Here is a 57,671-nt window from a genome sequence, read left to right on the forward strand (position 1 = left end):
GTTTTAGGTATTTGGTAGCCCGAAAATTCAAACTCAGAATGGGAGTTGACGTTGCCAAAGGAAATGAAGACTGGGCGTACTATATCGTTTTTGGAAGCAACTGGATGCGATAAAATAAAAGCAAATTATCTTGTAAGAAGTTGATTTATAAAAAAATAAATTTAAAAGCCTCAATAGTACGATATTGAGGCTTTTTGTCGTAAATAACTTAATAATTCAACTCATTAAGAAAATATTAACAATTAAATCTGACACAAATTCTATAATATTTAATTGTTTTGTAACAAATTAGAAACATTGGAGACTAATTTTGTTAAACCTTAAACATAAATTATGAATACATTTTCATTCAAATCAGTGTTTGCAGCTTCAGTATTTTTAGCTGGAACAGCAGGCTGTTTTGCGCAGGACGTCTTAGTAAATTCACTTAAACTAAACGCTAGCGACAAAAGTAAAGAGAACTTCAAATTTACAGAAGTAATTAACTTAGGAACAACATCAGTAAAATCTCAAGGATCGTCCGGAACTTGCTGGAGTTACTCAACAAACTCATTTTTAGAGTCAGAAATGATTCGTTTAGGAAAACAGCCTGTTGAGTTATCTCAAATTTACTCTGCAAGAAATGTGTATGTTGAAAAAGGAATTAACTATGTTCGTATGCACGGTGCAATTACACTTGGAGACGGAGGTGCTTTACACGATGTAATTAATATGTATAAAAAATACGGAACTGTTCCTAGAGAAGTGTACACTGGATTGAACTACGGAACAGATAAAAATAAATTTGCCGAAATGGCTGCGCTTATCGAAGGCGTTTTGACAGCAGTTGTTAAAAACCCTAACGGAGAGCTAACACCAAACTGGCAAAAAGCTTACGCAGCGGTTATTGATTCTTATTTAGGAAAAGTGCCTGAAAACTTCAATTACAAAGGAAAAAACTACACACCACAATCTTTTGCTAAAGAAGTAGTAGGAATTAACCCGGATGAGTATGTAGAATTATCATCTTTCACTAACACACCATACTACCAAAAAACAACGATGATGGTACCGGACAACTGGTCATTGGATCAGGTTTACAACGTAAAACTGAACGATATGACAGATGTTATCGACAATGCACTTAAAAAAGGATACACTGTAGCTTGGGCAACAGATGTGAGTGAGAAAACGTTCAGCTGGAAAAATGGTGTGGCTTATGTAGCAACGAAAAAATTCGACGATATGACTGCTGAAGAAAAAGCAGACTTATTTAACGGACCAAAAGCAGAACCGGAAATTACTCCGGAAATGCGTCAGGCAGCGTTTGATAACTACACTACAACAGACGACCACGGAATGCACATTATTGGTTTAGCAAAAGACCAAACCGGAAAAGAATACTATATCGTAAAAAATTCCTGGGGAGAAACAAACGACTACAAAGGTTTCTTGTTTGTAACTAAGAACTTCGTAAAGTATAAAACTACTGCTTTAATGGTAAACAAAGGAGGAATTCCTGGTGAACTTGCTAAGAAATTAGGGGTTTAATTAAGGCTTAGAGTTTTAAGAAAATAGGGAAGCGTCGTAATGAAAATTTACGGCGCTTTTTTATTTTTGTAATCTTTAAACGATTGTAATAATTTCAGAAAAACACAAATTAAGGAAGCTTTTTCCCTAATCAGGAAGCCAAAATGGGAAAGTAGCATTTAAACGGTTTTTCTAGTTTTTTACAGAGATTGTAAAGGTATAACTTGCTGAATTGGATATATTTAATAAAATTTTAAGACAAAACGTTAATTTTATTGAATTATCTATGAAAAAGCTCGCAGCGTTTTTAAGCGCATTCCTAATACTTATTTCCCTTAACTGTTTTGGTCAGCTTAAAGACAACATTACTGCTTCTTCGGTTAAAGGAAAAACAGTAATACTAACAGACAATCTTGCTTCTAACAGCGATTATGTCATCAAATCGTATTATGTAGAAGAAAAGATTAATAAACTTTTTGGCGGTAGAATTACAACTTATGAAGTGACCAAATTGGATATGGTTTATACCAACGATTTGGGGCCAAATAATACAAGAACTGTGATTCCGAGATATGTGAAGAAAAAACAGAAAGCAACGGCAAGTTTAACCCATCCTGAAACTTCTGTTGAGACTCCAATAATTTCTGCAGAACCAGTTAAAGATGTTGTTACAGCTCCGGAGAATGCCGCAAATTACGTAAACGTAGATGTAACGAGTACGTATCAAAAAGTTTTAGATAAAGGCTATAAAACGCCAGAAATGCTTCAAAAAGTGGCAGACCGACTTTACTTTGAAGGAAACCTTAATACTGCAGCTGGATATTACGAACAGTTGTTTATTCTGGTCAAAGACCCGGATGTTATTTATTACTATAGATATGCACAGTCTTTAAAAGCAATTAACCAATTTGAAAAAGCAGATCTTTTGATGAAAAGATTTAAGAGTGAGACTTTGGTGGCGAAGTAATTTCTGGTTCAAAATTTCCTAAATTATTTTTGGAATCAAAACATTTAAATAATCAGGAATATTACTGATATGTAAAACTTTTCCAGATTCAATAGATAAAATATGCGATGGCTTTTCTAGATATTTAGAAGAATCGTATAGATCGACATAATCAAAGAAATTAAAAAAAGAGTTTAAATTATTGAATCCCTCATAATAACGTTTTTGTATTTCACTATCAGGAACAAAATGACCTCCATTTTCTACACGAATGGCAACCCTTTTTTTAGCCTCTTGAATTGAGTCAAGACAAAGAAAAATTAAATGTAAATCATATCCATTGTTTTTAAACAATTCTGGCCAATGAAGAGGGGTTGAGTTAAAATTTGTTTCATAGCAAAAACTAGATTTGTTTTCAATAGCATCTTTAATTTGACTTTTAAGTTCTTTAAAAGCCATTCGATGCGCCATTAAGTCTCTTATATCTGAATCCATCAAGGAATTGTAAAACCTTAAAAATTCAAGATCATAATCAAAAGGAGTAAAATTGTCGGGAGAAAGAGGTTTGGAAAAAGTTGACTTTCCAGATCCATTACATCCTGCTATAACAAGTAAAAGAGGTTTAGACATTCTTGAACTGCGGAGCTATTGGTGGTTTCTTTTGATCTTTACCTAAAGCAACATTTTTTTCATATACAGCAACTTGTTTTTTAACAATAGGCATTGCTTTTTCCATTTGTTTTAAAGCAAACTGAATTCTTTCGGTAGTATTTGAAATGTCTATCATAATGTTGCAAATTTACAAAAAATATAAATTGAAAGTAAAAAAAGACTCTTTAAAACAAAGAAACAGAGTGCATTAATTGTGTTTGAATAGGTATAAAAAAATACCACTTACAATTTGTAAGTGGTATTTATTAAGCTCCCCCTCTTGGGCTCGAACCAAGGACCCTCTGATTAACAGTCAGATGCTCTAACCAACTGAGCTAAGGAGGAATCACCTTAAAAGGTTTGTATGTTTGCTAAAAAAAGTTGCTCCCCCTCTTGGGCTCGAACCAAGGACCCTCTGATTAACAGTCAGATGCTCTAACCAACTGAGCTAAGGAGGAAAGTATTGCTCTTTTTAGCGAGTGCAAATATAAAACTATTTTTAGTTTCTCAAAAACATTTTCACTCTTTTTTTGACTTTTTTTTACTTGCCTACAATGGCTTTGTAGATGTCGTTTCCGTTAGCAAATAGTAACAGTGAAATAAGTAAAACAAAACCAACCATTTGCGCATTCTCTAGGAATTTATCGCTTGGTTTTTTACCGCTCACGATTTCATACAATAAAAACATCACATGTCCACCATCAAGAGCCGGAATTGGCAATAAATTCATTACTCCAAGCATAATTGACAATAAAGCAGTGATGGACCAGAAAACTTCCCAACTCCATGAAGTAGGAAAAATATTAAAAATAGCAGCAAAACCACCTACTTGTTTGTACGCTTTAGTTTCCGGATTAAAAATCATTTTCAATTGTTTTCCGTAACCTACTAACTGATCTTTACCTTTTTCAAGACCAACCGGAATAGATTCGAAGAAACCGTATTCTTTAGTACTGATTTTATAGTAACCTAATTTCTCTAATGATTTTAAATCTAAACCACCGACAACTACACCAAGTTTTCCTTCTTTAGTTACTTTTAAATTGATTGGAGTTTCTTTTAAATCACGTAAAACAACAGCAGAAATTGCTTTTCCTTTATTAGAATCTAAAATTGCTTTCGCTTCATCAAAATATTTAATCTTTTGTCCGTTAAGAGAAAGAATTAAATCTTTTGGTTTTAAATTTTGATTTGGAGAATCCTCAGCCACTTTTCCAATTGCATAAGGTTTGCGTATTCCGATAAGTAATCCTTTTTCGGTTTTAGAAAGCTGATCTACAAAATCAGTTGGCATTGTGATAGTTTGTTGTTTTCCGTCTCTTTCGATTAAAACATGTTTTGCCATGATGACATTCATGTTCATATCACTGTCAAAATTCTCAACAGTTTTTCCGTCAATAGAAATAATTTTATCACCAGTTCTAAAACCGGCTTTAATCATAGCAGGATTGTCAATTGCTACACCATCTTTTAAATCAGCATTTGCAATATAAGTGTCGCCATAAGCGAAAGCCATTCCGATATAAATAATAAATGCCAGAATAAAGTTCACTGTAACACCACCAAGCATAATAATTAAACGTTGCCATGCCGGTTTAGTACGAAATTCCCAAGGCTGTGGTTCCTGAGCCATCTGCTCTTTGTCCATACTTTCGTCAATCATTCCGGAAATTTTCACATAACCTCCCAACGGAAGCCATCCGATACCGTATTCTGTTTCTCCGATTTTCTTTTTGAAAAGTGAATATTTAACATCAAAAAACAAATAAAATTTTTCGACTCTTGTTTTAAACAATTTTGCAGGGATAAAATGCCCTAATTCATGAAGAATAATAAGTAAAGATAAACTCAATAGAAATTGAGAGAGTTTGATAACTATATCCATTTTTTATTTTTAGTTCGTATTTAACGCACAAAAGTAGCGTTTTCTATTTTAATTTAAGACCGCAAGATAATGTTTAAGATTTTAAATGTTTGTTAATAATTGCCTTAGTTTTTATTAAACAAAAAAACAAACAAGATCTTGCTTTTTGTATTAGTATTTCATTATTCCACAATGTTACAAATGTCCTATTCTGATATTTTAAAAACTTTTCATGGTACCTATTTCTAAACTTCCATTCTAACTTTCATAATTCCATAAAAACATGACAATTATTAACTATTAAAAAATGAAAAAATCATCAAATTATTTATTAATGTTTAAACTTCATGTCATGAATTTTATTAAACAAATTGAAAGAATCAAAAAGATCCATAAGCTAATTTGTGGAGAAAAAACGGGTGCACCAATTGCTTTTGCACAAAAACTTCATTTAAGCAGAAGCCAGCTTTATAATGAATTGGAGACTATTAAAGAATTTGACGCTCCTATTAAATACTGTAAAAAAAGGGAAACCTTTTATTACGAAACGCCATTTGAACTAGTATTCAATTATTCATTCAAAATCATTAAAGATGATGAATCCCGAGAAATTTTTGGAGGCTTGAACTTCCGTCCAATTTTATTAGACGGAACTCTGATAAGTTTGCTCTAACAAAATAGTTCTCGAGAAAATAATTTTGTTGAAATTATTAATTAACCATTTAAATTTTAAGATTATGAATTTAGAAGAATTGAATTTAGTTGAGCTTAGTACTTATGAAGTGCAGGAAGTTGATGGAGGATGCCCAGTTTGTATGTGGTTACAATATGGGCCTCATATTACTTCTTTTCTTCAAGGATTAACAGGAATATATTAATTTAAAACTTAAAAATTATGTTAGTAGAATTAAATGATACAGAATTAAATGAAATTGAAGGAGGATGCCAAGATTGTTTTGAAGCAGGACAAAGATGGAGAAGGGCTATTGAGCTAGGTTGTTTAATTTTATTGTTTCTTTAAAAAAAATCAGTTGAAACTTCCTGAAAAGGAAGTTTCTCCTTTTCATAACCAATGTTAATCAAAAAGATGAAACTCTTTTAAATTGTATTGTTTAATTTAAGGTGAGATAATCGAGAGGTTAATAATCAATCAAATTATTAAATTCCTTTTTAGGATAAATAAACTTTAATATATGAAATTTTTAAAATATGTTTTTTTAGTGCTAGGAGTATTATCTGCGATTGGATTTATTAATTCATTTTTTAAAACGGAGTTGACTCACGAATTATTTTTCTTTAAGGCTAATATCTGGATTTACAGAATTTACCAATTAACACTAGCAGCTGTTTTTATTGTAGCCTATTTTAATAAAAAGGATAAAGAAATATAATTTATTGAATTCTATAGTAGTTTAGACTATTACGGTTTTTTTATCAAAACATTAAAGTCAGATTGTCGATGAATTTCAGCTCAGACCCAATAAATACTCTCGAAAATCTTATCTCAAAAAACAAAACAAAAAGTTTTTCAATCTACTTTATTATTCTCTTAGCAATTCTATTTTTTTTAGGATTACTGCCTGTAATTAAAATTGACATCAGCAGTCAGAGTCGTGGAATAATTCGCAGCAAAACAGATAATGTTCCTGTCTTTACAGTAATAAGTGGCAGAGTGAATGAGATAAATTTAAAAAACAATGTCTTTGTGAAAAAAGGAGACACACTTTTAAAAATTTCTAAAGAAAATTTGGAAAGCGATAAAAGAACTCAAGATGTATTATCGAATTCTGTTTCTTTATTACTAAGCGATATTAATAATTTACTGAAGAATCAAACAAAAAATTTGCTTACTTCTACAGCACGAGAAGATTTATTAAAATTTCAATCAGGAAAGAACGAACTGCAAAGCAAAATTTCGCAAGCGCAAATCAATTATGATCGTAATAAAATTCTTTATGATAAGGATATTATTGCAAAAGCAGATTTTGAAAAACTGGAGTATGAATTGCGTTTAGCAAAACAAGCCTTGCAAAGTTTTACAAGCCAGCAAAAAGCAACTTGGGAAAACCAAAAAAGAGATTTAGAAGAGCGTTTAAAAAACCATAATGGGACCATTGCTAAAATAAATGCTGAATCAAACAATTATGTCGTTTTAGCACCCATTTCTGGCACAATCGAAAGTTATTCAGGCATTCAAAAAGGCTCTTATGTAAATGCTTCACAAGCTATCGCAACAATTTCTTCGGCTGATCATCTAATTGTGGAAAGTAATGTTTTTCCGAATGATATTGGTTTGATAAAGAAAAACCAAAAGGTAAAATTTCAATTAGACGCATTCAATTATAATCAGTGGGGATTACTGGAGGGAAAAGTAATCGATATTGACCATAATATTACTATGCAAGGAGATCAGGCTTTTTTTAAAGTTCGTTGTGCTTTAGATTCTAAAACTTTAGAATTGAAATCAGGTTACAAAGCCAATGTCTCTAAAGGAATGACTTTGACCACAAGATATATTATAACTCGCAGAAGCCTATTCGATTTGTTATTTGACAAGATTGATGATTGGTTAAACCCAAAACAACTAAAATAATGGCTTCCATAAAAATAAAACAACATGATATTCAAGATTGTGGAGCTGCCTGTTTGGCCTCTATCGGAAATCATTTTAAAGTCAATCTACCTATAGCCAAAATACGTCAATATGCCAGTACAGATAAACGCGGTACGAATGTAAAGGGAATAATCGAAGCCGCTGAAAAAATGGGGTTTACTGCAAAAGGAGTAAAAGGCGGTTTTGATGCTCTAGATAAAATTCCGCTTCCCGCTATCGCTCATATTATTACAAAAGAACAACTGCATCATTATGTTGTCATTTATAAAGTTGCAAAATCTACCATTACAGTTATGGATCCAGGTTTTGGTAAAATGGAGACTTATACTTTCGAAGAATTTCAAAAGGTTTGGTCAAGTGTTCTGATACTTTTTGCACCAAATGATGATTTTAAAACATTAGACGAAAAAACTTCTCCAATAAAAAGGTTTTGGAGTTTAATTCAGCCGCATAAAACTATTTTAATTCAGGCTTTAGTTGGAGCAATAGTGTTTACCGTTTTAGGATTGGCAATGTCAATTTATATTCAAAAAATCACCGATTATGTTTTGGTTGATGGAAACAAAAATCTGCTGAATTTACTGAGTGTATCAATGATTGCAATTATTTTGCTTCAGGCTTATATTGGTTCAAAGAAAAGTGTATTTGTTATGAAAACGGGGCAATTAATAGATGCAAAATTAATTCTGGGTTATTACAAACATCTCCTCCATCTTCCGCAACGTTTTTTTGACACCATGCAGATAGGAGAAATTACTTCAAGAATAAATGATGCTGTAAAAATTCGCTCTTTTATAAATGAGACTGCGATAGAAATGATTGTAAATGTTTTTATTGTTGTTTTTTCATTTGCTTTAATGTTTACCTATTATTGGAAGTTGGCTTTGGTAATTGTTTTGGTTATTCCTTTCTATGTTTTAATTTACTTTCTGCTCAATAAATTCAATAAGAAAGTTGAAAGAAACATCATGGAAAATGCGGCAGAATTGCAAACTCAATTAGTCGAAAGCATTACACATGTTCGAACGGTAAAAGAATTTGGGATTGAAGAATTTTCAAATTTAAAGACAGAGAATAAATTTGTAAAATTGTTGTTTACTACTTATAAATCAGGATTAAATGTAGTTTTTGCAAATACTTCAACACAGTTTTTGGCTTCTGCTTTTACTGTGATTCTAATGTGGATTGGTTCTGGCTATGTAATTGACAGAGCGATTACTCCTGGAGAATTATTCTCCTTTTATGCTTTAATAGGATATTTTACTTCGCCGGTTGCTTCTCTTATTAATATGAATAAAACAGCCCAAAATGCTTTGATTGCTGCAGACAGGCTTTTTGAAATTATGGATTTAGAAAGAGAGGAAACTGAAAATAAAATCGAATTACAAAAAGAAAACTTAGGAGATATAAAATTCGAGAATGTTTTTTTTCGTTACGGATCTCGTACCGAAGTTTTCAAAAACTTTAGTGCAGTATTTAAGAAAAACCAAACAACAGCTATAGTTGGAGAAAGTGGCAGTGGAAAAACAACTCTGATTTCTCTGCTTCAAAATTTATATCCAATAAAGGAAGGTAAAATTTTTATTGGAGATTATGATACGCAATTTATCCATTATCAAAGTTTAAGAAAAATAGTGGGTGTTATTCCGCAGCAGCTTAACCTCTTTTCTGGAAATATCATTGAAAATATTGCTTTAGGAGATTCGTTTCCTAATGTTCAAAGAATATTAGATTTATCAAAACAATTAGGCATAACGGATTTTGTGGAAAAACTGCCAAATGGTTTTGAAACTCAAATTGGAGAAAATGGAGCAATGCTTTCTGGAGGTCAAAAACAAAGAATAGCAATTGCAAGAGCCTTATATAAAAATCCAGAGATTTTATTAATGGATGAAGCAACAGCCTCTTTAGATACAAATTCAGAACAAATTGTAAAAGATGCGATCGAAGATTTTAAATCACAAGGAAAAACGATAATTGTTATCGCACATCGTTTAAGTACAATTGCAAATGCTGATACTATTCTGGTAATGAAAGACGGAACTATTGTAGAATCTGGAAATCATTCAGATTTGTTGGAACAAAAATCTGAGTATTATAATCTTTGGAATAAACAGCATGTGATTTAAATGTTTGTTAATTAATAAACATTTAAATATCTCGTTTTAACAAGATGCCGTAACTTTACTTTTTAAACATTACCTTATAATAATAGGTAGTATAAAACCATTAAAAGTTACAAGTATGGCTTCACAATTATTTTCTCCTTTAACTATAAAAAATATTACTTTAAAGAATAGAATTGCGATCTCTCCAATGTGTCAATATTCTGCCGAAGACGGTTTTGCAAATAACTGGCATTTGGTTCATTTAGGAAGTCGTGCCAGCGGAGGCGCAGGTTTAATTATTCAGGAAGCAACTGCGGTTTCTCCGGAAGCCAGAATTTCTCCTTCAGATCTTGGGATCTGGAAAGACGAACATATTGAAAAACTAAAAGAAATCAACCAATTTATTGTTTCGCAAAATTCGATTCCGGGAATTCAATTGGCACATGCCGGACGAAAAGCCAGTGTTTCGGCTCCCTGGCTGGGTAATAAGAAACTGGATTTCGCTCAGGGCGGATGGCAAACTGTTGCGCCGAGTGCGATTCCATATCACGATAACGAACCTTTTCTTCCAGAAGCTTTAGACAAAAACGGAATCCAAAAAGTGATTTCAGATTTTAAAACGGCAACCAAAAGAGTAGTCGAAGCAGGCTATCAGGTTTTGGAAATCCACGCAGCGCACGGTTATTTATTACACCAATTTTTATCGCCTTTAACGAATGTAAGAACAGATGAATACGGTGGAAGTTTTGAAAACCGAATCCGTTTTACGCTAGAAATTGTAGAAGCAGTTCAAACCGAATGGCCTTCAAACTTACCTTTGTTGGTTAGAATTTCAGCAACCGACTGGGCAGAAGGCGGATGGAATCCAGAAGAATCTGTGAAGCTTTCTAAAATATTAAAAGAAAAAGAAGTAGATTTAATTGATGTTTCGTCAGGCGGATTGGTTTCGCATCAAAAAATTACGCTTGGCCCAGGTTATCAGGTTCCTTTTGCAGAAAAAGTAAAGAAAGAAGCGAATATCACAACAGGAGCAGTTGGTTTAATTACAGAAGCGAAACAAGCTGAAGAAATCTTAAATAACGGTCAAGCCGATTTGATTTTATTTGCCAGAGAATCATTGAGAAATCCTAACTTGCCTTTGGATTTTGCCAAAGAACTAAACGCCGATATTCAATGGCCAAAACAATACGAAAGAGCTAAAATTTAAATTTTATAAGTCACGGATTCACAGATTAAAATGATTTTTTAAAATATTTTTTCGCCACGAATTTCACTAATTAGCACAAATCGTTATGTTCAAAAACTTAAAATAATTCGTGTAAATTCGTGCAATTCGTGGCAAAAAGAAATCCTTTTTAATCACATTAATCTGTGGCCGAAAAAAAAACATAACAACATGCAGAAAATAAAAACAGCATTATTATCGTACGGAATGTCGGGGAAAGTTTTTCACGCTCCGTTTTTAGATATTCATCAGGGATTTGAATTATTAGGTTCTTGGGAAAGAAGTAAAAAACTAATTCAGGAAGATTATCCATACGTAAAAAGTTATGCCACTCTGGACGAACTTTTGGCAGACGATGTAGATCTGGTAATCGTAAATACACCAGTCGGAACACATTATGAATATGCGAAGAAAGTACTTCTGGCAGGAAAACATGCTGTGGTCGAAAAAGCTTTCACCACAACAGTTGCAGAAGCAAAAGAACTGGCAAAGATTGCAAAAGATAAAGGACTGAAATTGGCCGTTTTTCAAAACAGAAGATGGGACAGTGATTTCAAAACCGTTAAGAAAATTATAGATGACGGCGTTTTGGGAGATTTAGTAGAAGCCGAATTTCATTTTGACCGATATAATCCCTTGTTGAGCCCGAAAGCGCATAAAGAAACGGCTAATGATGGCGCGGGAGTTTTGAAAGATTTAGGGCCACATATTATCGATCAGGCCGTGAGTTTGTTTGGTTGTCCGAAATCAGTATTTGGAGACATTCGCGTAACAAGGGAAAACTCTGTAGTTGATGATTGGATCGATTTGACTTTGTTTTATGCCAATTTCAGAGTGAGAATAAAAGCAGGTTTTTTTGTGAGAGAAGCCAATCCGGCGTATACGCTTCATGGAAAAAAAGGTTCGTTTTTAAAACCTCGCGGAGACGTTCAGGAAGACGATTTAAAAGTAGGTAAGAAACCAAATTTGGATTCCTGGGGAACAGAAGATGAAAGTCTACAGGGACTTTTACATACTGAAATAGATGGTAAAATTTTGAGAGAAAAAGTACCAACACTTCAGGGGAATTATTTCAGTTTCTTTGATGGTGTTTACGATTCTATTGCAAATCATAAACCAGAACCCGTTACTGCAGATGAAGGCGTAAAAGTAATGCAGATTATAGAAGCTGCCATTGCAAGTAACGCGCAGCAAAAAGTAATTAGCATATTGTAAGGATTCCAATTATTTATAGATAGTAATATCATTCCGTAGGAATGTTTCATTGGTAGAAAAAAATAATATCGAGTAGATTTCGTGCCGTAGGAACGTTTGATATGTTGGAATGTAGAAAATGATGTCAAAATCAAATGTTTCTGCAGCACAATCAAAACATAAAAAAGAAGCTATATCAATTTTGATACAGCTTCTTTTTTGGTTTCAAATTAAAAAATGAAACAAATTATAATTCTACTAAACCCGAAAAATTGTAATTTTAATAAGAAGATTTCAATTAATAACCTTCGAATTTATAAACAATAACGTTGTAAATTGTGGATAACCCCAGGGGCTATGCACTTTCACAACCGTTTTTAGTATTTTTGAAAATATCCAAACAAAATTCAATATGCTGATAAACTTTAATCCATTAGCGCTTTTTCAAACCAAAGGAAAAATCAAGAAAGTATTTAGAGAAGCAAAAGCTTCTTATTTAAACCGAATTCGATTGGCCGTTGGAATGTTTTATTTTGGAATGGGTTTAAGTTTTGCAACCTGGGCGAGTCGAATTCCGGATATTAAAACAGCCTTGCATTTAACCGAAGGTGATTTGGGTTCTATACTTTTTGCGCTTCCGGTTGGACAATTGACTATAATGCCGTTTTCAGGAAAAATGGTAACTAAATTTGGGAGTCATCGTATTTTGATTTTCTCTCTTATAATGTATGTTTTCTGTCTTATTAATTTAGGATTAGCAACAACAGCATTACAATTATCTCTTGGATTATTTTTGTTTGGTTTGTTTGGAAATCTTGCCAATATTGCTGTAAACACACAAGGCGTTTATACCGAAGTTTTATTCAAAAAAACAATTATGTCATCGTTTCATGGGATGTGGAGTTTTGCAGGATTCACAGGCGCATTGGTTGGATTGGGGATGTTGACTTTAAAATTAAATCCGTTGCATCATTTTATAATTGTTGGAATCATTGTTTTATTGATGGTGGCATTTAATTTCAAATTTTTGGTCAGAGCCAAAGAAAAATCAAAAGCCAAAGACGAGAAAAAGAAGTTATTTGTAAAACCCGATTCTGCGTTGCTGTGGTTGGGTGTTATCGGATTCTGTAGTATGGCGAGCGAAGGCGTTATGTTCGATTGGAGTGGTGTTTACTTTAAAGATATTGTAAAAGCACCGGGACCTTTGGTTGTTTTAGGTTATACTTCTTTTATGATTATGATGGCAAGTGGTAGATTCCTTGGCGACGGCTTAATTAATAAGTTTGGTCGCGAACGTGTGATGCAGATTAGCGGCGTTATGATTTCGGCGGGACTTTTTACAGCTGTTTTTCTTCCTTATATTATTCCATGTACCATTGCTTTTATGTTTGTTGGTTTGGGAGTTGCTACTATTGTTCCTACCGTTTATAGTATTGCAGGCAAAAACCCCACGGTTCCTGCTGGCGAGGCTTTAACAATTGTTTCGAGTGTAAGTTTCCTTGGGTTTTTAATGGGCCCACCAGTAATTGGACATATCGCTCAAAGTTTTGGATTGCAGTTCTCTTTTGCCTTTATCGGAATTTTTGGAGTGCTGATCGCTTTTATGGTTTCTAAAATTAGAACGACAGCTTAATTTCAATATAAAGCTTTTATTAAAATTATAAAATCCTAAATAAATTTGTAAGAATTTATTTAGGATTAAATATTTTGTTTATATTTGAATGGTAAGCATCTTGTTTAACATTGAAATTTTTCCAAAAACCAATTTTATCTTTTGAATACAGGATTAGAATCCTAAAGTAATTTTCAAAGTAAATTGGATTTTTAATGGAAAAAAAATACGCAGCCTTCCTCATTTTATTGGTTTTTAATCTTGTTGATGCTCAGCAGGAAATAACAGTTACAGGAATTGTAATCGATGTCCGAACACAAAATCCGTTGGAAAATGTAGTGGTGACGATACAGAATACAGCTGTAATGCAGCTTACTTCAAAAACAGGGAAATTTGAACTTCATATATTTCCAACCAAAGAACAATTGCTTTTGTTGAGAAGCCAAGGCTACAAAGATCTCCTTTTAAAACTCCAGTTTACTTCAGGGCAAAATATAAATCTTGGTATTTTACAATTAGAAGATACTTATTCAGATGAAGTTCCTGCGGCCTTAATCACATTGTCTGACAATGATTTGTCTGAAGATAATGGTTCTTCTGAAATGACATCAGGTCTTTTGCAGTCTTCGAGAGATGCTTTCATGCAGGCATCGGCTTTTAATTGGGGACAAGCCAGATTTAGAGTTCGTGGTTTAGACAGCGAAAATGCCACAACAATGCTCAATGGCATGACCATGAATAAAATCTACGATGGCAGACCGCAATGGAGCAATTGGGGAGGATTGAATAATGTACTTCGAAATCAGGAATTTTCAGTTGGAACTAGTGCGTCCAGTTATGCTTTTGGCGGAATTTTAGGTACACAGCAAATTGCAACAAGAGCTTCATTATACCGAAAAGGAAGTTCACTTACCTTTTCTGGAAGCAATGGAGCTTATACTTGGCGTGGAATTGCAACAGAAGCTTCAGGAATGAATTCTTCGGGCTGGGCGTATGTAATTTCGGCTGGAAAACGATGGGCCGATGAAGGTTATTTTGAAGGAACCAATTTTGATGCAGATTCCTTTTTTCTTAGTGTTGAAAAGAAATTGAATACTAAACACGCTCTAAATTTTACAGGGTTTTATACGCCAAATTCACGAGGAAAAAATTCTCCGAATACCGCTGAGGTTAGCGATTTAATGGGAGAAAAATACAATTCATACTGGGGATTTCAGAGTGGAGAAAAACGTAATGCAAGAGTGAAAAATGTAGAAGAACCAGTTTTGATGCTGAATCATTATTTTAAAATTAATGAGAAAACAAATCTGAATTCAGCGGTTATGTATCAATTTGGAAAAGTTGGAAACAGCAATATTGATTATCAAAATGCCGATAGTCCTGATCCTGTTTATTACAGAAAAATGCCGAGTTTTTTTAGTTCGTTATATGCGAAAGATCATGGCGAGTTTTCAGGAGAATTTACGCCAGATTATGAAAATGCAGGAAAAAGTAAAATCACTTTTTTAGAAAATTCCCAGATAGATTGGAATGCAATGTATCTCGCCAATCAAAAGCCAGCAGCTAATGGTTATGAACCCTCAAAAAGTCATTATGTTTTGTACGAAGACAGAACCGACGACAAGACTTTTGCAATCAATTCAAATCTAAATTCTCAGTTAGCGCCCAATATTTCTTTTGATGGAGGATTTGCTTTTCGAAAACTAAAATCCCATAATTATCAGTATTTATTGGATCTTTTAGGCGGAGAATATTTTGATGATATTGATCCGTTTTACAAAGGAAACCTTTCGCAATCTGATTTACTTCATCCAGATAGAAAGGTAAAACAGGGAGATATTTACGGCTATAATTATAATTTTTTAGCCAATACTTTGGACATCTTTACACAATTTAAATTTACATATAACAAGACTGAATTTTATTTGGCACAATCGTATTCGATGTCCAATTATCAAAGAGAAGGATTGTATCAAAACGGACTTTATCCAACGAATTCTCTAGGAAAAAGTGAGAGCATAAATTTTGAAAATTTTGGTTTTAAAGGAGGATTCACTTATAAAATTTCAGGGAAGCAGTCGTTGTTTTTTAATGCGGCTCATTTGACAAGAGCGCCTTCGCTTCGAAATACTTTTTCGAATTCAAGATTAAACAATTCGATAGTGGACGGAATCGAAAGCGAAACGATTTCCAGTGCTGATGCCAATTATGTGTATCGATCACCAAAACTAAAACTACGTTTAACAGCTTATTATACTTTAATTAAAAACAGCCCCAAAACCTCTTTCTTTTATGCCGAAGGAATTTTTGATGATGGAGCAGGTTATGATGCGACAGATGCTTTCGTAAACCAGACTTTGACACATTTGGATAAGAAAAATATAGGAACAGAATTGAGTTTCGAATATCAGCTTTCTTCAACAATAAAAACCACTTTAGCTGTAGCTTTTGGAAATTATGTTTACAGCAGTAATCCAAATGTAACGATCACTAATGATGCTAATGCTGCAATAGAAGGGAAACAGAAGATTTTTGATTTTGGAGAAGCTTACCTTAAAAATTATAGACAGCCAGGAACTCCTCAGCAGGCTTATTCGTTTGGATTAGAATATCGAGATCCAAAGTTTTGGTGGATTGGTGCAAATGTTAATTATTTGGCTGAAAATTATATTGATGTTTCACCTATTTCGAGGACATCACAATTCTATATTAATCCTGCAAACGGTTTTCCTTTTCCCGAAGCAACTTTTGAAAGAGGGAATGAACTCCTAAAGCAAGAACGATTTGATCCTGTAATAGTATTGAATGTCAGTGGCGGTAAGTCATGGCGCATTCATAAAAAATTTATTGGACTTTTTGCAAGTGTCAATAACGCGCTAAATACAATTTATAAAACAGGCGGTTTTGAACAGGCTAGAAATGCCAATTTCAGAGCCTTGAATCAGGATGTCTCCAGCGGAACCCCTTCTTTTGGTCCAAGATATTATTACGGTTATGGACGAACTTATTTTTTAAACCTCACGATAGGTTTGTAAATCAAAATTTAATGGTCATGAAAAACACATTTTTAAAAGTATTTTTTGGAATTGTATTAATAGTAACAATCAGTTGTAGTAATGAAACAGAAACACCAAAATTGGTGTGCACACAGCCAGATTTAACAGTAAATAAGACCGTAGAAAAAGTATATGAACTCTCCAGTAATACAGCAAAACAATATTTGTATGATGATATAATGGAAGCTTATGTAATTTCAAGTGATGAAGAAGGGAATTTTTTCAAAACAATTTATCTGCAGACAAAAGCAACAGATAAACTTCTGGCAATAGGTTTTAGTGTTCCGGTTGATGCATCCAATACTTACATTGATTACAGGCTTGGCAATAAAGTGTATGTAAAGCTTAAAAGTCAGTTTACAGATTTGTATTATGGCGGATTAAGAATTGGAAGTTTATATGTAAGCAATGCAGGCGATCCGACAATTGGAAGAATTTCTCAGAATGAATATAAAAATGTACTAAACGCCTCGTGTACTATAATTGATGAGAATCAATTAGTTGAATCGCTTTCTATTGAAGAAGCACTTAATGACAGCAAATTGAATACTTTAATAGAACTGAATGATGTTGAGTTTACTGAAGCTGCATTGGGACGTCATTACTTTGAAGAATCAAATAATGTTGGCGGATCTACCAATTGGAATTTGAGAGATAAAACCGGTAATCAGATTATTTTAAGAACCAGCAGTTATGCAAAATTTGCAGATCATTTTGTTCCTGAAGGAAGCGGAAAAGTGAGAGGTATTATAACAAAATTTGGATCGGATTATCAATTGATGATTCGTTCGGAAAATGATGTCGAGATGAATGGAAAACGCAACACACCCTTTTTTGCAGAAGATTTTCAGTCGGTTAAAAACAATGTCAATTTTGCATTGCCGGGCTGGAGCAATATTGTAGAAAAAGCCACTAAATTATGGAAAAGCATGTTGTATTCCGGAAACGGTTATGCCGAATTTAATACCACAAGTACAACGGCCGCCGAAAATGTTGCCTGGCTAATTACTCCGAAAATAAATTTAACAGGTTATAAAAATGCTGTTTTATCTTTTAGAAGCGCGCAACACGATTTAAAAGTAGATTCGTCTTTAAATACATTGGAAATTTATGTTTCGACCAATTTTGATGGTTCAAATGTGACTAAAGCCAAATGGACAAAGCTTGAAGCAAAAGTTCCTTCACTTTCAAATCCTTCCCGTGAATTTATGAGTTCAGGTGGAATTGATCTTTCAGCTTATACTGGAAATATTTACATCGGATTTAAGTATATCGGCTCAGGAAAAGATAAAACGTTAAACGGAGCTTTTATGGTGGATGATATTAAGATATTTGGAGAAAAATAAGATGCAGTTTTTATTTTAATAAATAATGAGTTGGTTTTTAGAGTTTTATTGAAAAGTTTGTAGTTTTTGGATTTCAAATCCCTGAAATCTAATTGAATTTTGTATTTTGGTCATCCCAAATCAATACAAAAACAAATATGAAAACCTACTTTATTGCCATCTTAATGATGGTGTTTCCATTCTTGATGCATAGTCAGGATGATGTTAAATTAAAGCAGATTAACATTGTAAAAACAAATTACCAAAACTCTAAAGACGGTGAAATTGTTAACAAAACAATGGTCTTTAAAGAGGGCAAACTTCAGACAATCACAACTTCAGATGTCGTACAGCATTTCTATTACAATAAAAACGGATTATTAGATATGACCGTTAAAGATAAAATAGGAAGTGACTGGAAAGAAGTAATTAATTACACTTATAACACTGATAATAATATTACCAAATTTGTCAAAAAATATCAGGAAGGGCCAAATTACATTACCAAAACCGTTTCGTTTGTTTATGAAGGAGCAAGGGTAAAAGTAACCACTAAAAAAAGCACTAATCATCAGAATTTAGTAGATGATATCGAATATTTGGTTGAAAACGGTATCATTGTAAGACGTACTTCTCGTGATAGAAATAAAGCTATCATTGGAAAATTAGAATACGTTTATGTAAACGATAACGTATCTAAACACAAAGGTTTAGTTGGAGATAAAATCTCTAAATCGTATACTTATGACGATAAAAAATCGGTAGATCAGTTAATTGTTCAGGGGCTTTTTGGTGATAATTACAGAGTAATTGTGCCTATGATTTCTTACCACGAAGACGAGTTTGAATTTGAATCTATTTCATACAATAATGAAATGAACTTTAGTCCATCATCAACAGCATTAGTTGCGGTAAGCAGAAAATACAAATACAACAAATTAAACTTTCCAATTTCCTGTTCCCAAATTGAAGAGAACGGAATTGTAAAAACGGAAAAAACGTTTATTTACGAGTAAACGTTTCATACTGAGAGACCAATTCAGATAAATGGAATTTTGTTGAGGTAAAACTTAACGAGGTTCCATTTTTTATTGCTTGTAAGCAGTATATAAATTTAAAAACGAAATTGTATAATTGATTGTAGCTTACAAATCATTAAATTTGCAGCTTATTCAAGATTATGTTAGAAAAAGAAGTTATAAATTTTGAGAGAACCGTAATTGTCGGTATTGTTACTCAAAATCAAAGTGAAGAGAAACTAAATGAATATTTAGACGAATTGGAGTTTTTGACGTTTACCGCAGGAGGTGAAGTGATTAAACGCTTTTCGCAAAAAATGGAACGCCCAAATCCAAAGACTTTTGTGGGTACAGGAAAAATTGATGACATTAATCTTTTTGTAAAAGAGAACAAAATATCGACTGTAATTTTTGATGATGAGCTTACGCCTTCTCAACAAAAAAATATTTCCAGAATTATTGATTGTAAGATTCTGGACAGGACGAACTTGATTCTGGATATTTTTGCGCAAAGAGCTGAAACTTCGTATGCAAGAACTCAGGTAGAATTGGCTCAGTGTCAATATTTGTTACCAAGACTTTCGGGTTTATGGACACACCTTGAACGTCAAAAAGGAGGTATTGGTATGCGTGGACCGGGAGAAACAGAGATCGAAACAGACAGACGTATTGTGCGTGACCGAATTTCGTTACTGAAAGATAAAATCAAAACGATTGACAAACAAATGAGTATTCAGAGAAGCAACCGTGGCGCAATGGTTCGTGTGGCTTTGGTTGGATATACCAACGTTGGAAAATCGACTTTGATGAATGCAATTGGTAAAAGTGATGTTTTTGTTGAGAACAAATTGTTTGCGACTTTAGATACAACGGTTCGAAAAGTGGTAATTAAAAACCTGCCATTTTTACTTTCAGATACTGTTGGTTTTATTAGAAAATTGCCGACACAATTGGTAGATTCTTTTAAAAGTACACTGGATGAGGTTCGTGAAGCCGATTTACTTTTGCATGTAGTAGACATTTCGCACCCGGATTTTGAGGATCATATAGAATCTGTAAACAAAACGCTTCAGGAAATTAAAAGCAATGATAAGCCAACAATTATGGTTTTTAATAAAATCGATGCTTACAAACACCTGACAATCGAAGAAGATGATTTGATTACCGAAAGAACCAGAAAACACTGGACACTTGACGAATGGAAACAAACTTGGATGAGTAATGTTGGAGAAGATAATGCATTGTTTATTTCGGCCAGAAACAAAGAGAATTTTGAAGAATTCAGAGAAGTTGTTTATGAAGCCGTTCGACAAATTCATATTACACGTTTTCCTTATAACAAATTCTTGTATCCTGATTATAAAGATGCAATTGAAAAAGAAGAAGAATAAACAGATATTTTAATAAGCGAAAAACTCCCAAAATTAACTTTTTGGGAGTTTTTTTATTTCTATTGGAATGAAAATTATGCTTTTTTCAATTCTAATTTTTCATCATCCGGAGAGGTATAAATATCATCAGATTCGCTTTCGTAAGGTTTGAAAGTTCCATCTGCAATTTTCTCTACCATGATAAGTTCTCCTTTATATTTCTTGAAAGAAATTTCTCTTCCATCGGTAGTTTTTACATTAAACTGATTCCCGTTAGGCCACATATAACCTGCATTATCAGTTCCTTCGTAAATTGAAATAGACGGAGAATAAGAATCAAGACTAACGATACTTCCACCACCGCTTGAAGCTGGTTTGAATCTTGTAAATTCAAAAGTTCCTGTAAAAATTTTCTTTTTATAGTAAGCTGTTCCTTTTAAAACAACAGCATATGCAGTTCTGGAATTTATAGTTTCAATTTTGTGTTTGAATTCAGTTTGATTAACAAACTTTAAAATTTGAAGATTCTTTTTAGCATTATCAGGCCACATACTCAAAAGTCCTGCTCCCTCTTTAGCAACCGCTAAATATTCTTCTGCTTTTGGGAAATTAACTTTAAAAATTTCAATTAAACTTAAATTCAGGTAGATAATTTTGTTAAGATCCTTGTCTTTAATTTTTCCGAATGTTTTTCCAATGAAACTTTTGTAATAGGTTTCCATTTCATCTAAATACTTGTCCTCAAATGATAATGCCTGAAGTTTAGCCAGTAATTCTTGTGTTTTAGTATTAAATTCTACTAATTCAGGAAAAGCTTCACATTTTTCAAAAACTCCGTAATTAAAAGTTAATTCAACATCGTTTTTAGTGATAAGATATCCATCTAATAAATCGTAAGCCTGTTGGCACAAAGCATTTGCCATTTCAGTTTCTTTTGCGCCTCCCTTAACTCTGTCTAAAGCTATTGTTCGGTTAACATTTGCCATCGTAATGATCTCATCGTTTTTTCCTAAAATTATAAAGTTAAGATCACCATTAACACTTGGTCTCCCTGTTGCATCGGCTTGATATTTTGAAGGAATAAAACCTACTAAAATCTTTAAATCTGGGCTGATAGAGTCAATTTGTTTGTCGTTTTTGTATTTGTCAAGAGTGATGTCTTTTTGAAAAGTTTCGTTTGGAAGAATAATCTCTCTTGATCTGTCCCATTTGTTAATTCCCTGAATAACGATATTGTATTTTTTAATAGAATTAAAATACTCTGATTTTGGAACCGGGATTGTGAATTTTTTAGTTTCCGTATCTGTTTTTTGAGCAATTACCGCTGCAGAAAATAGCAGGAATAACAAGGTAGTTTTGATTTGAGTCATGTATTTAAAATGTTTAGGATTGAGGCGCTAAAAATAATCTTTTTGAATTAAAATTATTCTATTTTTGTAAACAAATTTCTAATAAAAAAAAATCAATAAATCCTTAAAATAAACCCAATTATTAACAAATTAAACTATGAAAAAAATTACCCTACTAGGAATGTTATTACTTTCCGGTTTGTCTTTTGCCCAAAAGGTAGACTTAGATCGTTATTATTTTAATGTTAGCTATCAGGAGCTACCTAAGACGATTGTTCCTTACGAACAGAGAACTTACGCAACAAATATTATTACAGATGGACCAATCTCTAATTTATTTCCAAGTGCAAGAGTTTTAAACAATCAGCTTAACATATATGGCTGGAAAAAGGTTGAAGGCAAAGCTGATCTTACGGTAGATCTTAATCTGGCAGATTTCTACGAAGAAGGAACAACTGTAGAAACCAGAAAAGTGGAAGAGAAAGATAAAGACGGAAAAATAATCAAATCGTATAATATGTACACTTTGGTTACAACTTACAGAGGTAAAGGTTATGCAATAGTAAATGCTCCTGTTGTTGCAAAACCGGTAGTAGCGGCTGCACCTGTTGAAGCACCGGCAAAACCGGCAAACAGATTTTTGAAAAGTACAAATCAGGATGCTCCGGCTGCTGAAGCTCCTACGGGAAACACTTTGAAATTTAACTTCTCAGATCAATATGTTTACAAAACACCTGAAAATACTAGTCAGTCTTTCCTTGAAAGAGAGAATGCAAAAAACAGAGGTGTAAATTTAGAAAAGAGATTGAGAGAATATGTTGATAAAGCAATTAACTCGGCTAATACTCAGTTAAATTACAACTACGGTTTTAAACCTATTAGTTTCCAGGAACAATTATGGATTATGGATTCTAAAGAAGAAGAAGGCGCTATACAAAAAGAAGCTATTGAAGCGGTTAAAACACAGTTTGCTACTATGAAAGCAGATCAGCCTATTGATAAATTAACTGCCGATTTACAGCCTTTGATTGAATATTTTGAGTCTTTAAAAACAAAATATAAAGAAGATAATAAAGGAAGCAGAAAAATTAGATATTCAGCTTATTACAATTTAGGAAAAATCTATTTATACTTAGACCAGCCTGAAAAAACAATCAAAGAAGGAGAAGGTTTAATTGCAAACGATTACGATAAAGGAGATGGGAAAGATTTGATTTCAAGTGCCAAAAAATTAATCGAAAAATTTGATGCGGTACAACTTAGAACGAGACATAATCCGTCATTGTAATTTTTAAAGGAATACCAAAAAAGAGCTGTTCGTTTTTCAGAATGAACAGCTCTTTTTTTATGTTTTAAATCTTAAAATCCGAAGTTTACTCCTAAACCAAATACTTGTCTGGTTTGAAGTCCTCTGAAAGCATTATCATCATATATTGCCTGAAAAGCAAAATTTGCAGACAAGAATTTGTTGATTTTCATGATGATATTCAAAGAATAGTTGATATCTACATTTTGAGGATCTTCCAGATAATTAGAATATAAATTAAGTGTGTTTTCTGCCGTTACATTTGTCATAATGGCTAATTTATAATAAACTGATGCATAGAAAACCAGTTCGTATCGCATAGTTTTACCTTCATCAACACCAAAATAATCCCCATCAACATACGGTAAGCCTGTAAATCTGTCTATTCCGCTTGTATAAGCATTGTCTACAAACGTAAATTTTGAAGTTAAAGGGGCAAAATTTATTTTCAGATTTTCATCTTTAGACCAGTAAATACCAGGTCCAACAGTCAGATATCCAGGAGACATAAATTTAGTTTGTTCCGTTCTGATTTCTTTTCCGTTGGCATCCTGTCCGTAAATATATCCCGTTGTAAACTGAGTTCTAAAATTTAAGAAGAAAGAGTAATACCATTCGCCAAAAGCTCTTTTTCCCACGATTGAATTAAACTCTAAACGGTCATCTGTTTTTTTGCTGAAATCTGTATTTTTGGTTTGCAATAAACCATACGAAGCCAGTACTTTGTTATCCCAGGTAACATCGTCTTTTTTGTAATTGAAATCATAGTTTATACCTAAAGTTCCGGAAAAACTGTCTTCACCACCCGCTATCCAGTTGTTGAAGCTTGATTGGTTTAATAAAAGGGAGACTGTTCCTTTTGCTTTCCAGCCGTCTTTCTCAATTGTGTCATTGAGCTTTTTTACGGCTTTTTCGGTATTTTGGGCTAATTCTTTTTCGGTATTTTGGGACTGAACAAAAGTAAGGTTTGCTAAAACGAAGAGTAATAAAAAGATCTTTCTCATGGTATTTAGTTTAAGTGTATTATCAAATATACTAAAAACCAATCGAAAGATAAAGGTTCACCAGTGGTTATTGCAGGTTATTTCTTAGATTGTTTGTATAGAGGTACTGCAGAACAAGCCTCTCCGTACATGATGCTTCGTGCAAATTGCTGAAGATTATTTGCTGCTAAAATATAAGCACGCATTGGAACTGGTTTTCTGGAACAGCCCTTTACAATTACAGGTTTGTTTTCATAAACTGAATAATCAATTTTACTCAGAATTTCTTCGTAAAGGCTTGCATCAAGATCTTCGATAGTTCCGTTCACTACTTTTTTGGCAAAAGGAGCTAAATGTACTCCCACTAAAATTAATGCCCAAGCAGGAATAATAGCATCTGTACTGCAATTTACAGCAACATATTGATCTTGGTATTGCGACCAATCGTGATTTTTAAGGTGTTCTCTAAAGTCTTTTTCTTTCAATAAAAATCCTTCCAAAAGCCATTGCGAAATGTCAATCTGCACACGTATTCCTTTTGGATAATAATCTTCTAAATCAAAAACTTCTAAAGCACTATTGGCAACTTTATTGATGATTTCTTCCATGATTTTTCTAGTAAACAGTGGTCAGTTTTTTAGTATTCAGTAATTTCTGAACACTAAAAAACTAAATACTGAACACTTTTTATTAAAGCATTCCTAATTCTAATTTTGCTTCTTCGCTCATTAAATCTTTACTCCAAGGCGGATCGAAAGTAATTTCAACGTCGACATCTTTGATGTTTTCGATTGTTTTTACTTTTTCTTCAACTTCTCTTGGCAGACTTTCTGCAACAGGGCAGTTTGGTGAAGTAAGTGTCATAAGGATTTTTACTTCGTAATCTGTGTTTACCATTACGTCGTAGATTAATCCTAATTCGTAAATATCTACAGGAATCTCAGGATCGTAAATGCCTTTTAAAACTCTTACGATTGATTCTCCTAATTCGTTTGTGTCTATTTCTTGTTCCATTTTGTATTTGTTGTTTTTTACCATATAAGTGATATAAGTTCATTTAAAAACTAAACTTAGCCATTATGGTTTTATGTTTTATTTTAATCTTCTAGCCAGCGATATAATTCGTTGACATATGTTTTTTGACCTTCGTGATAAATGTTAGTAACATTAAAATTTATCATTAAACCAATTGGAGAGTTTAGAAGTTTCATGTAAGACATCAGTTTGGCTATATGTATCGGAATAATTTGATCAACAGCCTTTAATTCCAAAACCAAACAATTTTCAATAAACAAATCACACCTTAAATCTGATTCTAATTCCAAACCTTTATATTCAATTGGAATTTTTAATTCTGATTGAAAATTAATTCTTCTTAAAGATAATTCTTTAATCATACATTGATGATAAATATTTTCTAAAAGCCCTGCTCCAATTCTTTTATGAACTTCAATCGCTGCCCCATTAACCTGATAAATTAGCTCAGTTAAATATTTCTTTGTTATCATTTGCTTTTTTAAGCAATAATAGCGAAAAAAAAGAAAGGTAAAACCTACTTTTATTATTTTGCAAAAATAAGAAAAATTTAAGTTTTGCTTTAAATGAACTTATATCACTTATATGGTTTAATTAAAAAATTTAATTTTTGTTTTTTGCATCAAAAGCCAAAGCGTACATTTTGATGTTTTTGATCATCGAAACCAAACCGTTTGCACGTGTCGCCGATAAATGTTCTTTTAAGCCGATTTCATCTATAAAATCAGTATCTGCTTCCAGGATGTCTTTTGCTTTTTGATTTGAGAATGCACGAATTAAAATCGCAATTATCCCTTTGGTCAAAATAGCGTCACTATCAGCAGTAAAAACAATTTTATCGCCTTGTTCTTCACCTTGCAACCAAACTTTAGACTGACAGCCTTTGATTAAATTATCGTCGGTTTTGTATTCTTCTTTGATTAACGGAAGACTTTTTCCTAATTCGATGATGTACTCATAACGCTGCATCCAATCGTCGAACATTGAAAATTCGTCTATTATTTCGTTTTGTATTTCTTTTATCGTCATAATTATTCTTTAGAAAAATCAACTAATAAATTTACCAGTTTTTCTATTTCTTTTGGCGGAAAACCATTGTCGAAACCAGCTGTTTCGTATGTTTTTCCATCTTTAGTTATTTTTAAATTTCCTATTGCAGCACCATCATAAGTACGTTTGTCAGTTGGTGCTTTTAAGGAAGAAAGATTCTCTAAGTTAACTTTTGAATAAGCAGTAACAATTTCATTCCATTTTGCATCATCAATCTTGCTTTGAACAGCTTCTGCATTACGTTCTTTGGTTACTGAAACTGATTTATTTTGTACTACAATGCTTTTGTAATAACCTCTGGACATTGCTGAATATTCAATTTGAGTTGAAGTCATATCTGTTTTTTTCTGACTGCAGCATCCAGTCGCAACAAAAAGAGTTAAAAGCAATAAAGACAATATTTTCATACAATAGATTTTTAGCTTAACATAGTTTGGGCTTTCTTAACTGCATCAACCATTAAATCAATTTCTTCTTTTGTATTATAGAAAGAAAACGAAGCACGAATCGTTCCCGGAATACAGAAGAAATTCATAATTGGCTGTGCACAATGATGTCCGGTTCTAACGGCGATTCCAAGTTTATCTATAATAGAACCAACATCATACGGATGAATTCCATCAATATTAAACGAAACTACAGAAGCTTTATTTTTTGTGTTTCCGTAAATTCTAATGCCTTCAATTTCGTTAAGACGTTTTGTTGCGTGTTCTAATAATTCATTTTCGTATTCATGAATTTTATCAAAACCAATTTCGTTTAAATAATCAATTGCAGTTCCTAAAACAATTCCGCCCGCGATGTTTGGCGTTCCGGCTTCAAATTTATGAGGAAGTTCTGCGTAAGTTGTTTTTTCGAAAGTAACTTCTTTAATCATTTCGCCACCACCTTGATAAGGAGGAAGTTTATTTAGCCATTCTTCTTTTCCGTAAAGAATTCCAGTTCCTGTTGGACCGCACATTTTATGGCCAGAAAAAGCATAAAAATCGCAATCTAACTCCTGAACATTTGGTTTTAAATGCGGAACTGCCTGCGCACCGTCAATTAAAACTGCAGCTCCAACAGCATGCGCTTTATCAATGATATATTTGATTGGATTGATTACCCCCAATGCATTTGAAATATGATTTACAGTAACGATTTTCGTTTTGTCCGAAAGTAAAGCATCAAATTCTGAAATGATTAATTCACCATTTTCATCAATTGGAATTACTTTTAAAGTTGCTCCGGTTTTTTCGCATAACATCTGCCAAGGCACAATATTACTGTGATGTTCCAAAGAAGAAACTACCACTTCATCACCAGGTTTTAAAATCGAAGCAAAACCGTTTGCAACTAAATTGATTCCGTGTGTTGTTCCCGAAGTAAAAAGCACTTCATGAGCATGTTTTGCGTTGATATGGTCTTTTACTTTTCCGCGTGAAATTTCGTAAGCATCAGTAGCTAACTGGCTTAAAGTGTGAACGCCACGGTGAATGTTAGCGTTGATTTCGTTATAATATTTTACTTCTGCATCAATCACAACTTGTGGTTTTTGCGAAGTAGCTCCGTTGTCGAAATATACTAATGGCTTTCCGTTTACAGTTTGTGAAAGTATCGGGAAATCAGCTCTTATTTTTTGAATATCTAGCATGTCTTATTTAGAAAAAATCTATTTACAAAAGTACTAAAACTAAATTTGTTTATACAGTAATTCTATAATTTCCTTTTATGACGCCATTGTCACAAGGCGCAAATGCTGATTCCGTAAAAATCTGTTTAGTTTTCTGAATTATCCGAATCAGATTTATAATTTGAGTTCTAAAATCGTGAACATAAATTATTTATATTGCAATAAAAATACTAACATATCATGAAAAAATTTCTCAAAGTACTATTGCTTGTAGTGGTTCTCGCTTTTTTGTATTTCGGATTTACGACCTATCCGAAGCTTGATTTGATTTCCGGTTTCTCTGCAAAAAGTGTAGCTTCCGGACATTTTATAGACAATCGACCGTTGGATTTAATCCAAAAAACAGACAATGATATCGACATGATTGATTTGGCGAAAAATTCAATTGATGATGCAGGAAAATTTGCTATTTCTTCTGTTTACGGACTTAAAGAAAGAAAAGCCATTTATCGCGAAGGTTTGGGAGCAACTTTGATTAATGATAATTATGATCTTTCAAAACCTTATCTGCTTCCTAAAAGAACGAAGCTCGAAAACAATCTTCCTTTCCCGTACGGAAATAAGGAACCAAAAGATACTGCATTTTCTAACGTTGATTATTCAAAACTGAAAAAAGCGGTTGATAATGCTTTTGATAAAACGGGTGCAAGAATTAAAAGAACTCGTGCTGTTGTGGTTTTGTATAAAGATCATTTAATTGCCGAAAAATACGATACAGGTTTTAATAAAGACAGTAAAATTCTGGGTTGGTCAATGACTAAAAGTATTACAAGTTCCGCTTTTGGAGTTTTGGCAAAACAAGGAAAAATTGATATTTATAAACCTGCTCCAGTTGCAGAATGGAAAAATGATGAACGCAAAATTATTACGCTTAATGATCTTCTTCATATGAATTCCGGTTTAGAATGGGAAGAGAATTACAGTACGATTTGTGATGCTACAAAAATGCTTTTTCAGGCTGAAGATATGGGGAAAGTGCAGTTGGAAAAACCAGCTCAATTTAAGCCCAACACACATTGGAATTATTCATCTGGAACAACAAACTTATTGTCTTTAATTTTAAGAAGACAATTTAAAACACAGCAAGAATATCTTGATTTTTGGTACAGCGCCGTAATCGATAAAATCGGAATGAACTCGATGATTGTCGAGCAAGATATGTCAGGAACTTTCGTAGGTTCATCTTACGGATGGGCAACACCAAGAGATTGGTCAAAATTTGGATTATTATATCTGCACAAAGGAAACTGGAACGGTGAGCAAATTCTAGACGAAAGCTGGGTAAAATATACAGCAACGCCAACAAATACTTCTGAAGGAAAATATGGAGCTCAATTTTGGCTAAACGCCGGAGGGAAATTCCCGGATGTTCCGCGTGATATGTTTTATTGCAGTGGATACCAAGGGCAAATGGTGGCGATTATTCCGTCTTTAGATATGGTGATTGTGAGAATGGGAGTAAGGGAAGAAGAGCCTGGATTTGATTTTAATGGGTTTTTGAAGGGGATAATTTCTTCAGTAAAAAAATAAAATTTAACCGCAAAGAGCGCAAGGTATAAAAGCGCAAAGTTCGCAAAGCTTAATTAAAAACTTTGCGAACCTTGCGTAAACCTTAGCGCTCTTTGCGGTTAAGAAATTCTACAAATCAAATCCTAAATTCACGCCTAATTTCATGGCAATGATTTTAGTAATTCTTTGTTTTAATTCTGGTATTTTGATGCTTTCGATAACGGCATTTGAGAATGCGTACATTAATAAAGCTTTAGCTTCTTTTTTAGGGATTCCTCGTGACTGCATGTAGAACATTGCTGTTTCGTCAAGCTGTCCAACCGTACATCCGTGAGAACATTTTACGTCATCAGCAAAAATCTCTAATTGCGGTTTTGCGTTAATCGTTGCTTTGTCACTCAATAAAATATTGTTGCTTTTTTGGAAAGCGTTTGTTTTTTGAGCTTCTTTTTCAACCAAAACTTTTCCGTTGAAAACTCCAGTTGAACGATCAGAGAAAATTCCTTTATAATCCTGGAAGCTCTCGCAGTTTGGCTGTGCGTGATTTACCAAAGTATAATGGTCAACGTGTTGTTTGTCATTTAAGATCGAAATTCCGTTTAACGTACTTGTTAATCTTTCTCCAAAATGGTAAAAGTTTAAGTTGTTACGAGTCAAGTTTCCTCCAAAAGAGAAAGTGTGCACATAAGCATGACTTTCCTGTTGTTGAGAAACATAAGTATTGTCAATTAAATTCGCTTCGCTATTATCGTTTTGAATTTTGTAATAATCAACAATTGCACGTTTTTGAGCAAAAATCTCTGTAACCGAATTAGTTAAAACTGGATTTTCATTCAAACTTTGGTGACGCTCGATAATTTGAACATGTGAATTTTCACCTACAATAACCAAATTTCTTGGCTGAACCATTAAAGCAGACTCGTTTCCAGTTGAGAAATACATGATCTCAATTGGTTTATCAGCAACTTTTTTCTTTGGAATATTGATAAAAGCACCTTCAATGGCAAATGCAGTATTCAATGAAGTTAAACTATCATCTTTACTTGCAATTTGGTTGAAGTACGTATCAATAACCATTTTATATTTTGGTTTTGTTAATGCCGATGACATTAAGCAAACATCGATTCCGTCATGCGTTGTAGAAGACAAATGCGAACTGAAAACCCCATCAATAAATACTAATTTATAAGTATCAATTTCGTGTAAAAAGTATTTTTTTACCTGATTGAATTCGATTGCATTTTCCTGCTTAGGAAAAACCGTAAAGTCATTTTTTAAGATGGCGTTTAGCGATGTGTATTTCCAAGCTTCTTCTTTTTTGGTTGGGAAACCTTTATTTTCGAAGTTTTTTAAAGCATTTGTGCGTATGTCATGTAAATCTGAATGTACATCGACACGCTCCTCAAAAGCCATAAAAGACGATACTAATTTTTCTTTTAAATCCATTTCTTTAGTTGTAAGTTATGAGTTATGAGTTATGAGTTTTTGCAAACTGTTAACTGTAACTGTAAACTAGTTTTCTGCTTTAATCCAGTCGTATCCTTTTTCTTCTAATTCGTAAGCCAATTCTTTTCCTCCAGATTTTACGATTCTTCCGTTGTAAAGAACGTGAACGAAATCAGGAACGATATAATCTAACAAACGTTGGTAGTGCGTGATCACAATGATTGCGTTTTTGTCGCTTTTCAATTTGTTTACACCATTTGCTACAATTCTTAAAGCATCGATATCAAGGCCAGAATCTGTTTCATCAAGGATCGCTAATTTTGGCTCTAACATTGCCATTTGGAAAATTTCGTTTCTTTTTTTCTCTCCTCCGGAAAACCCTTCGTTTAAAGAACGAGAAAGAAATTTACGGTCAATTTCTAATAATTCAGATTTCTCACGAATTACTTTCAGCATTTCGTTAGCAGGCATTTCTTCCTGCCCGTTTGCTTTACGAGTTTCGTTGATTGCAGTTTTCATAAAGTTAGTTACACTAACTCCAGGAATTTCTACCGGATATTGAAAAGAAAGGAAAACACCTTTATGTGCTCTCTCTTCAGGAGCTAAATCAGCAAGATCTTCTCCGTCAAGAATTACTTCTCCGTCTGTAACTTCATAATTTTCATTTCCTGCAATAACAGCAGAAAGTGTACTTTTTCCAGAACCGTTTGGTCCCATTATCGCGTGAACTTCTCCAGCTTTAACTTCTATATTAATTCCTTTAAGGATTTCTTTATCACCAATTGCGGCGTGAAGGTTTTTTATTGATAACATCTTATTTATTTGAAAATTTAGATAATTTGAAATTCGAAAATTTCAAGATTGCTATTTTTATTTTTTTTATTCGTAATGTCCTTTCAGGGAAATAATGTTTAATATTTCTATTGTGTTTTCATCTATAATTTCATAAATCAATCGATGCTCCTGATCGATTCTCCGAGACCATACTCCTGATAGGTTATATTTTAAAGGCTCAGGTTTTCCAATACCTTCAAAAGGACTTTCTTGAATTGCTCTTAATAATTCAGAAATTTTCTTCAGAATTTTTTTATTTCCCGATTTACTCCAAAAAGCTAAATCATTTTTTGCTTTAGTTGAAAAAACTATTTCCACAGTTTATCTATTTCTTCTAAAGTCATTTTAGTCCCTTTACCTTGTTTAAGTTCTTCTCTTGCTTCAAGAATCTCTTTTACAAATTCAGGATTATATGGTTTTTCGTTTTCTTCAACAATTTCAAAACCAAGAGATTTGGCCAGTGATTGAAAAACCGGAAAATCTTCCTTCTTTACATTTTTTAAGATGATATCCATATTTCTAATTTTTTATTACCCTACAGATCCTTCTAAAGAAATCTCTAATAATTTTTGAGCTTCAACAGCAAATTCCATTGGAAGTTTGTTCAAGACATCTTTACTGAAACCATTTACAATTAAGGCAATCGCTTTTTCAGTCGGAATACCTCTTTGGTTGCAATAGAAAACCTGATCTTCTCCAATTTTACTTGTAGTTGCTTCGTGCTCGATTTTTGCTGATGGATTTTTACTTTCAATGTAAGGGAAAGTATGAGCTCCACAGTTATTACCCATTAACAAAGAATCGCACTGAGAAAAGTTTCTTGCGTTCTCAGCTCTTGGCGAGATTTGAACTAAACCACGGTAGCTATTTTGTGATTTTCCAGCCGAAATACCTTTGGAAATAATAGTCGATTTAGTGTTTTTTCCTAAATGGATCATTTTAGTTCCAGTATCTGCTTGTTGGAAATTATTGGTTACAGCGATAGAATAAAATTCTCCTACTGAATTATCTCCTTTTAATACACATGAAGGATATTTCCAGGTTACGGCAGAACCTGTTTCAACTTGTGTCCAAGAAATTTTAGCGTTTGTTTCACATAAACCTCTTTTGGTTACAAAGTTGTAAACTCCACCTTTTCCTTCTTTGTTTCCAGGGAACCAGTTTTGAACGGTAGAATATTTAATTTCAGCATCATCCAAAGCAATTAATTCAACCACAGCAGCGTGTAATTGATTTTCGTCACGGCTTGGAGCAGTACATCCTTCAAGATAAGAAACGTAGCTTCCTTCATCAGCAATAACCAAAGTTCTTTCGAACTGTCCGGTTCCTGCCTGATTGATTCTAAAGTAAGTTGAAAGTTCCATTGGACATTTTACGCCTTTTGGAATATAACAGAAACTTCCGTCAGAGAAAACTGCTGAGTTTAATGCTGCGTAGAAGTTGTCTTTTTGAGGTACAACAGTTCCTAAATATTTTTTTACTAATTCAGGATGTTCTTTGATAGCTTCAGAAATTGGACAGAAAATAATTCCTTTTTCAGCTAAAGTTTTCTTGAAAGTTGTGGCAACAGAAACAGAATCGACAACAATATCCATAGCGACATTGTTCATCATTTTTTGCTCATCAACAGAAATTCCTAACTTTTTGTACATCTCTAATAATTCCGGATCAACGTCGTCCAGAGTTTTATTAGGATCTACTTGTTTTGGAGCAGAATAGTAAGAGATAGCCTGAAAGTCTGGTTTTTCGTATTGTACGTTTGCCCATTCCGGCTCGATCATTTCTTTCCAGGCACGGAAAGCCTCGATGCGCCATTCGGTCATCCATTCAGGTTCTTCTTTTTTAAGAGAAATAGCTCTTACAATCTCTTCGTTTAAGCCAATAGGGAAAGTTTCAGATTCTATATTGGTATAAAATCCGTATTCATATTCTTTAGTTTCCAGTTCGATTTTTAAATCGTCTTCGGTGTATTTGCTCATTATTTTGTTTATTGTCTAAAGTTTTGAAGTCTAAAATTCAAAGTCAATTTAAGTCATTATGACTTTATAACTTTTAGCTTTTGACTAAAGAGAGAATGATTCTCCGCATCCGCAAGTTCTGCTTGCATTTGGATTATTGAAAACAAATCCTTTTCCGTTTAATCCGCCAGAGAATTCTAAAATTGTTCCAGCTAAATAAAGAAAAGATTTTTTTTCTACAGCGATAGATATATCGTTGTCTACGAACACTTTATCGTCTTCGTTTTTGGTTTTATCAAATTTTAATTCATATGATAAACCAGAGCATCCGCCGCTTTTAACACCAACTCTTACGTAGTCGTGCGCAGCATCAAAACCGTCGTCTTTCATTAAGTCGATGATTTTCTTTTTGGCAGTATCAGAAACTTTTATCATTGTTCTTAGATGTTTATTTTTTAATGAGCATTTTGCAGCTGTAATGAATTTAGTACAGATTTAAAACGCTAATTTTCAATGTTAAATAGAAATTGTATGCAAAGATACGACTTAAAAACCTTTTTCCATAACGGTTCACATTATTATAACAAATGTTAAAATAGATATTACTTATTTTGACAAAATCAAGCCTTAAAAAAAAAGCTTAAAATTAGAATTTAGCAGTTTTTTCTTTTAAGCTACAAATCTCGTTTGTAAATGTTAAAAAACAAGTATTTATACTTATTATAAGGCGAATTTAATTGTTATTTTTGCAAAAAATTGTGAGTAATTATGAATAAACAAAATAAAATTGCTTGGTACAAACCCTTATTCATATTAATTTTTGTATTGGGTTTAGGAGCATCAGTATTAGTTTTTAGTAATGAACCTGAATACAATGTAAATAATGTTAAAGAAAATGATGGAGCAGAAGAATTCTTGTATGAAAATAAAGAGACAAAGGAACAAAAGAGTATTTTAGATTCTTTAATTACATTAAAAGCAGCTTATGATAATGCTATTCAGGAAAAAACTGCTTTATCTGAACAGTTGGAACTGGAGCGAAAAAATGTCGAAAATTTAATGGAGATTATAAAAGCTTCTGAAAATCCGTCAGTGGCACAGCTTAAGGTATTCAGATCACAGCTTTCGGATTCAAAAGTGTCATTAGAAAATAAGATGGCAGAAATTAAAAAGCTGAAATCACAGAATAAAAATCTATTGACAGAAATTGAAAGTCAAAATGTTGTAATGTATAAACAAAAGGCTGAAAATGACACTTTAATTTCGAAACAAAAGAAACTGGAATCGACCCTTAAAGATGCATCAAAACTTTCTTTGAGCACTTTTAAAGTTATTGCACTTCGCGAAAAAAATTCCGGAGCCGAACTGGAAACAACAAAGGCAAAGAATACAAAAAAGCTCAAAGTAAGTTTTATTGTAAACGGAAATGCAGTTGCCAAAACTGGAAAAAGAGTTTTTTACATTCAGGTATTAGATCAGAAAAATACAGTTTTAGGTGATAATAAACTGATTGAATTTGGAAACGATAAGGCTTTGGTTTACAGTTTTATAGTTAGCACAGATTTTCAGGGGAAATCGGTTAATGTTTATGGAATCCTGAATGCTGATGGAAATCCGTTTAAAAAAGGAACCTATTTTGTCAATTTCTTCGACAAACAGGAAATCATGGGAAGCGCTTCAATTACACTGGAATAATTTTTTTAAGCCTAATTTTTGGTAAAAGGAGTTTGTATTTCCTAGCTTTGTTGTATTAGAAAATCTTACTCATGAAACTTTACCCAATTGAATCCGGAAATTTTAAATTAGACGGAGGCGCTATGTTTGGCGTTGTTCCAAAAACAATCTGGAACAAAACAAATCCTGCCGATGCTAATAATTTGATTGATATTGCTGCGCGCTGTTTATTGATCGAAGACGGAAATCGGTTAATTTTGATTGATACAGGAATGGGAGATAAACAATCAGAAAAGTTTTTTGGTTATTATTCGCTTTGGGGATCTCATTCTTTAGATAAATCTTTGGCAAAATATGGTTTCAGTCGAGATGATATTACGGATGTTTTTATGACACATCTGCATTTTGATCATTGCGGAGGAAGTGTACAGTGGAATGCTGATAAAACGGGTTACGAACCCGCTTTTAAGAATGCAAAATTCTGGACCAATGAAAATCATTGGGAATGGGCGACAAAGCCTAATGCAAGAGAAAAAGCTTCTTTTTTATCTGAAAATATTCTGCCAATGCAAGAAAGCGGACAATTAAATTTTATTGAAAGACCTGAATCTGATTTTGGGTTTTCAAAAGAATTAAATTTCGACATTTATTATGTAGATGGCCACACCGAAAAGCAAATGATTCCTTACATAAAATACCAGGATAAAACGATTGTTTTTTGTGCCGATTTGTTAGCGACAGCGGGGCATATTCCGTTGCCGTATGTGATGGGCTACGATACAAGACCTTTGCTGACAATGCCGGAAAAATCAAAGTTCCTGAATTTAGCTGCAGATCAAAATCATTATTTGTTTCTGGAACACGATGCACACAATCAAATCATAACAGTTGAACATACAGAAAAAGGAGTTCGATTAAAAGAGGTTTTTACCTGCGAAGAGATTCTTTAAAGTATAATTCAAAAGATAAAAAAGTCCCGTTTTCAATATACTGAAAACGGGACTTTTAGTTAAACCTAATTGTAATTTTATAAACCTTAGTTTGTCTTAAACTTCCAAACCTGACCTACAGTTTCACCACCTTTATTGTCTTTGACAACAATTCTCCAGTAATATTGTGTTGTAGGTTGAAGTGTAACCGCAAATGATTTTGAACTTGCATTCTCACTTACTTTAGCTGTTGGCGGATTTGCAGTTCCAAAATAAACATCATAAGTCAAAATATCCGCAGTATCAACATCAGAAGCATTCCAGGTTAGATTTGCAGATGAAGTACCAATGGCTGCGTTTATTTCAGGAGCAATCAATTCCGGCGCAAAAGGTAAATGATTTACTACAGCTGTTCCGGCAGTATAAAACTTAAATGTTGAAGAATAGGCGCTAGACAAACCTTTGCTATCAGTTGCTTTAACTCTCCAGTAATAAGCTGTATTTTTCTCCAATGCTAAAGCACTTGTTGAAAGAGAGGAATTGTCAAGCGTATTCACGATTTGAGCAAACCCGTTATCTTTTGCAATTTGGATCTGATATACGATTGCATCTTTTTGTTCGTCAGTCGAAGCATTCCACTGAAAAGAAACATTGTTATCTAAGCATAATTTATTGTCAGCAGGAGCAGCTAATACTGGTACAGTAGGAGCTGTGTTTGCTGCAGGCGGATTAACAGGATCGTCTCCGCCCCCGCTTCCACAGGCTGCAAATACTAAACAAATTATTGATAAAAATATAGAATTCTTCATTTGTTATTTTTTTATGATTTTAATGTATTCCGGAGTTTCTAAATTGATTTTAACAGCATAAATTCCTGATGGTAATTTTTCAAGATTTAAAATTGCTCTTCCACTTTCAATATTATAAGTTCCGTGAGAAACCAATTGGCCTCCAAAATTGTACAGCTCAATTGCAACTTCAGTTTTTGTACTTGGAATTTCGATTTCGATACTGCCAGAAGTAGGGTTTGGATAAGCCGAAAGCATTGTTCCTAATTCAGAAGAAGTTACATTTTTGGCAAATATACCTTCGCAAGCTTTTGCGGTAGCAACTTCAACTAATCCGGCTTTATCTAAAGCAACTGTGAAATTTGTATCTGTTGTCTGGAATTGTTCTGTACCATTAACAAATACTGTAAAAGGAGCAGTTCCTTCAGTAATTTCAACATTTACTGTTTTAGCGCTTAGATTAGATTTTCCTGTCGTAGTTGCAGCTTTTTGAATTGTAAAATTGAAATTCTGTTCAAAGTTTTCTTCAGAAATGGTAACAGAGATCGTATAAGTACCAGGAGCTAAACTTGCTATTTTTAGGCTGTTATTGATGAATGAATATGTTTTTCCACCCATAGTTGCTACATAAGCATAAGATCCTTTTGCTGTAATGTTAATTTCTCCATTGTTTTCGCCCTGACAAGATTCACCTTTTGTTTCAACAGTAAAATTGTCATTTGGCAACACAAGAGCAATACCACAATTAGTATTATAAGAAGCCGTAGCATCTTTTTTGTTAACCATTTTTGTATTGGCAACGGTTGCATCATCAACCTGTATACAAGTTAAATTTGGATTGTTTATAAAGTTTAAGTAATAGTCACTTTCGTAATACTGGCTAAAAGCAGTATTATTGCCGTTTTTAATATTTAGTGATACTAAATTATTTGAGCTGCAATTTACAGCTGCAAGTTTTTTGTTTTTTGCAAGATTTAAAGACGTCAATTTATTCTCAGGGCAATATAATGTCCATAAATTGGTATTGTTAGATAAATCTAAAGTAGTCAATTGATTTTTACTGCATGAAAACTGTGATAAGTTTGTATTTGCAGACACATTTAGAGTTGTTAATAGATTGTTGTCGCATCCAAATTGTATTACAGAAGTTACTTTAGAAATATCCAAAGTTTTTAGTCGGTTATTCCCGCAGAAAAGGTAATTTATATATTTGTTGTTTGACAAGTCTATGCTTTCCATTGCGTTATTGGCAAAATTTAAATAGTTTAAATTTGGATTTGCTGTCAGATTTATACTGGTAAGTCTATTGCTGTCAGCATATAAATAGAAAAGTTTCGGATTTTTAGAAAAATCTAAAGAGGTCAATCTATTGCCTTGACAGTTGACAGTATTAAGCTCTGGATTTTTAGAAAAATCTATTTGAGGCAATACATCATTATATCCGCAATCGAATTTTGTCAATAAAGTATTTTTAGAAATATCAACTTTAAGTAGACGATTACCTGCGCAATTTACATCTGTCAAAGCAGTGTTTTTAGAAAGATCTAATATCGTCAAATAATTATATCCGACATATAGTTTTTCAAGTGCTTTAAAGTCTTGTATTCCTGTTAAATCTTTTATTGGAGTGGTTTGTATGTTTGTAGCTTCTGTTAGAATTAATTCTTTTACAGAAGAAATACTAGACGTTAAGACAGCTCCATTAACACCATCTTTATCGATACCAAGAGCAATTAATTTAGTCTCAAAATTGGCATCGGGGATTAATGTAAAACTATTTGCATCACAAACTGTTGAGTAAGAAGCATTAATTTCCTTTGCATTTGCCCAATTAGTATCAGCAAAATCCTTGTTGTCAACCTGGATACAAGTTAAATTTGGATTGCTTTTAAAGTTTCCTGCAGTACTATTTTGCATTTTCGAATTGTTTCCGTTTTTCAGGTTTAAGCTGAATAAATTATTTGAAGAACAATCAACTTCTGTTAATGCAGTATTTTTTGAAAGATCTAAATTTAATAATTGATTTGATTTGGCATTTAATGTTGTGATTGAAACATTTTTTGTCAAATCAATCATTTTTAAATTATTCGAAGAAATATTCAATTGTTTTAAAGAAACAAATCCTTCGATTCCGGCAAGGTTTGAGATAGAACTTGAAGATACATCCAAAGTTGTAATTGATGAAACGCTGGAAGTTAATACTTTACCATTTTTTCCATCAGTATCAATTCCTAAAGCAATTAGCTTGTTTTCGAAATTAGAGTCAGGAATTGTAACAAAAGTATTGCAAAGTGTATTGTAATTTGCTGTAGAATCTTTTAAAGCAGACCAGTTTATGTTGGCATAGTTTTCATCATCTACCTGAATACATTTTAAAGTAGTATTGTTCAGAAACGAAGAAGTCGTTTTGTTAAGCAAAGTGTTTTTGCCATTTTTCAAATCTAAACTAACAAGCTTATTGTTTGAAGCATTCAAAGAAGTTAGAGAAGTATTTTTAGATAAGTCTAGAAATAATAGCTGATTGTCTTTACAGTTTAATGTTTCTAAACTAGTAAAGTCCTGGATTCCGGTTAAGTCAGAAATGCCACTTCCGGAAACATCAAGAGTTTTAATCTGGGCAATGCTTGCGGTTAATACCTGACCATTTTTACCATCAATATCAATTTTTAAAGCAATTAATTGATCTTCAAATTTTGAATCAGGAATAAGTGTAAATGGCCTGCAGTCTACAGAAAAGTTGGCCCATTCATCTTTTTTAGTACTCCATTTTTGATCTGCATTAGCTTTATTGTCAACAGAAATACAAGTCAGACTTAAATTTTTTAGTAAAGAGACGTCCAAAGCAGCATTGTTGCCATTTTTAAGATTAAGATCATAAAGCAGCTTGTTGGATGTAATGCTGGCATATGTCAATTTTGTATTTTTAGACAAGTCTAAGCTCTCAATTCTACTTCCTCCAAAATATAAAGAAGTTAATGCAGTGTTTTTAGAAAGATCAAGGCTTTTTAAAGGAACATCTCTAGAAGAGAATAACTGAAGCTTTGTGTTGCTGCTAAGATCAATTTCTGTTATTTGATTAGAATCAATCGTTAACTGTTCAAGCAATAAGTTTTTGGTTACATCCAGTTTGGTTAAAGAATTATTGTGAACAGCCAATCTGGTTAATTTTGTGTTTTGTGTTACATCTATAGTTGTAATTTTATTTAAAAGACAATCCAAAGCAACAAGTTCCTTGTTATTAGAAAGATTTAGCTCTTTTAGCTCATTTCTAGAACAGGCTAGCCCGGTTAGTAAAGTATTTTTTGATAAATCTAAACTGGTTAATTTGTTTTCATAACATTCTAGCGTCTTTAAATTTGGCTGATTAGTAACGTCTAAAGTCGTTAAACTATTAGTGTATGCTCTAACAAGTTCTAATAAAGTATTTTTAGAAATATTTAATTCGGTCAGTTTAGAACCCTGACAGCTTAAATTCTTTAAAAGTGTGTTTTTAGATAAATCTATTGATGTAATTGCGTTATAAGCAAAGTTTAAATCTGTAAGAAGTGGATTTTGAGTTAAATCTAAACTGGTAATTTTATTATTGTAACAATTAAAATCAACAAGCTCTTTGTTGTTTGAGATAGTAATAGAAGTTAATTGATTAGACTCAAATTTTAGCGTTTTTAGTTTAGTGTTTTTAGAAACATCCAGCGTTGTTAATTTGTTGGTTCCAAAATTTAAATTCTCCAGCTCAAGATTATTAGAAACGTCTAAAGCCGTTAATGCATTTGAGCTAACGTCTAAGTTTTTTAGTTTTAAATTTTTAGAAACATTCAAAGTAGAAATTTTACCTGTATTTCCTCTAAAAACTAAACTTTCAAGAGCGGTAAAATCTTCAATTCCAGTTAAATCTTTGATATTCCATGTATAGTATGAAACGTCTAAAGTTTTTATTGACGAAATGTTGCGTGTAAGTACTTTTCCATTTACCCCATCTTTATCAGCTCCAATATAATTTAAATAGCTTTCGAACTCTCGATCTGGAATTATAGTATATTGTTCTTCGTTAACATCAACCATAGAAACATTATCAACCAAAATTTCAGAATTAAGACTTCCATAAGTATAAATGTCAACTTCAATATTTTCAGACACAGTTGCCGTATATTGAAATTCAATTTTTCTCCATTCTGTAGCAGAAAAAGTGAAATCTGAGTTTTTAATTATTTCTGTTTTAAACGTTCCTGGTTTATGGTATAAACTAACATCGATAGAAGAAAAAGTACCTTTTGCAAGTTTATGATACAGTGTAACTCTGTACGTTTTACCAGCCGTTACAGGAAAATAGTCCGTATTAATAAAGTTAAATGTTCCGCTGGCAACCATCATGTTAATGCTTGATGTACCATTTTGAGCAACAGTGCTTTTAGAGATGTAACCACTAAAATACTGAAACCAATTATCTGGTTTAGATGACACAGACCAGGTTTCGAAATCTCCATTCGGAACTAAGTTGGTTTGTGCATAAATAGAAAAATTTGCCAGTAACAGCAACAAGAGTAGTTTTGTTTTCATAGAATAAGTTTAGAATTAGGTCGTCGCAATTTTAAGCTATTAACATGAAGATTCCTTACGGGAAGACGTAATGACGTGTTATTTGTTGTTTTTCATACATTTAATTAATTATATAGACACTTTTGAGGGGTTTTTATGATGATCATAATATTAGTATAACGTTCTATAAATAAGTTGTTTGTATTTGTAATTATTGGACTATATTTTCACCAAAATTTCATAACACATTGTTAATGGTTAGCTTTTTGTAACAAAAAAGCATAATTTAGACCCATCTTTTAACTTTACAATTATTTATAGATACATGAGTCATATAAAACCTCTTAAATTATCTGCTTTTGCATTACTTGTTTTAGCAGGTTGCAGTGCAAGTATGCAGGCACAAAAATCAGCGCCAAAACAACCAGTTGTTGCTCCTTTGGCAGTGGTAAAAAAAGCACCAGTTAGTGAAAATGAATTAAAAAGATGGAGTCATTTAGATTTAGTAAAAGATTCTATTCCGGGAATGAGTGTTGACAGAGCCTTAACTGAATTACTGCAAGGTAAAAAAGGGCAGAAAGTGATTGTAGGTATTGTAGATTCTGGTGTAGACATCGAACACGAAGATCTTCAGGGAATGATCTGGACGAATACTAAAGAAATTCCAGGAAACGGAATTGACGACGATAAAAATGGTTTTATCGATGATGTTCATGGATGGAATTTCCTTGGAAATGCTGTTAATGAAAACCTGGAAATGACCCGTATCGTTAAAAAAGGTGATGATGGTTCGGCAGAATACAAAGAGGCTTTGGCACAATATACTGAAAAGTATGAGGAAGCTTTAAAAGATAAAGAACAAGTAGATTTCTTATTAGAGGTTCACAATACCATCAAAAAGGAATTAAATAAATCAGATTATAAAATAGAAGATTTAAGTAAAATTACTTCGACAGATCCAAAAGTAGCAAGAAGTAAAGCTGTAATGACTCAGATTTTTACTAATGCAGGGCCAACTTTTGATCCGGAAGCTGATTTTGGAGAATACAAAGAACAGGTTTACGATCAGTTAAACTATAATTTAAATAAAGAGTTTGACGGTAGAAAAATCGTAGGTGATAATCCGGAAGATATTAAAGATAATCATTACGGAAACAATATCGTTTTTGGTCCGGACAAAGAAAAGGCGCTTCACGGAACTCACGTTGCCGGAATTATTGCTCAAATTAGAGGAAATAATTTAGGAGGAGACGGAGTAGCTTCACCAAATGTTGAGATTTTAACGGTTAGAGCGGTGCCAGACGGAGACGAATATGATAAAGACATTGCTTTGGCAATTCGTTATGCAGTAGATAATGGAGCAAAAGTAATTAACGGAAGTTTCGGAAAAAGCTTTTCTCCGCACAAACAATGGGTTTACGATGCTATTAAATATGCAGCTAAAAAAGATGTCTTAATTGTTCATGCTGCAGGAAATGATGGATATAATATTGATGAAACAAAAAACATCAATTATCCAAACGACTCTGAAGACAACGTAAAAGAGTTTGCAGATAATGTCATTACAATTGGTGCAATTAATAAAGAATACGGAGAAAATGTTATCGCAGGATTCTCAAACTTTGGAAAAATCAACGTAGACGTTTTTGCTCCGGGTGAAGAAATTTATGCAACAGTTCCAAACAACAAATACAAATATTTACAAGGAACATCAATGGCGTCTCCAAATGCGGCAGGTGTTGCAGCTTTGATTCGTTCTTACTATCCAAAATTAAAAGCTTCTCAGGTTAAGAAGATTTTAATGGATTCCGGAGTGGCACTTCCTGCAAAAGTTGTTTTAGGTAAAAGTGAAAATCCGGGAGAAAAACCAGCAGCGGTTTCTTCTGTAGAATCATCAAAAACAGCAAAGATGGTAAATGCTTACAATGCTTTATTAATGGCAGAGAAAATGTCTAAAAAATAAACATAAATACACTATTAATTTAATGGAAGAGTTCGCGCTCTTCCATTTTCTATTACATACAAACATGCGAAAAATTATTTTACTTTCTTTTCTAAGCTTTGGCTTAAACGCAGCTTTTGCTCAAAGTACTTCCTATTGGCAGCAACATGCCGATTATAAAATGGAGGTTTCAATGGATGTAAAAAACTATCAGTACAAAGGGAAACAAGAATTGGTTTACACCAACAATTCTCCTGATACGCTGAAAAAAGTATTCTATCATTTATATCCAAATGCTTTTCAGCCGGGAAGTGAAATGGACGCTCGTCTTCATTTCATTAAAGATCCTGACGGAAGAATGGTGAATAAAACAAAAGACGCCAACGGAAAAGACATTAAACAAAGTAGAATAGAGACTTTAAAGCCAAATGAAATTGGTTTCTTAAAAATCGCAAACTTCAAACAAGATGGTGCTGTTGCTCAAACGAGAGTTTCTGGAACTATCTTGGAAGTGACTTTGGCTAAACCAATTTTACCAAATTCTAAAACTACTTTCACTTTAGATTTTGACGGACAAGTTCCGGTTCAGATTCGTCGTTCGGGAAGAAATAATTCTGAGGGAATCGAACTTTCAATGTCACAATGGTATCCAAAATTAGCCGAATTTGATTTCGAAGGATGGCACGCAGATCCATATATTGCGAGAGAATTTCACGGAGTTTGGGGTAATTTTGACGTAAAAATTACAATCGACAAAGAATATACAATTGGTGGTTCAGGATATTTACAAGATAAAAATGCAATTGGGCATGGCTATGAAGATGCTGGTGTAACGGTTGTTTATCCTAAAAAAGCAAAAACACTTACCTGGCATTTTATCGCACCAAATGTTCACGATTTTACCTGGGCAGCAGACAAAGATTATGCGCATGATATCGTAAAAGGACCAAACGATGTCGATTTGCATTTCTTTTACAAAAACACACCAAAAGTAGCTGAAAACTGGAAACAGCTTGAGCCTTTAATGGTAAAAGTTATGGATTATTACAACAATAGAGTAGGTCAATATCCGTACAAACAATACTCATTTATTCAAGGTGGTGATGGCGGAATGGAGTATGCAATGTGTACTTTAATGTTAGGAAACGGAACTCTTGAGGGAATTCTGGGAACTGCAACACACGAATTAGGACACTCTTGGTTCCAGCATATTTTAGCTTCAAACGAATCAAAACACCCTTGGATGGATGAAGGTTTTACAACTTACATCGAAGACAGTGCTTTGAACGAATTAAAAGGAGATAAAAAAGAAGTAAATCCGTTTAAAGGAAATTACAATGCCTATTACAATTTAGTAAATTCTGGTAAAGAGCAGCCACAAACTACTCACGGAGATCGTTATGATGAAAACCGTCCTTACAGTATTTCGTCTTATGTAAAAGGAAGTATTTTCCTTTCGCAACTGGAATATGTAATCGGAAAAGAAAATGTAGATGCAACTTTGAAAAGATATTTCAATGATTTCAAATTCAAACATCCAACTCCAAATGATATCAAAAGAACAGCCGAAAGAGTTTCCGGAGCTGAGTTAGACTGGTATTTAACAGATTGGGCACAGACAACCAATACAATTGATTATGGTATTAAAGACGTTGCTGACAATGCAGGAAAAACAACCATTTCTTTAGAAAGAATAGGAAGAATGCCAATGCCAATCGACCTAAAAGTGGATTATACAGACGGAACTTCTGAAACATTCTACATTCCGTTAAGAATGATGAATTTCATTAAACCAAATCCAAACCCGAATCAAAAAAGAACTGTTTTAGAAGACTGGGCTTGGGCACAGCAAAACTATAATTTTACAATTGATAAAAACAAAACAGCAATCAAAAAAATCACTATCGATCCAAGCGGATTAATGGCTGATGTAAAACAAGCAAATAATGTTTTTGAAGTGAAGTAATCTTTAAACAAGAATAAAAAAAGTCCCGTTTATTAATTAAACGGGATTTTTTAGTTTCAGGAGCATCACAAAAGGCATTTTAATTTACATGGTTCCCGCTCTCGGCTATATCTCGCTGTTGCCCGACGTCGGGCCAGCAAGGATACCGCCTCCATCGGGGCTAGATACAAACAATTGGCTTTTTTTAAAGATTTATTATAAAAACGTTTACTTTTTTAGTAGAAGATTAATTGCCTCCAGCTTTAGCTGGAGGAAGAAGATTTGAAAGGCAAAGGGCTTTAGCCAAACCACGACAGTTTTGGCTAAAGCCCTTTGCTTGAATTCATTTTACATCCAGCTAAAGCTGGACGCTATTCAATCTTTTTATAAAATTAAATGGTTTTATTGATTTAACTCAAATGCTCAATCATATCTTTGGTCATCGATTCCAAATCAAATTTATGATTCCACCCCCAGTCTTCCCTTGCTGAAGAATCATCAATACTAGCCGGCCAGCTGTCCGCAATTTTTTGACGGAAATCTGGATTGTAAGTGATTTCAAATTCTGGAATATGTTTTTTGATTTCGGCAGCAATTTCAGTTGGGGTAAAACTCATCGCAGCTAAATTGTATGAAGAATGTATTTTGATTTCTTCAACCGGCGCTTTCATGATGTTGATTGTTGCATCGATTGCATCATCCATATACATCATTGGCATTTTAGTTTCAGAAGATAAAAAGCATTCGTATTTTTTATCGGCAATAGCCTTATAAAAAATATCAACAGCATAATCTGTTGTTCCACCGCCTGGAGGAGTCGACCAGCTGATTAACCCTGGATAACGAATACTGCGAACATCTACACCGTATATATTATGATAGTATTCGCACCATCTTTCTCCTGCTTGTTTACTAATGCCGTAAACAGTAGAAGGTTCCATTACGGTATATTGAGGTGTGTTTTCTTTTGGAGTTGTTGGCCCAAAAACAGCGATACTGGATGGCCAGAAAATCTTCTGAATCTTTTTAGCTTTTGCTAAATTTAAAACATGAAAAAGAGAATTCATATTTAAATCCCAGGCAAAAGCAGGATTTTTTTCGGCTGTTGCCGATAAAAGAGCTGCCATCAAATAAACATCGGTAATTTGATGTACTTCTACCAAATGTTCAATCTGGTTAAAATCTAAAGCATTGACAACTTCAAAAGGCCCTGAATTAACAACATCAGTATTTAATTTTCGAATATCAGAAGCGATAACATTTTCGGTTCCGTATAATTTACGCAGTTTTTGCGTCAGTTCTGTTCCAATCTGACCGCAGGCACCAATGATCAATATTTTAGGATTCATTTTCGATGATTTTTAGAGAGACAAATATAACGTTTTCGCAATTACTAACACTTTTTAGAATCATAAATTATAGATTCGATAATTAAAAAGTTTGTTTGTTGGATAATTCTCTTTACAAGAGTGTGTCTTTGTGTCTTTTTATTTTCTACAAAATGGGGCATTTTTTAGCGGAATAAAACGAAAAAAATCTTGATATTTCATCTAATTGAAGACAAAAAAATAACGATGATTTATAGAATCTTTAGCAAAAAACAGAATTCGTAATTGTAAATTTACTTTGTAACTTTGCACCCTAACATTTTATGAAATGAAATATAGAATAGCGCTGTTTTTACTTTTGATTTTTGTACTGCAATCTTGTCAAAATGAGAATGAAAAGCGTCTTGCTGAAAATGCAAAAGAAGCTAAGAAAAAAGAAAAAATCTTTAATAATATTAATAAGGGCTGGACTTTTATAGATGAACCCATCAATGAGGTTTCGGAAGAGAATATAAAAAACTGGGCAGAATGGCGCGATTTCTTAAAAGAAATAGGAGACAAACCTAGAAAAACGATCGGCGCATTTCAGAAAAAATCGGCAGCTATTTCTAAAAAGGCAATGGCTTTGAACAATAATATTCCAACTCAGTTCAATCAGCCTCAAATTAAAAGCCGTATTTCAATTTTAATTACTAAAATAAAAATGCTGGATTTGTTTATTCATTTAAACACTATTCCAGATGATAAAGTTGTTTTTCTGATTCAGGAAATCAATAAAGAACTGATTTCATTGGAAAGACAAATGGATAAAATTGTCGAAAAAGCCAAAATACCAAAAGAACAGGGAGAAGAGGATTTTCTTAGGATGTTAGACACAACGCGCGCGATTCCAAATTCGAGTGCTCCTCAGGTTCCAATACAACCAACAGATCAAAACGCACCAAGAGTTGAGTAAAAACGCCTTATATACCATATACGATAATCTGCCAAAAGCACAGCAGATTGCCTCTAATTTACTAGAAGGAAATCAGATCAAAATGAATCTTAATGGTTTATTAGGATCTGCGGTTTCGTTTATAATCCGTTCTGTTTTTAAGAAAACGGAACTGCCTTTTTTAGTTATTTTAGACAATAAAGAAGAAGCAGCCTATTATCTGAACGATTTGGAACAAATGATCGGAGAGCAGGATGTTTTGTTTTATCCGGCATCCTTCCGTCGTCCTTATCAGGTCGATGAAACAGACAACGCGAATGTTTTGCTTCGTGCTGAGGTTTTAAACCGAATCAATTCCCGAAAAAAACCAGCCGTAATTGTTACCTATCCCGAAGCACTTTTTGAGAAAGTGGTAACACGCCAGCAGTTAGATAAAAACACTTTAAAGGTAGCTTTAAATGACAAAATTTCGATCGATTTTATCAACGAAGTTTTATTTGAATACGAATTTAAAAGAGTTGATTTTATCACAGAACCGGGGGAATTTTCGGTTCGTGGTGGAATTGTCGATGTCTTTTCTTTTTCAAACGATCATCCGTACCGAATTGAGTTTTTTGGAAATGAAGTAGACAGCATCAGAAGCTTTGATGTAGAAACGCAGTTATCTGTCGAAACGCACAAAAAAATTACCATTATTCCGAATGTTGAAAACAAGGTATTTCAAGAAAACCGTGAAAGTTTCTTAGATTATATTGCTGAAAAAACAGTTCTTTTTATCCAAAATACAGACGGGCTTTTCAGTCAGTTAGATAAACAATTTGCTAGGGCAGAAGAAGCTTTTGAGAAACTATCAAAAGAAATAAAACACGCAACGCCGGAACAATTATTCCTGAATCAGGCGGCGTTTATTAAACGAGCTTTGGATTTTTCGATTGTAGAACTGGCTTCAAAACCCATTTTTAAAACGACAAAAAAATACGATTTTCATATTCAGCCTCAGCCATCTTTCAATAAACAATTTGATTTACTGCTGAACAATCTGAGCGATAATCATTTTAACGGATATAAAAATTATTTGTTCTGTTCTAATGAAACACAGGCGAAACGTTTTCATGATATTTTTGAATCGTTGGACGAAGCCAATTCAGAGAATATCCGTAAACAATACAATACCGTTGTATTACCTTTATACCAAGGTTTTATTGACGAAGAAAATCAGATAACGGCTTATACTGATCATCAGATTTTTGAGCGTTATCATAGATTCAATATCAAAAACGGTTATTCTAAAAAACAGAATATTACGCTTAAAGAATTGACTGCACTTTCTGTGGGCGATTACGTAACGCATATCGATCACGGAATCGGGAAATTTGGTGGATTGCAGAAAATTCAGGTCGAGGGCAAAACGCAGGAAGCCATTAAATTGGTTTATGCTGATAATGATATTGTGTATGTGAGCATTCACTCGCTTCATAAAATATCCAAATACAACGGAAAAGACGGTGCGCCGCCAAAAATCTATAAATTAGGTTCGAATGCCTGGAAGGTTTTAAAACAAAAAACCAAAGCGCGTGTTAAACATATTGCATTCAATTTGATTCAGTTGTATGCGAAGCGACGTTTAGAAAAAGGTTTTCAGTTTGCGCCTGACAGTTATCTTCAAAACGAATTGGAAAGTTCGTTTATCTACGAAGATACGCCGGACCAAATGAAATCGACTGCAGAGGTAAAAGCCGATATGGAAAGCGATCGCCCAATGGACCGTTTGGTTTGTGGTGATGTTGGTTTCGGAAAAACAGAAGTTGCGATTCGTGCTGCTTTCAAAGCCGTTGATAATAGTAAACAAGTAGCAGTTTTAGTTCCAACTACGATTTTGGCGTATCAGCATTTTAGAACTTTTTCGGAACGTTTGAAAGATATGCCTGTTTCAATAGGTTACTTAAACCGATTTAGGACAGCAAAACAAAAAACACAAACTTTAAAAGATTTAGCAGAAGGAAAACTCGATATTATAATTGGTACACATCAGTTGGTAAACAAAAACGTTGTTTTCAAAGATTTAGGTTTATTGATTGTAGATGAGGAACAAAAATTCGGTGTAAACGTAAAAGATAAACTGAAAACTATTGCAGCCAATGTTGATACCTTGACATTAACCGCAACGCCAATTCCGAGAACGCTTCAGTTTTCATTAATGGCGGCAAGAGATTTATCTGTAATTACAACGCCTCCGCCAAATCGTTATCCAATTGAAACCAATGTGGTTGGTTTTAATGAAGAAATTATCCGTGATGCGATTTCGTATGAAATTCAAAGAAATGGACAAGTTTTCTTTATCAATAACCGAATTGAAAATATCAAGGAAATTGCCGGAATGATTCAGCGTTTGGTTCCAAATGCAAGGGTTGGAGTTGGTCACGGACAAATGGACGGCGCCAAATTAGAGGAGTTGATGTTAGGTTTTATGAACGGAGATTTTGATGTTTTAGTAGCAACCACAATTATCGAAAGCGGACTTGACGTTCCAAACGCCAACACGATTTTCATCAACAATGCCAATAATTTCGGATTATCAGATTTGCATCAAATGCGTGGTCGGGTAGGGCGAAGCAACAAAAAAGCATTCTGTTACTTCATTTGTCCGCCATATTCCTCTATGACTGAAGACGCCAGAAAACGTATTCAGGCATTGGAACAATTCAGTGAATTGGGAAGCGGTTTCAATATTGCAATGAAAGATCTTGAAATTCGCGGTGCAGGAGATTTATTGGGTGGAGAGCAAAGCGGTTTCATTAATGAAATTGGTTTTGATACCTACCAAAAAATCATGAATGAAGCGATTGAAGAATTGAAGGAAAACGAATTCAAAGATTTATATCCGGAAGAAAATAATATCGATACCAAAGAATATGTAAAAGATATTCAGATTGATGCTGATTTTGAGTTATTATTCCCGGATGAATATATCAATAACGTTTCAGAACGTTTGATTTTATACAACGAATTAAGTACAATAAAAGACGAAGCAGGTTTAAAAGAATTCGAAAGAAAATTGGTAGACCGTTTCGGACCGTTGCCAAAACCTGCAGTTGCACTTTTAAATAGTATCAGAATAAAATGGATTGCTACGAAAGTGGGAATCGAAAAATTAGTTCTGAAACAAGGAAAAATGATTGGTTATTTCGTCTCAGACCAACAATCTGATTATTACCAATCCATCAAATTTAGGAACGTTTTAAATTTCGTTCAAAAGCAAAGTTCACTTTGTAAAATGAAAGAAAAACAAACCGTTAACGGATTACGTTTGTTATTGACTTTTGAAAATGTGAAGTCAATAAAACGTGCTCTGGAGTTGATGGAGTTGTTTGAGGAGTAAAAGTTGCCACGAATTACACTAATTTGCACTAATTATAATTTTAAGCTTGGAAAAAATTTGTGGAAATTAGTGTATTTCGTGGCAAACAAAATAAAAAAATTAAGCTTTCTTTATCTTTTATTTAAGAAAATTCTTAGAACTAAAAAGTTTTCTTTGATTCAAATTTTCAAAGACAACTTTATATGCAGAATCAACTCATTATTCTATTTTTATTTTTAGGATTAACTACAATCTTCGCTCAGGAAAAAGGAAAAATTGTTTTAAATGATTCCTTAAAATCAGAAACTATTGATCCTCTTCGTCCGTCGAAAGCGGCTTTTTATTCGGCAATTTTGCCAGGATTAGGTCAGGTTTACAATAAGAAATACTGGAAAGTACCTTTAGTTTACGGAGCAATTGGTACCAGTACGTATTTGTATATTGACAATCAGAAGAAATACCATTTGTATCGGGACGAATACAAAAACAGACTGGAAGGCCTTCCAAGTAAAAATCCAAGTCTGGCTGAATTAGACGAAAATCGATTACTCAGAATTCAAAAAGGATATCAAAGAAATAGGGATTTGTCTTCATTATTTATGGTTGGTTTTTATATCCTAAATATTATTGATGCGAATATTGATGCAGCCTTATCTCAATTTAATGTGGATGAAAATCTGGCATTTAAACCTGCTGTTATCAAAAACGATATCACATTAAAGAATGATTTTGGACTTGCTCTGAATTATTCGTTTTAAGTTTTTTTCCGCCACGAATTCACGAATGATTTAAATTATAATTCGTGAATTCGTAGCGGAATAACTTAGTAATTTATAATTTTTTCAATCCCTTTAATTCTAAAGGAGGATGCTTTTTGTCTTTGGCTACATCAAAAAAAGCTTCTCCATCCAAATAAACCTGACGATTTTCGCCAGCAATAAATTTTACAGGATATTTCAAAGTAGTTCCGGAATTTAAATGAACCATAGTCCCGTCAGATAATTCTAAACGAAATTTTTTGCCGTACGGAATTTTAAGCGTGTTGTAAACTAATTTATCAGAATTGGTTTCTTTTTCATAAACCAATTTATCACCGTTTTGATTTCCTATGACATTTCCATTTTTATCCTGAACCTGAACTTTACCATTTTCAGAAATAATCTGTACCGTTCCGTCTTCCATTTGTAAAACAATATCAGTGCTTTTAAAATCGAAAGGAACTTCAGCTGGTTTAAGGAAAACTTGTTTATAGGCAAAGCCAATACCAAGCAGTACTAAAAATGACGCAGCAATAGAAATGTACTTTCTGCGATTCGATTTCTTAGGTTGCAGTTCGATTACAGTTTCTTGTTCTTTAGCAGTGGACAGAATACTATCAAAAATAGAATCCGCTTTTTGAGCTTCCATTTTTGGCATTTCGTTTAGAAGTTTTTGCACCTCTTCTACAGTCGGAAAATCGTCTGTCAATTTGTTTTCACGGCAGTACATTGATTGAGAATAAACTTTTGTAAAAGCGTTTTTATTTCAGAATTTGAATTCATTAAAGAATGTTTTTTAGGTTCTGTGTTTAGATAATACAGTTGAATGGAAGTGGAGTACTACTCAAACGTTATAAATTTTTAAATTTTAGCATTTGAGAAGTTTTATGATGTTGATTTTTAGTGTTTTTAAAAATAGTATTTCTTTGAGAAATAGTAATTAAATGCAATTTTGCCCTCCTGAGAAACGAAGGATTACACAAGAAATTCCTCAACTTGAATATAAAAATGATTTTTTGGGCGAGACAGCATTAGGGAAAGGGGCCAATTATCTTTGTCTTTATTCGCCCCTTTCCCTAATGCTGTCGGGCTGTCCGCGCTACTTCGGTAGCTTGCTCCCATCCCTCTCGCGGGCAAACGGACTTAATTACAATTCTGTTTTTTCATTTTTACAAAACAGGAATCGAACCTGCAATTGTAAAAAAAAAATAGTCACAGATTAAAGAATTTCCACAGATTGAAATCCATTTAATCTTTTTAATCTGTGGCTAAAAAAAATCAAATTATAATCAAAAAAAAAATCACTCCGAAGAGTGATTTTAATGGTCATTATTGTGGTTTTGGTTAGATAATTTCATCGTGAAGTTGAAAAAAACCGCGCATCGATTCGAGCGCTTTACTCATTTGATTCCGGACTGTATTTATCGATATTCCGAGTTCATTACTTATTTCTTCATAGCTCATTCCTTTTTTCCGTGACATCTTAAAAATCTGCCGTCGCTTAGGAGGGAGTTATTTTATAGCCTGTTTTTGGAGTTTTTTGCAATCGGCTTCGCGAATGGCGTAATCTCCGTATTCATGTGTTTTCTGACTTTCGTAGAAAACGGCTTCTTTCAATATAATTTCGTTTGCGGCTTTGTTCAAAACATTAAAAGCCTGATTTCTGGCAATGGTAAAAATATAAGCCTTAAACGACTGTTCTATATTTAAACTTGCGGTTGAGCCGGACTTTCATAAAAACATTCTGTACATTCTCTTCTGCTGCCTCTTTTGATTTTAGAAGAACCATAAATATCCTGGTGGTATAAATCAAAAGTTGGCGAAAAGCTTTTTCGTTTCCATTTCTGAGTTCACTTACAATAATTTTTCACTATGGTTGGCCGCTTCTAACAATTTAATTTGCGTTTATTTAATTCCAGTGGTATTAAACTATCAAATGCGAAGTCTGATGTCTGACTTCTTCGCAAATATATAAAAATATTATTCGCAACAAATTATATACAAAAAAACTTAATTCGGATTTTTTGTTAGTTTTTTAAAGAAAGATATAAAATGTGGTGCAAAGTGGCTTTCTTACAAGTAAGTGTCATATTGACGCTTTTCGGAAATAAAATTTATTTAAGAATTTGACTTTTGAGAATATTCTTATCTGAGAAGAATGAAATTTGAGTTGTAGATACTGTTTTTTACTCAAAAAAAATCCTTTTATCTCTTAGAAAAAGATAAAAGGATTATATGAAAAGGAATCAATAAATGATTCGAATTTGTATTCTGAATTAGTTTTTCAAGTCTTTAATTACTTTAAAAGCAACATCAACCTGATCTTCCCCAACAAGAATTGTAAACTCGTTTGAAGTCGAAATTACTTCATTAATAATAATTCCTTCCCAAGCCAAACGCTGGAAAATGAAGTAATAAATACCAGGAACTACAATGTTTTCTTTTGGTAATTTTACCGTAATCGAAGCTAAATTATCTAGTTTCTGAATTAGCTTTTCTCTCATAAAGTGTTTCTCAACTAAGTGATTAACACTACTACTGACAACGATATTGGTTTCGTTTACACCACGGGATGAGGTATAAAAAATATCAGATAAAGCATTAATATCAGAAATTAAATCTGCCTGTTTGTTTAGAACAGTTTCAGAAGCGGCAAAAGTGTAATCTGTAAGTTCAGAACGAACCGTAATCTCGCCAATATTTTTGATTACTTTATTGATTTTGTGGTTCAGTTTAAAATCCAGTTCTTCTGTAAGTCGTTTTAAAGACATTACAACAGCGCCTTGTTTTACTTCTTTGCCAAACTCACTTTCCAGTTCGGTCATAATATTTCGCGAAAGTGAAGTCAGGTTGATAATTCCGAGTGAGAGGGCATTTAATAAAAATGGTTTTGTTTTAATGTAGTTTTCTACAATAGAAGAAACAGTTTTCATAATCTTTTTTTTTTTTTTTTTTTTGTATTCGGTTGGTTGTTAATTTAACATTGCGATGTTATAAATCTCTGCAAATATAAATAAAAAAAACAAATTGTTACAATTATAACAATAAAAAATTATGTTAAAAGTGATAAAAAGCGTCGGTAAGATGTTCAATTGCAAATGATTCCCCATTTTTATGGATCGCAATGATGTCAAAACGGACTTCTAAATCTTCAGTAAAATCCTTTTCCCTATCGTTTATGTAGGCATTTACTGCTTTAATAAGTAATTGAATTTTTTTGGACTTTACAAAATCCTGTGGAGAACCAAAATCCAAACTCGAACGTGTTTTAACTTCTACAATTGCTAAAACTGCATCTTTTTGAGCTATTATATCTATTTCGGCTTTCTGGATAACAAAGTTTCGCTCCAAAATCGAATAGCCATTTTCTTCAAGATACGCTGCTGCAAGATCTTCTCCTAATTTTCCCAGTTCATTGTGTTTTGCCATAGGTTTTGTTGTTTCAAGTTTCAGGTTTCAGGTTTTCTGTATGTAAAAAAGCAAAGCCGCAAAGTGTTGTTAAACTTTGCGGCTTTGCGTCTCTGCGAGATTTTTATGTGGTATTTAAGCCTTTTAGAAAAAAAAATGTTAAAAACTATTTTTTAAACGTTAATGTACTTCCTGTTGCAGTTACTTCCATTGTAACGATATTTCCCATAACCAGAGCCCTGTTGTCTCTAATATGTCCTGCCGGGAAATTGAAAATTACCGGAATGTTATATTTTTTGGTTACATCGTCAATAATTTCCAGTGCATTTTTACCCCAAGGAACTTCATTGTCTTTCATACTGGTCATTCCTCCAATAATAATTCCTTTTAGGTTTTCGATGCATCCATTTCGTCTTAAATTCATCATCATACGGTCGATATGATACAGATATTCATCCAAATCTTCGATAAATAAAATTTTATCTCTACAGTCAATCGCAGAAGGAGAACCTAATAAACTGTATAAAATAGATAAATTACCTCCTACTAATTCTCCGGTTGCACGCCCCAAACGATTCATAGGAGTTGGACTAATAGAATACGAAATAGGTTCGCCAAACAAACTTGCTTTTAAGGAACTCACAGCATCTGGAGTTGCTCTTGGAACTGTTACAGGCATAATTCCGTGAATAGATTTGTAGCCCATCGTATTTAAATGGTTGTGCATAACCGTAACGTCGCTGAAACCAATAATCCATTTTGGATGCTGTTTGAATTTGGTAAAATCCAGCAAATCTAACATTCTAACCGTTCCATATCCTCCTCGAACGCACCAGATCGCTTTAATATTTGGATTGTCCATTTGTTTTTGAAAATCGGCAGCTCTTTGTTCATCTGTTCCTGCTAATTGATGATAATCTAAACCAATTGTGCTTCCAATTACGGCTTCTAAACCCCAGCTGTGCAATAAATCTATAGTTGGTTTTAAGTTATCGTCGATATTTTTTCTGGCTGTTGCTAAAAGTGCTACAGTATCTCCTTTTTGTAAATAGGGTGGTGTTATCATGTTTTGTTGAGATTGACAAGTGAATGACTGAAAAGCAAAAATAAGAAATGCGACTTTATAAAGGTTAAAGTGTTTTTTGAAGTAGTGAAAGCTTTTTCTGTTCATTTTTCTTTTTGCTTAAAATTATAAATTATTTTAATTCCGGTTTTAATAAAACGGAGCACATCCATGTTTAGTTTCTAATTCTTTTAAAATTACAATTAATCCTTCATCTGCTTTTTCAGATTGTATGTTGGCAAAAAGAATAAAAGCTTTGTTTGTGGCTTTACAAATATACACTTTGGTTAAAAATGTTCCGGGATTTCCGTTATGAAATGAATATTGTTGCTCATTATTTTTGCTAAGTTCTGAATACCAGCCAAACGAAAATTCCGGCAGACCCAAATGCATATAATTAAATTCTTCTTCGGTAAACAATTTTGATTTTCCTTGTAAGCCCTGAAGCTGCATTTGGATAAATTTACAAAAGTCAGGTAAGTTTGCATTGATATTTCCGGCTGACGAAAGCCAGTTTAATTTATAATTTAAAGCTGGTTTTTCGGGAATCAGATTTTCGTCGTGACCCCAGGTTTGGTTTTTGTTTTTTAAATTCGGCTGACCAAATTCAAAGTCAATATTCAGATTTTTTCCTAATTCCTGTATTAAGGTTTCGTATGTTTTTCCAGTCGCTTTTTCAAGCATTAATCCGGCTGCTACGTAACTAGGATTAGAACCATAAACATCTTGTTTTTCTGAAATAGAAGAAGTTTTTGCGAAAAACCATTTCATAAACTCGTAACGTTGTTCAGGGTTTGTTCCTTTTATTTCTTTTTGGGTTGGAGTTTTATTTCCATATGACCAAGTTGGCATATGCGCTCTAAACGTTATAAAATCTCTTAAAGTGAAATTGTAATAATTGGAATTGCTTCCAGCTTTTAATTCTGGGTATAAATCAAAAAATTTAGTTTCCCATTTTAGTTTTCCCTCTTTAACCAAAACTGCAACTAAATAGGCTGTAACGGTTTTAGTAATAGAACCTAGTCTGAATCGATCTGATAATTCGGCCTTTAAGTTACTATTGATTTTTTTATATCCTAAAGCATTTATTTCTAAAATAGAATCAGAAGAAACTATGGCGTATGCTATTTCTGGAATATTATACTTTACTCTAATACTGTCGACAAATTGGCTGTTTTTCTGAGAATAACAAAGTGTGTTGTAGTTTAAGAATAGTATAAATATCGAAAGGATTTTTTTCATTTTCTAAATGGCAAATTGAGCCAGCAAGTTACATGAGAATTTGAATATAAAAAAAGGAAGTGCAAAATAAATATTTAGAAAATTCTTACAAATAAATCAATTTTTTATACATTAGATTTTTATTTAAGTAG

52 protein-coding genes and 2 tRNA genes (1 of these 54 only partly in view) are annotated in these 57,671 nt (G+C 33.2%); 25 read left to right on the plus strand and 29 right to left on the minus strand.

The genetic code is table 11. The features are described 5' to 3' along the window. The 3 genes from HYN56_RS05905 to HYN56_RS05915 all read left to right on the plus strand — a co-directional run. Positions 1 to 113, plus strand: the final stretch of a protein-coding gene (locus tag HYN56_RS05905) for a BamA/TamA family outer membrane protein (RefSeq protein WP_109191331.1). It extends 1,039 nt beyond the left edge of the window; the window shows 113 of its 1,152 coding nt (coding positions 1,040–1,152); its start codon lies beyond the left edge, outside the window; its stop codon occupies positions 111 to 113. Positions 114 to 333: 220 nt separating this feature from the next. Continuing rightward, entirely contained in the window at positions 334 to 1,530 is a 1,197-nt protein-coding gene (locus tag HYN56_RS05910) for a C1 family peptidase (RefSeq protein ID WP_109191332.1), read from the plus strand. A gap of 265 nt (positions 1,531 to 1,795) precedes the next feature. After that, positions 1,796 to 2,476 (plus strand): hypothetical protein, encoded by a 681-nt coding sequence (locus HYN56_RS05915; RefSeq protein ID WP_109191333.1) that lies wholly within the window; start codon positions 1,796 to 1,798, stop codon positions 2,474 to 2,476. Between the two features lie 18 nt (positions 2,477 to 2,494). On the opposite strand, the gene HYN56_RS05920 is transcribed toward HYN56_RS05915, so the two are convergent. The 5 genes from HYN56_RS05920 to rseP all read right to left on the minus strand — a co-directional run bounded on the left by HYN56_RS05920 (position 2,495) and on the right by rseP (position 4,991). Then, entirely contained in the window at positions 2,495 to 3,085 is a 591-nt protein-coding gene (locus tag HYN56_RS05920) for a zeta toxin family protein (protein ID WP_109191334.1), read from the minus strand. Beyond that, complete coding sequence (locus HYN56_RS25025; protein ID WP_167398280.1) at positions 3,078 to 3,242, minus strand: hypothetical protein; 165 nt, start codon at positions 3,240 to 3,242, stop codon at positions 3,078 to 3,080. Before HYN56_RS25025 ends, HYN56_RS05920 begins: the two co-directional genes overlap by 8 nt. A 135-nt stretch (positions 3,243 to 3,377) precedes the next feature. Then, positions 3,378 to 3,451, minus strand: a tRNA-Asn gene (locus HYN56_RS05925). Positions 3,452 to 3,490: 39 nt separating this feature from the next. Further along, positions 3,491 to 3,564: transfer RNA gene (locus HYN56_RS05930), tRNA-Asn, on the minus strand. 83 nt (positions 3,565 to 3,647) lie between these two features. After that, positions 3,648 to 4,991 (minus strand): RIP metalloprotease RseP, encoded by a 1,344-nt coding sequence (gene rseP, locus HYN56_RS05935; protein WP_109191335.1) that lies wholly within the window; start codon positions 4,989 to 4,991, stop codon positions 3,648 to 3,650. A gap of 286 nt (positions 4,992 to 5,277) precedes the next feature. Between rseP and HYN56_RS05940 the strand changes: the two genes are divergently transcribed. From HYN56_RS05940 to hflX, 13 genes are all read left to right on the plus strand, one after another. After that, positions 5,278 to 5,643, plus strand: a complete 366-nt coding sequence (locus HYN56_RS05940) for a hypothetical protein (protein WP_240622660.1) — start codon at positions 5,278 to 5,280, stop codon at positions 5,641 to 5,643. 64 nt (positions 5,644 to 5,707) lie between these two features. Beyond that, positions 5,708 to 5,848 carry a bacteriocin gene (locus HYN56_RS05945; protein WP_109191337.1) on the plus strand — a complete coding sequence of 47 codons (141 nt, stop codon included), beginning with the start codon at positions 5,708 to 5,710 and terminating at the stop codon, positions 5,846 to 5,848. 17 nt (positions 5,849 to 5,865) lie between these two features. Then, on the plus strand, positions 5,866 to 5,991 hold the full coding sequence (locus HYN56_RS05950) for a bacteriocin (protein WP_109191338.1): 126 nt from the start codon (positions 5,866 to 5,868) through the stop codon (positions 5,989 to 5,991). Between the two features lie 172 nt (positions 5,992 to 6,163). Beyond that, positions 6,164 to 6,361 carry a hypothetical protein gene (locus HYN56_RS05955; RefSeq protein ID WP_109191339.1) on the plus strand — a complete coding sequence of 66 codons (198 nt, stop codon included), beginning with the start codon at positions 6,164 to 6,166 and terminating at the stop codon, positions 6,359 to 6,361. Positions 6,362 to 6,429: 68 nt separating this feature from the next. Next, positions 6,430 to 7,563 (plus strand): HlyD family secretion protein, encoded by a 1,134-nt coding sequence (locus HYN56_RS05960; RefSeq protein WP_109191340.1) that lies wholly within the window; start codon positions 6,430 to 6,432, stop codon positions 7,561 to 7,563. Then, entirely contained in the window at positions 7,563 to 9,713 is a 2,151-nt protein-coding gene (locus tag HYN56_RS05965; RefSeq protein WP_109194737.1) for a peptidase domain-containing ABC transporter, read from the plus strand. Before HYN56_RS05960 ends, HYN56_RS05965 begins: the two co-directional genes overlap by 1 nt. Positions 9,714 to 9,828: 115 nt before the next feature. Next, complete coding sequence (locus HYN56_RS05970) at positions 9,829 to 10,899, plus strand: NADH:flavin oxidoreductase/NADH oxidase (protein ID WP_109191341.1); 1,071 nt, start codon at positions 9,829 to 9,831, stop codon at positions 10,897 to 10,899. Positions 10,900 to 11,088: 189 nt separating this feature from the next. Next, positions 11,089 to 12,132 (plus strand): Gfo/Idh/MocA family oxidoreductase, encoded by a 1,044-nt coding sequence (locus HYN56_RS05975; protein ID WP_109191342.1) that lies wholly within the window; start codon positions 11,089 to 11,091, stop codon positions 12,130 to 12,132. A gap of 391 nt (positions 12,133 to 12,523) precedes the next feature. Further along, positions 12,524 to 13,744: an MFS transporter gene (locus tag HYN56_RS05980; protein WP_109191343.1), complete on the plus strand. Its 1,221-nt coding sequence runs from the start codon at positions 12,524 to 12,526 to the stop codon at positions 13,742 to 13,744. 194 nt (positions 13,745 to 13,938) lie between these two features. Next, positions 13,939 to 16,758: a TonB-dependent receptor gene (locus tag HYN56_RS05985; protein WP_109191344.1), complete on the plus strand. Its 2,820-nt coding sequence runs from the start codon at positions 13,939 to 13,941 to the stop codon at positions 16,756 to 16,758. Positions 16,759 to 16,775: 17 nt separating this feature from the next. Then, a complete protein-coding gene (locus HYN56_RS05990; protein WP_109191345.1) occupies positions 16,776 to 18,125 on the plus strand; it encodes a DUF5689 domain-containing protein in 1,350 nt (449 codons plus the stop codon). Between the two features lie 137 nt (positions 18,126 to 18,262). Then, positions 18,263 to 19,120, plus strand: a complete 858-nt coding sequence (locus HYN56_RS05995) for a hypothetical protein (RefSeq protein WP_109191346.1) — start codon at positions 18,263 to 18,265, stop codon at positions 19,118 to 19,120. Positions 19,121 to 19,284: 164 nt separating this feature from the next. After that, entirely contained in the window at positions 19,285 to 20,514 is a 1,230-nt protein-coding gene (gene hflX / locus HYN56_RS06000) for a GTPase HflX (RefSeq protein ID WP_109191347.1), read from the plus strand. Between the two features lie 74 nt (positions 20,515 to 20,588). On the opposite strand, the gene HYN56_RS06005 is transcribed toward hflX, so the two are convergent. Beyond that, positions 20,589 to 21,863 carry a hypothetical protein gene (locus HYN56_RS06005; protein ID WP_109191348.1) on the minus strand — a complete coding sequence of 425 codons (1,275 nt, stop codon included), beginning with the start codon at positions 21,861 to 21,863 and terminating at the stop codon, positions 20,589 to 20,591. A gap of 136 nt (positions 21,864 to 21,999) precedes the next feature. On the opposite strand from HYN56_RS06005, the gene HYN56_RS06010 reads away from it, so the two are divergent. Then, positions 22,000 to 23,130, plus strand: coding sequence for a hypothetical protein (locus HYN56_RS06010; RefSeq protein ID WP_109191349.1), 1,131 nt, complete (start codon positions 22,000 to 22,002; stop codon positions 23,128 to 23,130). A gap of 71 nt (positions 23,131 to 23,201) precedes the next feature. On the opposite strand, the gene HYN56_RS06015 is transcribed toward HYN56_RS06010, so the two are convergent. The 7 genes from HYN56_RS06015 to HYN56_RS06045 form a co-directional block, all read right to left on the minus strand. Then, positions 23,202 to 24,152, minus strand: a complete 951-nt coding sequence (locus HYN56_RS06015; RefSeq protein WP_109191350.1) for a DUF3078 domain-containing protein — start codon at positions 24,150 to 24,152, stop codon at positions 23,202 to 23,204. A 77-nt stretch (positions 24,153 to 24,229) separates the two neighbouring features. Further along, entirely contained in the window at positions 24,230 to 24,739 is a 510-nt protein-coding gene (locus HYN56_RS06020; RefSeq protein WP_109191351.1) for a DUF2480 family protein, read from the minus strand. Positions 24,740 to 24,821: 82 nt separating this feature from the next. After that, complete coding sequence (locus HYN56_RS06025) at positions 24,822 to 25,145, minus strand: SUF system Fe-S cluster assembly protein (RefSeq protein ID WP_012023258.1); 324 nt, start codon at positions 25,143 to 25,145, stop codon at positions 24,822 to 24,824. An 83-nt stretch (positions 25,146 to 25,228) separates the two neighbouring features. Then, positions 25,229 to 25,639 carry a GxxExxY protein gene (locus HYN56_RS06030; RefSeq protein ID WP_109191352.1) on the minus strand — a complete coding sequence of 137 codons (411 nt, stop codon included), beginning with the start codon at positions 25,637 to 25,639 and terminating at the stop codon, positions 25,229 to 25,231. Positions 25,640 to 25,769: 130 nt separating this feature from the next. Next, the gene (locus HYN56_RS06035) at positions 25,770 to 26,195 is read right to left on the minus strand and encodes a SufE family protein (RefSeq protein ID WP_109191353.1); all 426 of its coding nucleotides are present in this window, start codon (positions 26,193 to 26,195) and stop codon (positions 25,770 to 25,772) included. A 2-nt stretch (positions 26,196 to 26,197) separates the two neighbouring features. After that, positions 26,198 to 26,623, minus strand: coding sequence for a hypothetical protein (locus tag HYN56_RS06040; RefSeq protein ID WP_109191354.1), 426 nt, complete (start codon positions 26,621 to 26,623; stop codon positions 26,198 to 26,200). Positions 26,624 to 26,634: 11 nt separating this feature from the next. Continuing rightward, a complete protein-coding gene (locus HYN56_RS06045) occupies positions 26,635 to 27,849 on the minus strand; it encodes an aminotransferase class V-fold PLP-dependent enzyme (protein ID WP_109191355.1) in 1,215 nt (404 codons plus the stop codon). A gap of 219 nt (positions 27,850 to 28,068) precedes the next feature. Between HYN56_RS06045 and HYN56_RS06050 the strand changes: the two genes are divergently transcribed. Beyond that, positions 28,069 to 29,418 (plus strand): serine hydrolase domain-containing protein, encoded by a 1,350-nt coding sequence (locus HYN56_RS06050; RefSeq protein WP_109191356.1) that lies wholly within the window; start codon positions 28,069 to 28,071, stop codon positions 29,416 to 29,418. Between the two features lie 108 nt (positions 29,419 to 29,526). Here HYN56_RS06050 and sufD read toward each other — a convergent pair whose 3' ends face one another. The 6 genes from sufD to HYN56_RS06080 form a co-directional block, all read right to left on the minus strand. Then, a complete protein-coding gene (sufD, locus tag HYN56_RS06055) occupies positions 29,527 to 30,843 on the minus strand; it encodes a Fe-S cluster assembly protein SufD (RefSeq protein WP_073413408.1) in 1,317 nt (438 codons plus the stop codon). 66 nt (positions 30,844 to 30,909) lie between these two features. Then, positions 30,910 to 31,656, minus strand: coding sequence for a Fe-S cluster assembly ATPase SufC (gene sufC, locus HYN56_RS06060; RefSeq protein ID WP_008466070.1), 747 nt, complete (start codon positions 31,654 to 31,656; stop codon positions 30,910 to 30,912). Positions 31,657 to 31,722: 66 nt separating this feature from the next. Continuing rightward, positions 31,723 to 31,995, minus strand: a complete 273-nt coding sequence (locus HYN56_RS06065; protein WP_109191357.1) for a Txe/YoeB family addiction module toxin — start codon at positions 31,993 to 31,995, stop codon at positions 31,723 to 31,725. Beyond that, complete coding sequence (locus HYN56_RS06070) at positions 31,986 to 32,192, minus strand: DUF2683 family protein (protein ID WP_109191358.1); 207 nt, start codon at positions 32,190 to 32,192, stop codon at positions 31,986 to 31,988. Before HYN56_RS06070 ends, HYN56_RS06065 begins: the two co-directional genes overlap by 10 nt. A 15-nt stretch (positions 32,193 to 32,207) precedes the next feature. Further along, positions 32,208 to 33,656, minus strand: a complete 1,449-nt coding sequence (gene sufB, locus HYN56_RS06075) for a Fe-S cluster assembly protein SufB (protein WP_109191359.1) — start codon at positions 33,654 to 33,656, stop codon at positions 32,208 to 32,210. 84 nt (positions 33,657 to 33,740) lie between these two features. Further along, positions 33,741 to 34,070 (minus strand): HesB/IscA family protein, encoded by a 330-nt coding sequence (locus tag HYN56_RS06080; protein ID WP_091490468.1) that lies wholly within the window; start codon positions 34,068 to 34,070, stop codon positions 33,741 to 33,743. A gap of 333 nt (positions 34,071 to 34,403) precedes the next feature. On the opposite strand from HYN56_RS06080, the gene HYN56_RS06085 reads away from it, so the two are divergent. Beyond that, the gene (locus HYN56_RS06085; RefSeq protein WP_109191360.1) at positions 34,404 to 35,330 is read left to right on the plus strand and encodes a hypothetical protein; all 927 of its coding nucleotides are present in this window, start codon (positions 34,404 to 34,406) and stop codon (positions 35,328 to 35,330) included. Between the two features lie 71 nt (positions 35,331 to 35,401). Continuing rightward, a complete protein-coding gene (locus tag HYN56_RS06090) occupies positions 35,402 to 36,259 on the plus strand; it encodes an MBL fold metallo-hydrolase (protein WP_109191361.1) in 858 nt (285 codons plus the stop codon). An 86-nt stretch (positions 36,260 to 36,345) separates the two neighbouring features. Here the strand turns inward: HYN56_RS06090 and HYN56_RS06095 are convergent, their stop codons facing one another. Then, a complete protein-coding gene (locus tag HYN56_RS06095) occupies positions 36,346 to 37,047 on the minus strand; it encodes a glycoside hydrolase family 78 protein (RefSeq protein ID WP_109191362.1) in 702 nt (233 codons plus the stop codon). A gap of 3 nt (positions 37,048 to 37,050) precedes the next feature. Beyond that, positions 37,051 to 41,583: a T9SS type A sorting domain-containing protein gene (locus HYN56_RS06100; protein WP_109191363.1), complete on the minus strand. Its 4,533-nt coding sequence runs from the start codon at positions 41,581 to 41,583 to the stop codon at positions 37,051 to 37,053. A gap of 304 nt (positions 41,584 to 41,887) precedes the next feature. On the opposite strand from HYN56_RS06100, the gene HYN56_RS06105 reads away from it, so the two are divergent. Both HYN56_RS06105 and HYN56_RS06110 read left to right on the plus strand, forming a co-directional pair. Then, the gene (locus HYN56_RS06105; RefSeq protein WP_109191364.1) at positions 41,888 to 43,525 is read left to right on the plus strand and encodes a S8 family peptidase; all 1,638 of its coding nucleotides are present in this window, start codon (positions 41,888 to 41,890) and stop codon (positions 43,523 to 43,525) included. A gap of 64 nt (positions 43,526 to 43,589) precedes the next feature. After that, entirely contained in the window at positions 43,590 to 45,470 is a 1,881-nt protein-coding gene (locus HYN56_RS06110; protein WP_109191365.1) for a M1 family metallopeptidase, read from the plus strand. 389 nt (positions 45,471 to 45,859) lie between these two features. Here HYN56_RS06110 and HYN56_RS06115 read toward each other — a convergent pair whose 3' ends face one another. Further along, positions 45,860 to 46,798 carry an L-threonine 3-dehydrogenase gene (locus HYN56_RS06115; RefSeq protein WP_109191366.1) on the minus strand — a complete coding sequence of 313 codons (939 nt, stop codon included), beginning with the start codon at positions 46,796 to 46,798 and terminating at the stop codon, positions 45,860 to 45,862. A 307-nt stretch (positions 46,799 to 47,105) separates the two neighbouring features. Here HYN56_RS06115 and HYN56_RS06120 point away from each other — a divergent pair, with 307 nt between their 5' ends. The 3 genes from HYN56_RS06120 (at position 47,106) to HYN56_RS06130 (ending at position 51,827) form a co-directional block, all read left to right on the plus strand. After that, a complete protein-coding gene (locus HYN56_RS06120; RefSeq protein ID WP_109191367.1) occupies positions 47,106 to 47,732 on the plus strand; it encodes a hypothetical protein in 627 nt (208 codons plus the stop codon). Further along, on the plus strand, positions 47,725 to 51,090 hold the full coding sequence (gene mfd, locus HYN56_RS06125; protein ID WP_109191368.1) for a transcription-repair coupling factor: 3,366 nt from the start codon (positions 47,725 to 47,727) through the stop codon (positions 51,088 to 51,090). Before HYN56_RS06120 ends, mfd begins: the two co-directional genes overlap by 8 nt. Before the next feature lie 182 nt (positions 51,091 to 51,272). Next, positions 51,273 to 51,827 carry a DUF5683 domain-containing protein gene (locus HYN56_RS06130; RefSeq protein ID WP_109191369.1) on the plus strand — a complete coding sequence of 185 codons (555 nt, stop codon included), beginning with the start codon at positions 51,273 to 51,275 and terminating at the stop codon, positions 51,825 to 51,827. A gap of 73 nt (positions 51,828 to 51,900) precedes the next feature. Here HYN56_RS06130 and HYN56_RS06135 read toward each other — a convergent pair whose 3' ends face one another. The 7 genes from HYN56_RS06135 to HYN56_RS06160 form a co-directional block, all read right to left on the minus strand. Then, on the minus strand, positions 51,901 to 52,557 hold the full coding sequence (locus HYN56_RS06135; RefSeq protein ID WP_109191370.1) for a FecR domain-containing protein: 657 nt from the start codon (positions 52,555 to 52,557) through the stop codon (positions 51,901 to 51,903). 614 nt (positions 52,558 to 53,171) lie between these two features. Next, positions 53,172 to 53,309: a sigma factor-like helix-turn-helix DNA-binding protein gene (locus HYN56_RS25290; protein WP_109191371.1), complete on the minus strand. Its 138-nt coding sequence runs from the start codon at positions 53,307 to 53,309 to the stop codon at positions 53,172 to 53,174. Between the two features lie 30 nt (positions 53,310 to 53,339). After that, the gene (locus tag HYN56_RS25230) at positions 53,340 to 53,471 is read right to left on the minus strand and encodes a hypothetical protein (protein ID WP_262510128.1); all 132 of its coding nucleotides are present in this window, start codon (positions 53,469 to 53,471) and stop codon (positions 53,340 to 53,342) included. A gap of 632 nt (positions 53,472 to 54,103) precedes the next feature. Beyond that, complete coding sequence (locus HYN56_RS06145; protein WP_008466087.1) at positions 54,104 to 54,760, minus strand: hypothetical protein; 657 nt, start codon at positions 54,758 to 54,760, stop codon at positions 54,104 to 54,106. 124 nt (positions 54,761 to 54,884) lie between these two features. Continuing rightward, positions 54,885 to 55,256 (minus strand): YraN family protein, encoded by a 372-nt coding sequence (locus HYN56_RS06150; protein ID WP_109191372.1) that lies wholly within the window; start codon positions 55,254 to 55,256, stop codon positions 54,885 to 54,887. Between the two features lie 145 nt (positions 55,257 to 55,401). After that, on the minus strand, positions 55,402 to 56,301 hold the full coding sequence (locus HYN56_RS06155; protein ID WP_109191373.1) for a S66 peptidase family protein: 900 nt from the start codon (positions 56,299 to 56,301) through the stop codon (positions 55,402 to 55,404). Positions 56,302 to 56,448: 147 nt separating this feature from the next. Continuing rightward, complete coding sequence (locus HYN56_RS06160) at positions 56,449 to 57,540, minus strand: serine hydrolase domain-containing protein (protein ID WP_109191374.1); 1,092 nt, start codon at positions 57,538 to 57,540, stop codon at positions 56,449 to 56,451. Positions 57,541 to 57,671: the final 131 nt, after the last annotated feature.

This window comes from Flavobacterium crocinum (genome assembly GCF_003122385.1).
In the GTDB taxonomy this organism is placed as follows: Bacteria; Bacteroidota; Bacteroidia; order Flavobacteriales; family Flavobacteriaceae; genus Flavobacterium; species Flavobacterium crocinum.

Coding starts and splice junctions, on each gene's coding strand:
- HYN56_RS05995 (WP_109191346.1), top strand. CDS start 18,263: ATGAAAACCTACTTTATTGCCATCTTAATGATGGTGTTTCCATTCTTG.
- HYN56_RS06105 (WP_109191364.1), top strand. CDS start 41,888: ATGAGTCATATAAAACCTCTTAAATTATCTGCTTTTGCATTACTTGTT.
- HYN56_RS06040 (WP_109191354.1), bottom strand. CDS start 26,623: ATGAAAATATTGTCTTTATTGCTTTTAACTCTTTTTGTTGCGACTGGA.
- HYN56_RS05920 (WP_109191334.1), bottom strand. CDS start 3,085: ATGTCTAAACCTCTTTTACTTGTTATAGCAGGATGTAATGGATCTGGA.
- HYN56_RS06120 (WP_109191367.1), top strand. CDS start 47,106: ATGAAATATAGAATAGCGCTGTTTTTACTTTTGATTTTTGTACTGCAA.
- HYN56_RS05945 (WP_109191337.1), top strand. CDS start 5,708: ATGAATTTAGAAGAATTGAATTTAGTTGAGCTTAGTACTTATGAAGTG.
- HYN56_RS06035 (WP_109191353.1), bottom strand. CDS start 26,195: ATGACGATAAAAGAAATACAAAACGAAATAATAGACGAATTTTCAATG.
- HYN56_RS06015 (WP_109191350.1), bottom strand. CDS start 24,152: ATGAGAAAGATCTTTTTATTACTCTTCGTTTTAGCAAACCTTACTTTT.
- HYN56_RS05910 (WP_109191332.1), top strand. CDS start 334: ATGAATACATTTTCATTCAAATCAGTGTTTGCAGCTTCAGTATTTTTA.
- HYN56_RS05960 (WP_109191340.1), top strand. CDS start 6,430: ATGAATTTCAGCTCAGACCCAATAAATACTCTCGAAAATCTTATCTCA.
- HYN56_RS06160 (WP_109191374.1), bottom strand. CDS start 57,540: ATGAAAAAAATCCTTTCGATATTTATACTATTCTTAAACTACAACACA.
- HYN56_RS06130 (WP_109191369.1), top strand. CDS start 51,273: ATGCAGAATCAACTCATTATTCTATTTTTATTTTTAGGATTAACTACA.
- HYN56_RS06030 (WP_109191352.1), bottom strand. CDS start 25,639: ATGATAACAAAGAAATATTTAACTGAGCTAATTTATCAGGTTAATGGG.
- hflX (WP_109191347.1), top strand. CDS start 19,285: ATGTTAGAAAAAGAAGTTATAAATTTTGAGAGAACCGTAATTGTCGGT.
- HYN56_RS06155 (WP_109191373.1), bottom strand. CDS start 56,301: ATGATAACACCACCCTATTTACAAAAAGGAGATACTGTAGCACTTTTA.
- HYN56_RS05990 (WP_109191345.1), top strand. CDS start 16,776: ATGAAAAACACATTTTTAAAAGTATTTTTTGGAATTGTATTAATAGTA.
- HYN56_RS06080 (WP_091490468.1), bottom strand. CDS start 34,070: ATGATAAAAGTTTCTGATACTGCCAAAAAGAAAATCATCGACTTAATG.
- rseP (WP_109191335.1), bottom strand. CDS start 4,991: ATGGATATAGTTATCAAACTCTCTCAATTTCTATTGAGTTTATCTTTA.
- HYN56_RS05980 (WP_109191343.1), top strand. CDS start 12,524: ATGCTGATAAACTTTAATCCATTAGCGCTTTTTCAAACCAAAGGAAAA.
- HYN56_RS06025 (WP_012023258.1), bottom strand. CDS start 25,145: ATGGAACAAGAAATAGACACAAACGAATTAGGAGAATCAATCGTAAGA.
- HYN56_RS06145 (WP_008466087.1), bottom strand. CDS start 54,760: ATGAAAACTGTTTCTTCTATTGTAGAAAACTACATTAAAACAAAACCA.
- HYN56_RS06050 (WP_109191356.1), top strand. CDS start 28,069: ATGAAAAAATTTCTCAAAGTACTATTGCTTGTAGTGGTTCTCGCTTTT.
- HYN56_RS06090 (WP_109191361.1), top strand. CDS start 35,402: ATGAAACTTTACCCAATTGAATCCGGAAATTTTAAATTAGACGGAGGC.
- HYN56_RS06115 (WP_109191366.1), bottom strand. CDS start 46,798: ATGAATCCTAAAATATTGATCATTGGTGCCTGCGGTCAGATTGGAACA.
- HYN56_RS06020 (WP_109191351.1), bottom strand. CDS start 24,739: ATGGAAGAAATCATCAATAAAGTTGCCAATAGTGCTTTAGAAGTTTTT.
- HYN56_RS05955 (WP_109191339.1), top strand. CDS start 6,164: ATGAAATTTTTAAAATATGTTTTTTTAGTGCTAGGAGTATTATCTGCG.
- HYN56_RS05975 (WP_109191342.1), top strand. CDS start 11,089: ATGCAGAAAATAAAAACAGCATTATTATCGTACGGAATGTCGGGGAAA.
- HYN56_RS06045 (WP_109191355.1), bottom strand. CDS start 27,849: ATGCTAGATATTCAAAAAATAAGAGCTGATTTCCCGATACTTTCACAA.
- HYN56_RS06070 (WP_109191358.1), bottom strand. CDS start 32,192: ATGGATATCATCTTAAAAAATGTAAAGAAGGAAGATTTTCCGGTTTTT.
- HYN56_RS05940 (WP_240622660.1), top strand. CDS start 5,278: ATGAAAAAATCATCAAATTATTTATTAATGTTTAAACTTCATGTCATG.
- HYN56_RS06150 (WP_109191372.1), bottom strand. CDS start 55,256: ATGGCAAAACACAATGAACTGGGAAAATTAGGAGAAGATCTTGCAGCA.
- HYN56_RS05985 (WP_109191344.1), top strand. CDS start 13,939: ATGGAAAAAAAATACGCAGCCTTCCTCATTTTATTGGTTTTTAATCTT.
- HYN56_RS06095 (WP_109191362.1), bottom strand. CDS start 37,047: ATGAAGAATTCTATATTTTTATCAATAATTTGTTTAGTATTTGCAGCC.
- HYN56_RS05915 (WP_109191333.1), top strand. CDS start 1,796: ATGAAAAAGCTCGCAGCGTTTTTAAGCGCATTCCTAATACTTATTTCC.
- HYN56_RS06085 (WP_109191360.1), top strand. CDS start 34,404: ATGAATAAACAAAATAAAATTGCTTGGTACAAACCCTTATTCATATTA.
- HYN56_RS06010 (WP_109191349.1), top strand. CDS start 22,000: ATGAAAAAAATTACCCTACTAGGAATGTTATTACTTTCCGGTTTGTCT.
- HYN56_RS05950 (WP_109191338.1), top strand. CDS start 5,866: ATGTTAGTAGAATTAAATGATACAGAATTAAATGAAATTGAAGGAGGA.
- HYN56_RS06100 (WP_109191363.1), bottom strand. CDS start 41,583: ATGAAAACAAAACTACTCTTGTTGCTGTTACTGGCAAATTTTTCTATT.
- sufD (WP_073413408.1), bottom strand. CDS start 30,843: ATGGATTTAAAAGAAAAATTAGTATCGTCTTTTATGGCTTTTGAGGAG.
- sufB (WP_109191359.1), bottom strand. CDS start 33,656: ATGAGCAAATACACCGAAGACGATTTAAAAATCGAACTGGAAACTAAA.
- HYN56_RS25290 (WP_109191371.1), bottom strand. CDS start 53,309: ATGTCACGGAAAAAAGGAATGAGCTATGAAGAAATAAGTAATGAACTC.
- HYN56_RS06005 (WP_109191348.1), bottom strand. CDS start 21,863: ATGACTCAAATCAAAACTACCTTGTTATTCCTGCTATTTTCTGCAGCG.
- HYN56_RS25025 (WP_167398280.1), bottom strand. CDS start 3,242: ATGATAGACATTTCAAATACTACCGAAAGAATTCAGTTTGCTTTAAAA.
- HYN56_RS05970 (WP_109191341.1), top strand. CDS start 9,829: ATGGCTTCACAATTATTTTCTCCTTTAACTATAAAAAATATTACTTTA.
- HYN56_RS06110 (WP_109191365.1), top strand. CDS start 43,590: ATGCGAAAAATTATTTTACTTTCTTTTCTAAGCTTTGGCTTAAACGCA.
- sufC (WP_008466070.1), bottom strand. CDS start 31,656: ATGTTATCAATAAAAAACCTTCACGCCGCAATTGGTGATAAAGAAATC.
- HYN56_RS05965 (WP_109194737.1), top strand. CDS start 7,563: ATGGCTTCCATAAAAATAAAACAACATGATATTCAAGATTGTGGAGCT.
- HYN56_RS06135 (WP_109191370.1), bottom strand. CDS start 52,557: ATGTACTGCCGTGAAAACAAATTGACAGACGATTTTCCGACTGTAGAA.